Below are 55,248 nucleotides of genomic sequence, written 5' to 3' on the forward strand. Positions count from 1 at the left end.
GTGGGAGGTCCGTTTCCCCCCCCTCCGGGGGGGGGGGGGGAGAGGGGGACACCGTCCCTTGTTTCCTCCCGCTTGCCTCCTTCCTCCCCCCCGCGGTGTGGAAAGCGGGCCCCCCGGCGCCAGGACCCGGCTTCGCACGCCGTTGTGCGGAGCCTCACCGGCTGTCACCGCGGCCGGCCGTGACGATCACTGGTCAGGGCACATCCGTGCCGGCCGCGGAGCTTTCCTCGGGGAGCGGGCTCAGCCCAGGCGCTGCACGAGCGCGCGGTACTGGTCCCACAGCTCCTTCGGGGTGTGGTCGCCGAAGGTGTTGAGGTGCTCGGGGACCAGGGCGGCCTCCTCGCGCCAGACCTCCTTGTCGACCGTGAGCAGGAAGTCCAGGTCGGAGTCGGACAGTTCGAGGCCGTTCGTGTCGAGGGCGTCCCGCGTCGGCAGGATGCCGATCGGGCTCTCGACGCCCTCGGCCTTGCCGTCGAGGCGGTCGACGATCCACTTCAGGACACGGCTGTTCTCGCCGAAGCCGGGCCAGACGAACTTGCCCTCGTCGTTCTTGCGGAACCAGTTGACGTAGTAGATCTTCGGCAGCTTCGCCTGGTCCCTGCCCTTGGCGACGTCGACCCAGTGGCCCATGTAGTCGCCCATGTTGTAACCGCAGAACGGCAGCATGGCGAAGGGGTCGCGGCGCAGCTCGCCGACCTTGCCCTCGGCGGCGGCGGTCTTCTCGGAGGCGACGTTCGCACCGAGGAAGACGCCGTGGTTCCAGTCGAAGGACTCCGTCACCAGCGGGACCGCGGTGGCGCGGCGGCCGCCGAAGAGGATCGCCGAGATCGGCACGCCCTTCGGGTCCTCCCACTCGGGCGCGATGATCGGGCACTGCGCGGCGGGCGTGGTGAAGCGGGCGTTGGGGTGCGCGGCCGGGGTCTCGGAGGCCGGCGTCCAGTCGTTGCCCTTCCAGTCCGTCAGGTGGGCCGGAGTCTCCTCCGTCATGCCCTCCCACCACACGTCGTTGTCGTCGGTGAGCGCGACGTTGGTGAAGACGGAGTTGCCCCACAGCGTCTTCATCGCGTTGGCGTTGGTGTGCTCACCGGTGCCGGGCGCGACGCCGAAGAAGCCGGCCTCGGGGTTGATGGCGTAGAGGCGGCCGTCCTCGCCGAAGCGCATCCAGGCGATGTCGTCGCCGATCGTCTCGACCGTCCAGCCGGAGATCGTGGGCTCCAGCATGGCGAGGTTGGTCTTGCCGCACGCGGACGGGAAGGCCGCGGCCACGTACTTCGACGCCCCCTGCGGCGGGGTGAGTTTGAGGATCAGCATGTGCTCGGCCAGCCAGCCCTCGTCACGGGCCATCACCGAGGCGATGCGCAGGGCGTAGCACTTCTTGCCGAGCAGGGCGTTGCCGCCGTAGCCGGAGCCGTAGGACCAGATCTCGCGGTCCTCGGGGAAGTGCGAGATGTACTTGGTGGAGTTGCACGGCCACGGGACGTCCTGCTCGCCCTCGGCGAGCGGGGCGCCGAGGGTGTGGACGGCCTTGACGAAGAAGCCGTCGGAACCGAGCTCGTCGAGGACCGGCCGGCCCATGCGCGTCATCGTGCGCATCGACACCGCGACGTACGCGGAGTCGGTGATCTCGACGCCGATCGCGGAGAGGTCGGAGCCCAGCGGACCCATGCAGAACGGGACGACGTACATCGTCCGGCCCTTCATCGAGCCGCGGAAGACGCCCTGCTCGCCCTGGAAGATCTCCCGCATCTCGGCGGGGGCCTTCCAGTGGTTGGTCGGGCCCGCGTCCTCCTCCTTCTCGGAGCAGATGAACGTCCGGTCCTCGACGCGCGCGACGTCGGTCGGGTCGGAGGCCGCGTAGTAGGAGTTGGGGCGCTTGATCGGGTCGAGCTTCTTGAAGGTGCCCTTCGCGACGAGCTCTTCGCACAGCCGCTCGTACTCGGCCTCGGATCCGTCACACCAGACCACGTTGTCCGGTTGGGTCAGTTCGGCGATCTCGTTGACCCACGAGATCAGTTCCTTGTGGTTGGTGGGAACGACGGTGGGAGCCGCGTTGTCGCGCGCCACGATTGCTCCTAAATGAGGGATTTGTTGATTTGGAGGCCCCGTGGGGGCTGCGGCCCGGATGCTTCGTGGCTGGATCTTCAGCGCTCATCCGGTGCCGACCGCACTCATTTGATCATCCGACGCGAGTGCCCATATGTCCAGAGGGCCTCACAGGTGAGCGGAGTGGGGATCGTCACGTGCCATTCGCGTACGACGCGTTTATTTGCGTGCACCTGGCGTTCAAGTGACTGTTTCTTTGCGCGTTACCGGGACGGCCAACTCCCGTGAGACGATGGCCACTCTTGGCCGGTTCTCAGACCGCACTCATCTGCAACTTACGGTTCCGTAGGTACGATGCCGGGCATGACAGCGCCCGTCCCCGACGCGCCCTCGGACTCGCCGGCCGCCGGCCACGGTTCCGACGGACCCTCACTGCCGCACCAGATCAAGCAGCACGCCCAGCAGCTCGCCGAGCCGATCAAACCCAAACTGCGCGGCTGGCTGCACCTCGGCATGTTTCCGGCCGTCCTCGTCTCGGGCCTGGTGCTCACCGCGCTCGCGGACTCCCCCCGGGGACGCATCGCCTGCGGGATCTACGTCCTGACGGCCTGCCTGCTGTTCGGCGTGAGCGCCCTGTACCACCGGGGCAACTGGAGCCCGCGTATGGACGGCATCCTGCGCCGTCTCGACCACGCCAACATCTTCCTGATCATCGCGGGCACCTACACCCCCCTGACGATGCTGCTCCTGCCCGGCGCGAAGGGGCAGTGGCTGCTGTGGGGCATCTGGGGCGCGGCGCTGGCGGGGATCGTCTTCCGGGTCTTCTGGGTCGGCGCCCCGCGCTGGCTCTACACCCCCTGCTACATCGCGATGGGCTGGGCGGCCGTCTTCTTCCTGCCCGACTTCATGCGCACGGGTGGCATCGCGGTGCTGGTCCTGGTGATCGTCGGCGGCCTCCTCTACAGCGCGGGCGGCGTGATCTACGGCATCAAGCGGCCGAACCCCTCCCCGCGCTGGTTCGGCTTCCACGAGGTCTTCCACTCGTTCACGCTCGCCGCGTTCGTCGTCCACTACGTGGGGATCTCACTGGTCGCTTACCAGCACGGATAGCACCGCGCTGCACCCTCAGGGCCACGGCCGACCGGCCGTGGCCCTTTTTGCATGCCGAAACCGATTGACAGTCACTACATTTTGAGAGCTACTCTCATTTCATGGCTACTGTCACTCACCCGGACGAGACGCGGCGGGACCCCCGCCGCTGGTGGGCCCTCGGCGCCCTGGTCGCGAGCATGCTCACGCTCGGCTTCGACATGACGATCCTGAACGTGGCGCTGCCGACCATGGCCGCCGAGCTCGGCGCCACCACCGGCCAGCAGCAGTGGATGGCGGACGCCTACGTCGTCGTCTTCGCCGCCCTGATGCTCCCGGCGGGCCTGCTCGGCGACCGGTTCGGGCGCCGGCGGATGCTGATCGCCGGGCTCGGCGTCTTCCTGGCCGGCTCGCTCGTCGGCGCGCTGGCCGGGGACGTGAGCTGGGTCGTCGCGGCCCGGGCGGTCATGGGCATCGGCGGCGCGCTGGTCACCCCGCTCGCCCTGTCCGTGCTGCCCTCGCTGTTCGGCGCCGACGAGCGCACCAAGGCCGTCGGCGTCATCTCCGCCGCCTCCGCGCTCGGCCTGCCGCTCGGCCCGATCATCGGCGGCTGGCTGCTCAACCACTTCTGGTGGGGCTCGGTCTTCCTGGTCAATGTCCCGATGGCCGCGATCGGTATCGCCGCCTGCGTCTTCCTGCTCCCCGAGACCCGCGATCCCGCCTCCCCGAAGGTCGACGCCCTGTCCACCGCGCTCACCACGACCGGCCTCGGCGCCCTCGTCTACGCGATCATCGAGGCGCCCGACCGCGGCTGGGGCGACGCCCTGGTGCCGGCGATGTTCGCCGCGGCCGTGCTGCTGCTCACCGCGCTGGTGGTGCGCGAGCGGGGGGTGGCGCGCCCCATGCTCGACATGACGCTGCTGGGCCACCGCGGCTTCCTGTTCAACACGCTCGCCGCGACCCTGGTGATGTTCGTGCTGTCGGGTCTGATGTTCGTGCTGCCCCCGTACCTCCAGGCCGTCCTCGGCCACGACGCCCTCGGCACCGGTGTGCGCCTGCTGCCGATGATGGGCGGCCTCATGATCGCCGCACGCGGCGCCCAGCCGGTCGTCGCCCGGTTCGGCGCGCGGGCCGTGGTGAGCGCCGGCCTGGTGGTGCTGGCCTTCGCCGCCCTGCTCGGCAGCCGTACGACGGCCGGCTCCGGGTACGGCTTCGTCGCGCTGTGGCTGTCCATCACCGGCATCGGCTTCGGCTTCTCCGTCGTGCCCGCGATGGACGGCGCCCTCGGCACCCTCCCCCGCGACCGGGCCGGCAGCGGCTCCGGCCTGCTCATGACGCTGCGCCAGGTCGGCGCCGCGATCGGCATCGCCCTGCTCGGCAGCCTGCTCGCCGGGATCTTCCGCGACCGGCTCGATGTCACGGGACTGCCCGCGCGGGCCGCCGACACCGCCGGGGACTCCGTGGTCGCCGCGCACCTGATCGCCGACCGGGTGCACTCGTCCCACCTCGCCGCCTCCGCGAACGGCGCGTACGTCCACGGCATGAGCGTCGTCCTGCTGGTGTGCGGCGTCGCCGCCCTGGTCGCCGCGCTGCTGGCGGCGGCCTTCCTGCCGAGGACGGCGCCCGCGCGGACCGCGCAGGACGCCGGACCCGAGATGGTGGCGCCGGCGGCGGATGCCCGACAATGAACCCCATGACGGCCGCACGTTCCCCCCTCTCCCCCGCCGACCGCCCCCAACTGGGCCTGCGCGAGCGAAAGAAGATCAAGACGCGCGAGGCGATCCGTGCGGCGACGTACGCGCTGATCAAGGAGCAGGGGTACGACGCCACGACGATCGAGCAGATCGCCGAGCGGGCGGAGGTGTCGCCGTCGACCGTCTTCCGGTACTTCCCGGCCAAGGAGGACATCGTCCTCACGGACGAGTACGACCAGCTGATGGCCGAGGAGTTGCGCTCCCGGCCGGCCGGCGAGTCGTGGATGGACTCGGTGCGGCACGTGATGCGCCTGGCCATCGAGGCGAACAACCGCGAGGAGCCCGAGGTGGCCCGGATGCGGGCCCACCTCGCGGTGCAGGTGCCCGCCGTCCGCTCCCGGATGGTCGAGAGCATGTCGGCGACCGGACGCCTGCTGCGCGACGCCATCGCCGAGCGCCACGGCCTGGACCCCGACAGCCTCGAGGTCCGCGTCTACGCGATGTCCTTCATCGGCGGCCTCATGGAGGTCTCCATGTACTGGGCGGAGAACGACTTCGAGGGCGACCTGAGCGAGCTCGTGGATCGCGGCCTGGACGTCCTGGAGCGCGGCCTGCCCACCGAAAACCGCTGAGCCCGCCGCCCCCACCCGTGACATCCTGACCGGGTGAACGGTCCCGAGATCAGCGTCGAGTTCGCCCCCGGCCTGGCCCTGTTCGTCGCGAGCGGGCGCCGCGGCGGCGCCCGTCCCGTCGTCACCGACGGCGTCTCGAGCCTCGGCCACGTGGTCGAGTCGACCGGCGTCCCGCTGACCGAGGTCGGCACGCTGCGGGTGAACGGCGGCGAGGTGCCCACGTCGTACGTCCCCCGGGCCGGCGACGTCGTCGAGGTCCGGCCCGTCGAGCGTCCCCAGCGGGTCCCGGGCGCCCCCCTCCGCTTCCTCCTCGACGTGCATCTCGGCACGCTCGCCCGCCGGCTGCGCCTGCTCGGCGTGGACACGGCGTACGAGTCGACGGACATCGGCGACCCGGCCCTCGCCGCCCTCTCGGCCGCCGAGCGGCGCGTCATGCTCAGCCGCGACCGGGGCCTGCTGCACCGCCGCGAACTGTGGTCCGGCGCGTACGTCTACAGCACCCGGCCCGAGGACCAGCTCCGCGACATCCTCGACCGCTTCCGGCCCGAGCTGCGGCCCTGGACCCGGTGCACCGCCTGCAACGGCCTGCTCAGGTCCGCCACCAAGGAGGAGGTGGCGGACCAGCTGCACGGCGGGACACACCGTTCCTACGACGTCTTCGCGCAGTGCCGGGACTGCGGCCGCGCCTACTGGAAGGGCGCCCACCACGAACAGCTGGAGGCCATCGTGGAACGCGCCCTGGAGGAGTTCGCCGGCTAGCGCAACACCAACTCCTCCGGCTCTACGCCTTCTGCCCCGCAGCCGGTTCAGCGGCTCAGCGCCACGCGCAGCCGGTCCGGGTCGGTCGTCGGGGCGTCACAGGTGAAGTCGCGGCAGACGTACGCGGCGGCGCCCCGTCGACCAGGCGCGAGTCGGCGCGCCACGCCACCTCCCCTTCCCCCCGCCGCCGCTTCAGCCGCCCAACGCCACGCGCAGCCGGTCCGGGTCGGTCGTCGGGGCGTCACAGGTGAAGTCGCGGCAGACGTACGCGGCGGGCGCCCCGTCGACCAGGGGGCGGTCGGCGAGCAGCGGGAACTCGTCGCTGCCGGCCGTCCCCGCGGCGACCACCGCGCCGGGCGCCGTGCCCAGAAGTGCCGTGCGGTGCAGGGCCTTCGTCGCCTCGTCGCCCTGGGCCGGGCCGACGATCGCGACCTCCTTCGGGCCGTCGAGCAGCGCCTCCGCGACCGCGAGGCCCCAGCCGACGAAGCGCGGCACGCGCGGGCCGAGCGCCTTGACGACGCCCAGCGCCCGCTCGGCGGCGGTGCGATGGGCCTCGGAGCCCGTGTGCGCGGCATAGCCGAGCAGGGCGCCCGCGGCGGCGGACCAGCCGGACGGCGTGGCGTTGTCGGTGGGGTCCTGCGGCCGGCGGATCAGCTTCTCGGCGTCGGCGGCGGTGTCGTAGAGGCTGCCGCTCTCCTGGTCCACGAAGCGGGCCAGGACGTGGTCGAGGAGGAAGCCCGCGAACTCCAGCCAGACGCCCTCGCCGGTGACGGACGCGAGCGCGAGGAAGCCTTCGGCGACGTCGGCGTAGTCCTCCAGCACGCCCGCGTTGGCGCCCACCTGGCCGTCCTTGCTGGTGCGGGCGAGCCGGGCCTGCTCGTCCAGATGCAGCCGTACGAGCAGATCGGCGGCGCCGACCGCGGCCTCGACCAGGTCGGGGCGGTCGAAGTAGGCGCCGGTCTCGGCGAGTGCGGCGATCGCGAGGCCGTTCCAGGCGGCGACCACCTTGTCGTCACGGCCGGGGGCGGCACGGTCGCCGCGGGCCCGGAGCAGGCGCTCCTTGATGTCCTCGACCTTCCGCGCGTCGAACACGCCCTCGTGCTGCGGGAGTTGCAGCACGGAGGAGCCGTTCTCGAAGGTGCCGTCCTCGGTGACCTCGAAGTAGTGGGCGGCGAGTTCGGCGTCCTGGCCGCCGAGGACCTCGGCGAGCTGCTGCGGGGTCCACACGTAGTACGCGCCCTCGACGTGCCGGCCCGTCCCGTCGTCGCTGTCGGCGTCCAGCGCGGAGGCGAACCCGCCCTCGTTCGTGCGCAGTTCGCGGACCATGAAGTCGGCGGTCTCCAGCGCGACGCGGCGGGCGAGCTCGGAGCCGGTGGCACGCCAGAGGTGGGCGTAGACGCGGCAGAGCAGGGCGTTGTCGTAGAGCATCTTCTCGAAGTGCGGCACGACCCAGTCGCGGTCGACGGAGTAGCGGGCGAAGCCGCCGCCGAGCTGGTCGTAGATGCCGCCGCGGGCCATGCGTTCGCAGGTGTCGGCGGCCATCTGCAGGGCGCCCTCGGCGCCGGTCCTGGCGTGGTGGCGCAGCAGGAACTCGACCACCATGGACGGCGGGAACTTGGGCGCGCCGCCGAACCCGCCGCGCTGCGGGTCGTATTCGCGGGTGAGGCCGAGCAGCGCCTGCGCGAGCTCCTCCTCGCCCGGGACCTGCGCGTCGCCGTAGGAGATCTCCCGGCCGGCGAGGTCCTTGACGATCTTCTCGGCGACCTCGGTGACCTCGCCCCGCCGGTCGGACCACGCGGAGCGCACGCCCTCCAGCACCTGCTGGAAGGACGGCATGCCGTGACGGGGGGCGGGCGGGAAGTACGTGCCGAAGTAGAAGGGTTCGGCGTCCGGGGTGAGGAAGACCGTCATGGGCCAGCCGCCGTGGCCGGTGGCGGCCTGGACGGCCTCCATGTAGACGGCGTCGACGTCGGGGCGCTCCTCGCGGTCGACCTTGATGCTGACGAAGTGTTCGTTCAGGAAGTCGGCGGTGGCCCGGTCCTCGAAGGACTCGTGGGCCATGACGTGACACCAGTGGCAGCTCGAATATCCGACGCTCAGCAGGACGGGCTTGTTCGCCGCGCGGGCCTCGTCGAAGGCCTCGGTCGACCAGGGCCACCAGTCGACGGGGTTGTCGGCGTGCTGGAGGAGGTACGGGGACGTCTCATGGGCCAGTCGGTTCACCGTTCCACTCTCCCACGGGCTCGGGCACCGCGTAGAAACGCAGGTTGACCGGGCGCGCCCCTTCGGGTGCTTCCTCGCGGGAGTGGCTGTGGCGGTCCAGCAGGGCGTGGTACTCCCGCATGAACGCCAGGAGTTCGTCCCGGGTCATCCAGGTGCCGTGCCGCTGCACCTGCGCCCAGCCGTCCGGGCCGCGGTACTCCTGGTGGGCGCGGCGGAACAGCGCGGTGTCGACGTCGATCTTCAGCTGGGCGAGGTGCTCGGCCGCCGCGTACTCCTCCGGCGTCATGGTCGCCGGGTCGGGTGTGGTGTGGCTGAACGGCAGCGCCCGCCACCAGCGCTCCCGGCCGCCCGACTTCTCCGGGATCTCCTCCACGAGCCGCTGCTCGGCGAGTTTGCGCAGGTGGTAGCTGGTGGTGCCGGAGCTCTCGCCCAGCTCCCTGGCCAGCACGGTGGAGTTCGCCTCGCCGTGCCGGCCCAGGTATTCGAGGATCCGGCGGCGGATCGGGTTGCCGAGGGATTTGTAGAGGGCGGTGCGCTCGAGGCTGGTCAGGTCGGCCGCGGCCGGGTCGGGGCCGGTCGTGCGGGGGCCGGTCGGGGCGGGCGGGCCGTCGGTCATGCGGTCACCGTAACCCTGAGAACCCTGAGACGTCCCTGATGTCTGCCGAATTTTCTTTGCAGAATTTTCTCTGCAATCTACGGTGGAGGAGGAACGGGACATTCGAAGGGGGAGCCCGATGAGTTCGACGAAGCCGGCCTGGTCGCCGCGCAAGCAGCCCCACGCGAAGCTGCTGCTGCTGTGGACCCTGCTCCTGGTGGGCGTGGTGGCCGCACTGCTGAGGAGGTGGACGCTGACGCTGCTGGCCGCGGCGGCCGTGCTGCTGGTGCCGTGGATGGTGGTGCTGGACCTCACCCTCCCGGCCAGCACCGAGGTGCGGAACTGGTCGCTGGCCTGGACCGGCCTGGACGTCCTGATGGCGGCGGGCTGCGCGGCGACCGCCGTGCTGGGGCTGCGCGACGACCCGCGGGTCCGCCTCACGGCCTCGGCCACGGCGGCCGTCGCGGTGCTGGACGCGTGGTTCGACATAACGACGGCGCAGCCGGGCGCCGATCTCGCCCAGGCCCTGGCCTGCGCGGTGGGCGAGGGGGCGCTGGCCTGCGTCTGCGTGCTCCTCGCGGTGGGCGACCGCCGCTCCCTGAACTGAGCAGCCTTCAGGCGCCGTTGATCGTTGCCCTCTCGCGCTCCGGCGCGAGTCGAAGGACACTCTTAGCCAAAGGAGTTGCCGCCGGAGGGGGACGTGACATGCGGGACAGCCATCGGGCGGATGCCGAACGGCTGTTGGCCCGGGCCGTGGAGGAGGAAGTACGGCGCTCCGGCGGACGGACCGACGGGGCGGTGCTGCTGTCACGGTCGCGCGGTGCGCTCGACGCGATGGCGCAGACGGCCGCCGAGGAGTACGAGACCTACACACGCGCAGTCGACGAGACGGAGGCCGGCCGGCTCACCTTCGCCCAGAGATACGCCCAGGAGGGGGCCGGAACTCCCCTGCTGGTGGCGGCCGTTGCCGCCGTCGCGGCGACGGTGGCCGACCTGGCTCTCGGCACCGGCACGGGCACGGCGCTCGGCGCCGGCGTCACCGTGGGCGTGGTGGGCGCCGCGACGACCGTGGTCAAGGTGGCCGGCTCGCATCTGCCCGCCGCGCACCACCGGGCCGGCGCCGCGAGCCAGCCGGGCGGACCGGAGCAGCTGCGGCTCCAGTGGCTGACGGCGCTGGAGGTGCGCGGCATCCGCCCGTTCCTCGACCAGCAGCGCGTGCTCGCCGCGTCCACCGGCCCGAAGAAGACCGGTCCCAAGCTGCGCGGCACGGACAAGAGCGCGGCGGCCCGCGGGCGCAGCGTGCTGGCGCAGTCCTTCGGCCAACTCCCCGAACCGGCGGGCGCGTTCGCGGGCCGGCGGCAGGAGACGGCACGGATCCGCCAGTGGGTGCAGGCGGCCCGTGCGAGCACGGAGACCCGCCCGACGGTGGTGGTGCTGCACGGACCGCCCGGCAGCGGCCGGACGACCCTGGCGGTGCGCGCCACGCACGACCTCAAGGACTACTTCCGTGGCGCCTGCGTCGTGGACCTGCGCGGCGGCAACCCGGAGGAGCCGCCGCTGTCCACCCGCGACGCCCTGCTGCACCTGCTCAACCGGCTCGGCGCGCCGCGCGAACAGCTGCTGTTCCGCGAGCGCTCCTCCCCCGACCAGCAGGTCAAGCGGCTGAGCGAGCTGTACCACCAGCATCTGACCGGCCTGGCCGTGACGATCGTCCTGGACGACGCCTCCGACCCCGAGCAGGTCCGCACGCTCGTCCCCGAGCGGTCCGACAGCCTGGTCCTGGTCACCGCGCGCGGGCCCCTCGACCTGCCCTCCGACCTCCAGGCCCACCTCCACGAACTCCCGGTCGAGGCACTGGATTCGGCGGGCGCCGAGGAGCTGCTGGAGGCGGCCGCACAGGACAGCACCGGCCCGTACGACGCCGATTCGGCCGACCGGATCCGGGAGTTGTGCGGCGGGCTGCCGCTGGCGCTGTCCGTCGCCGGCTCCTCGCTCGGCCCGCGCTCACCGCGCCAGCTGGCCACCGATCTCGGGGTGTACGGCCCGGTGGGGCCGATCGAGCGCGCGCTGTGGCTGCGTTACACCGACCAGTCTCAGACGGCCCGCAGGCTGCTGCGCCGGCTGGCCCTCGCCGGCCGCGCCTCCCTCGGCGCCGCGGCGGCCGCCTCCCTGCTGGCGACGGACGAGTCGGAGGCGACCCGCCATCTGACGGCCCTGTCCCGGGCGGGCCTGATCGACCATGTGCGCGGCAACCGCTACCGCCTGCACGACCTGGTCCGCGCCTTCGCCCACGCCCGCCTGCTGGACGAGGAGGAGCCGGCGGAGCGCACGGCCGCGCAGGAACGCCTGATCGTGAACTACGCCGATCTGGCCGACTCGGTGCTGCGCCTGGTCGACGGCAACATGTCGACCCGCTCGGACCGCTTCAGCCCGCACGGCTTCACCTCGCTGGACGAGGCGCTGCGCTGGCTGGACGACGAGTCGAGCTTCATCACCTCCACGCTGCGGCACGCGGAGGGCGTGAACCAGGCCGCGGTGCTGAACCTCCTCGGCGCGCTGTGCGACTACTGCCTGCTGCGCGGCGACCTCTACCGCCTGGGGGAGATCAGCGAGCTGGCGCAGGCCGTCGACCAGGGCCTGCTGGTCCGCTCCGTGCAGTGGCGCACGGGCATCGCGGCCCGCCAGCTGGGCGAGCTCGACAAGGCGCGCGCGACGCTGGCCTCGGTGGTCGATCTCTACATGGACGCCCACCACGACGCGGGCGCGGCCCGCGCCCTGTGCTCCCTGGGCATCACCCTGCACCACCAGGGCAATCTCACCGAGGCGGCGAGCAAGCTGCGCGAGGCGCTGGACCTCCAGGCGGCCCCCGAGCTGGCGACGGACCGCGCCTGGACGATGCACGCCCTGGCCGCGGTGGAGCGCGACCGCGGCCATGTCTCCGAGGCGCTGCACCTGCTCACCGAGTCCCTGGTGCTGCACCACGACGGCGAGTCCGTGCACGGCGAGGCCTGGGCCCACTACCAGCTCGGCCAGCTCTCGCTGCGGATGGGCGACGTCCCGCGCGCGGAGTCGGAGCTGAACGCCGCCCTGGACCGCTACGGCCGCACCCGCGACGCCCGCGGCGAGGCCTGGGCCCTCACCCAGCTGGCCCGCGCCCGGCTCGTCGCCGGCGACGCGTCACCGGCGGTCGACGGCCTGCGCCAGGCAGCGTCCAGGCACCGCGACAACGAGGACGCGCGCGGCGAGGCCTGGACGGTCTACTACCTCGGCCAGGCGCTGGAGGAGACGGGCGACCTCGACCACGCGGTGCGCGAGCTGGAGCGCTCGCGGACGATGTTCTCCCGGATGCGCGACGTCTACGGCCTGGCCTGCGCGCGGCACCACTCGGCCCGGGTCACCCGCGACCAGCGGGCGGCGCAGACGGGCTCGCTCCGGAACTCCGGCTTCGCCCGCCAGCTCCTGGTCGACGCCCGGGCGGACTTCCAGCGCATCGGCGTGGCCCACGGCGAGGCATGGACCTGCCTGGAGCTGGCGGTGGTGGACGGGGGCAACGCGCGCACGCAGCAGGCGCTGGCGCTGTGCGACGAGGCCGTGGCCCTGTTCACGTCCTACGGCGACCGGCGCGGCGAGGACTGGGCCCGCTTCCTGCGCTGCACCCTGCTGCCCTACGCGGCCCCGGGCGGCGTGGAGATCGGCACGGCGGTCGCCCAGGAGGAGCTGAGCCAGCTCTCCCGCACGGCCCACCCGCTGCGGGACGAGAAGCTCGACGACTACGTGGAGGCGTACCAGCTGCTGCTGGAGCGCGGGATCAGCCTCGAGGACGGCTGGCAGGGCTGGCGCCTGGGCATGGTGCCCAGCCGCCATGCACGGGAGGTGATGGGGGTGGCGGTACCGGCCAGTCACTGACCGGGGGCCACCCCCGCACCACTCGGCGTCAGCCCTGGCGGGGCCGGGAGTCGGCGGCGGTCTGCGCCGACTCGCCGTCCCGTTCGCCCTGCTCCTTGAACTTGACCTTGCCCATGTGCCGGTTCATGGACTTCATCAGGGCCCACACCGCCAGGGCCATCGCGGCGAACACGATGAAGCCGAGGACGCCAGGGGTGACCTTGTTCTCGTCGACCTCCTTGGCCAGGGGGACGAGGTGCGTCATTGCCAGGCTCACGCTTGCGCTCATGTCAGGCATTGTCGCGGATGCCCGCGAAGAGGTCGTCCTCGGGGAGGGAGCTGTCGACGAGCGACTTCGCGAGCTCGTACTCCTCCGTCGGCCAGACCTCCTTCTGGACCTCCATCGGGACCTTGAACCAGCCGCCGTCGGGGTCGATCTGCGTGGCGTGCGCGATCAGGGCCTTGTCGCGGATCTCGAAGAAGTCGGCGCACGGAATGTGCGTGGTCAGCGTGCGCTCGACGCGCTCGGACTCGTTCCAGCGCTTGAGCCAGTCCCCGTACGGCGACTCCAGGCCCCGGTCGAGCAGCGCCTGGTGCAGGGCCTCGGTACGCGGGCGGTTGAAGCCCTGGTTGTAGTAGAGCTTCTGCGGCTGGTAGGCCGGGCCGTACTCGGCCTCCGGGTACTTCTCGGCGTCCGCCGCGCCCTCGAAGGCCACCATCGAGATCTTGTGGGTCATGATGTGGTCGGGGTGCGGGTAGCCGCCGTTCTCGTCGTAGGTGGTGATCACCTGCGGGCGGAACGAGCGGATCTGCTTCACCAGCTCACCGGCCGCCTTGTCGACGTCCTCCAGCGCGAAGCAGCCCTCGGGCAGCGGGGGCAGCGGGTCGCCCTCGGGCAGGCCCGAGTCGACGAAGCCGAGCCACTCCTGCTTGACGCCCAGGATCTCCCGGGCCTCGTCCATCTCCTTCTTGCGTACCTCGTGGATGTGCTCCTCGATGTACTTGTCGCCCTGCAGCTTCGGATTGAGGATGGACCCGCGCTCCCCGCCGGTGCAGGTCACGACCAGCACGTCCACCCCCTCGGACACGTACTTCGCCATGGTCGCCGCGCCCTTGCTCGACTCGTCGTCGGGGTGGGCGTGGACGGCCATCAGTCGCAGCTGGTCAGTCAAGACTCAATCCTCGTAAGTCGGCGCCCCCGGTGTCTTCGGGTGCGATCGGCGGCTTCTATAGTGACCGAACCGGGGGGCGAAAAATTCCGGGACCCGGTTTCCGAGGGGACGATCATGAGCACGGCGAGCACCCAGCTGCCCGAGGGCCGCTACGGCCGCTCCTCGGACGAGCGCGCCGACCGCAAGCTCAAGGTCGCCGGCGCCGTCCTCGCCGCCGTGCTGCTCGCCCTGGTCGGCTATTTCGCCTATCACTACGTCGCCCAGAGCAAGATCAGCGCCGAAGTGATCACCTTCGACGCGACGAAGAACGCGGTGAGCGTGCATCTGGAGGTCCACAAGGACGCCGGCACCAGCGGCTACTGCACGCTGCGCTCGCAGGCCGCGGACGGCTCCGAGGTGGGCCGGGCCGACTTCCGCTTCGGCGGGGACGCCACGCGCATCGACAAGGTCGTCACGCTCCGTACGACGGCCCGGGGCACCACGGCGGAGCTGCTCGGCTGCCACGCCGACTGACGCCGGTCTCGCCTGGCCGAAATGCGTACTCGCTGACCTGCACTGACGTATTTCTGATGGCTTATGTCCTCCCCCTTCGGCCACGGAATTGTTAGGCTCGTGGTTTCGCCCTTCCGTGAAGGAACATTCTTCTGGGTAGGGCGATGCTTTGTATTCCCAGTACCTACGAGGAGCACCTGTGACCCAGACCAGCGAGAACGTCACCTGGCTGACCCAGGAGGCGTACAACCAGCTCAAGGCCGAGCTGGAGTACCTGTCTGGTCCTGCGCGCACGGAGATCGCCGCCAAGATCGCGGCCGCGCGCGAGGAGGGCGACCTGCGGGAGAACGGCGGGTACCACGCGGCCAAGGAAGAGCAGGGCAAGCAGGAGCTCCGTGTGCGCCAGCTGACCCAGCTCCTGGAGAACGCCAAGGTCGGCGAGGCTCCGGCATCCGCGGACGGCGCGGTGGCGCCCGGCATGGTCGTCACGATCGCCTTCGACGGCGACGAGGACGACACCATGACCTTCCTGCTCGCCTCGCGCGAGTACGCGAGCTCCGACATCGAGACCTACTCGCCGCAGTCGCCGCTGGGCTCCGGCGTGATCGGCCACAAGGTCGGCGAGGACGCGGAGTACGAGCTGCCCAACGGCAAGAGGGCTTCCGTGACGATCCTCAAGGCCGAGCCCTACAACGGCTGATCCGGCCCCGCCCGGCGAGACCTGCACGTCCTGCACGAAGCCCCCGGTGTCTGCCGACACCGGGGGCTTCGTCGTGTCCAGGCTCAGGCGGTCGCCGAGCGGTACTTGCGCACCGACAGCGTCCTGAAGATGACGATGATCAGGGCCGAGTAGATCAGCGAGGCCCACACCGGGTGCACCATGGGCCAGGCGTCCGACGGCGACTGGCCCGGGTTCGCGAACAGCACACGGCAGGCCTGCACCGTGGCGCTGAAGGGGTTCCACTCGGCGATGTGGCGCAGCCACGGGGTCATGTGGCTGGTGTCCACGAAGGCGTTCGAGATGAACGTCACCGGGAACAGCCAGATCAGCCCGCTGGACGTGGCCGCCTCGGGGGTGCGGACCGACATGCCGATCAGGGCGCCGATCCAGGTGAAGGCGTAACCGAGCAGGAGCAGCAGGCCGAACGCGCCGAGCACCTTCCCTGCGTTCGTCTCGCCGTTCGTCCCCACGCGCCAGCCGACCAGCAGGGCCACCAGGGCGAGGACGACCAGGGTGAGCGCCGTCTGCACCGAGTCGGCGAGCGTGCGGCCGGTGAGGACCGCGCCGCGCGCCATGGGCAGGGAGCGGAAGCGGTCGATGAGGCCCTTGTGCATGTCGTCGGCGATGCCCGCGCCGGAGCTGGCGGTGGCGAACGTGACGGTCTGCGCGAAGATGCCCGCCATCAGGAAGTTCTTGTAGTCGGTGGCGCTGGTGCTGCCGCCGATCTGCATGGAACCACCGAAGACGTAGGTGAACAGCACCACGAACATGATCGGCTGGATCAGGCCGTAGATGATCATTTCCGGGATGCGGGACATCCGGATCAGATTGCGCTTCGCGACGACCATGGAGTCGCGGAACGACTGGCTGACGGGGTTCCCGGTCGGTGCGACCCGCACGGCGTCCGTGACGGCGCTCACTTGGCTGCCTCCTTCTTGTTCCGGCGGTCCTTGGCTGCCGCCTTCCCGGACTCGCCGTTCTCCTCGGCCTCGGCCACGTGTCCGGTCAGGGACAGGAACACGTCGTCGAGGGTCGGGCGGCGCAGCCCGATGTCGTCTATCTCGATGCCGCGGACGTCCAGCTCCCGGATGACCTCGGCCAGCAACTTGGCGCCGCCGCTGACGGGCACGGTGAGCTTGCGGGTGTGCTCCTCGACGGTGAGCTCCCCCTTGCCGAAGCCGGTCAGGACCTCGCCGGCGGTGGCGATGTGCTCGCGCTCGTGCACCACGACCTCGACGCGCTCGCCGCCGGTGCGGGCCTTGAGCTGGTCGGAGGTGCCGCGGGCGATGACATGGCCGTGGTCGACGACCACGATGTCGTGCGCGAGATGGTCCGCCTCCTCCAGGTACTGCGTGGTCAGCAGCAGGGTCGTGCCACCGGAGACCAGCCGCTTGATGACGTCCCACAGCAGCTGGCGGTTGCGCGGGTCGAGGCCGGTCGTCGGCTCGTCCATGAACATCACCGGCGGCGAGACCACCAGTGCGGCGGCCAGGTCGAGCCGGCGGCGCATGCCTCCGGAGTAGGTCTTCGCGGGACGGTCGGCGGCGTCCGCGAGGTCGAACTGCTCCAGCAGCTCGGCGGCCCGGGCCTTCGCGGCCTTGGCCCTCATCTGGTAGAGCTGGCCGACCATTTGAAGGTTCTCTCGGCCGGTGAGGTATTCGTCGACCGCGGCGAACTGGCCGGACAGGCCGATGGAGCGCCGCACCTCGTTGGGCTGCTTGAGCACGTCGAGGCCGGCCACGACCGCCTTGCCGCTGTCGGGCCGCAGCAGCGTGGTCAGGCAGCGGACCGCCGTCGTCTTGCCCGCGCCGTTCGGCCCGAGCAGGCCCAGGACGGTGCCCTCGGGGACATCGAGGTCGACGCCGTCCAGAGCCCTTACGTCACCGAAGGTCTTGACCAGGCCTTCGGCATAGATGGCGCCTGGCATGTGAGTCTCCACGTCGTCGGGGATGCTTCGAAAAGCCTAGATTTGTGCGTTTCGCCCCGCCTGATGGGCGGCGGGGCGGGCAGGTGCGAGACACACCGTAACGCGATGTATCGCGTCTCTCAACGGATTTTCCCGATCGAGTGACAAAGAGCCCTGAGCTGGGGATTCCGCTTGAGCGCCCGCCGATCGCCGGGCGCCCGGCACCTCATTCGACGACCGTGTACCCCGACTCGCGCAGGGCCCGGCCGACGTCGAGGCAGTGCTCCGGCCCCTTCGTCTCCAGGTGCAGCTCGACCTCCGCCTCCGTGAGCCCGAGCCGTGGATCGGTCCGTACGTGACTCACATCGAGGACGTTAGCGTCCACCACTGACAACACCCCGAGAAGAGTGGCGAGCGCACCCGGCCGGTCCGTCAGGCGCAGCCGTACGGCCAGGTAGCGGCCCTGCGCCGCCATGCCGTGGCGCAGGACGCGCTGCATCAGCAGCGGGTCGACGTTGCCGCCGGACAGCACCGCGACCACCGGGCCCTCGAAGGCGCCCGGCTCGCTCTGCAGCGCCGCCACCGGGCTCGCCCCGGCCGGCTCGACGACCAGCTTGGCCCGCTCCAGGCACAGGAGCAGCGCGGCGGACAGCGCGTCCTCGGAGACCGTGCGGACCTCGTCCATCAGGTCGCGCACGATGGCGAACGGCACGTCGCCGGGCCGCGCCACCTTGATGCCGTCGGCCATGGTCGCCGGGTTCTCGATCGACACCGGGCGCCCGGCAGCGATCGAGGGCGGGTAGGCCGCCGAGCCCTCCGCCTGCACGCCCACGATCCGCACGTCCGGCCTGAGCGCCTTCACCGCGACCGCGATACCGGCGGCGAGCCCTCCCCCGCCGACGCCGACCACGATCGTGCGCACCTCGGGGCACTGCTCCAGGATCTCCAGCCCGACCGTGCCCTGGCCCGCGATGACGTCGGGGTGGTCGAAGGGGTGGATGAACACCGCGCCCGTCTCGGCCGCGTACGCCTGCGCGGCGGCCAGCGTCTCGTCGACCACCTGCCCGTGCAGGCGCACCTCGGCGCCGTACTCGCGCGTGGCGCTGATCTTCGGCAGCGGTGCGCCCATCGGCATGAACACCGTCGCCTTCACGCCCAGCAGCGAGGACGCCAGCGCGACACCCTGCGCGTGGTTGCCGGCGCTCGCCGCCACGACTCCGGCCGCACGCTCCTCGGGCAGCAGCCCGGCGATCCGCACGTACGCGCCGCGCAGCTTGAACGATCCCGTCCGCTGCAGGTTCTCGCACTTGAGGTGCACCGGCGCGCCCACCAGCCGGGACAGGTGCCTGCTGCCCTCCATCGCCGTCGCCCGCGCCACGCCAGAGAGCATCTTCTGCGCGCCGCGCACATCGTCGAGGGTCACGGGCCGCAAGGAGTCAGCCGTGCTGTAGCTCATGACTCAAGCATCGCAGTTCACGGGCGCACGGGGCGTGTGTGACCAACCTCCGAGACTGGTTTGCGCAGCGCCGGTACGGCCTGCCCCCGGGCCGCGTACTCTGTCCCCCATTCCAGCAGCCCCTTCATGAAGCGAGCCTCCGGCCATGCCCACAACACCAGAAATGTCGATGGACATGACGACCGTCGGTGACACCGGTCTTCTCGACACGCTGCAGCACGAGGTGGCGGTCTTCGCCCGCCGTGCCGAACAGACCCGGCTCGGGGGGGTCGGGCAGGTGCGCAACTCCATGGACCGCGCCGCATACCTGCTGCTCAACCGCCTCGACAAAGAAGGGCCCATGGGCGTCAAGGCGCTCGCGGCGAGCATGGGCATCGACTCCTCGACGGTCACCCGCCAGGTGGCGCCGCTCGTGGACACCGGTCTCGTCAAGCGCACCTCGCATCCCGAGGACGGACGCGCCGTGGTCCTTCAGCTGTCCCCGCGCGGGCTGTCCCGCCTCGAGGAGGTGCGCTCCTCCAGGCGCCAGCTCATGGCCGAGCTGACGCAGGAGTGGGAGCCGGAGGAGCGCGAGGCGTTCTGCGCGCTCCTGACGCGCTTCAACGTCGCCCTCTCCTCCCGGATGTCGCCCCAGGGCGTGCCGGGGACGGACGCGACGGACGCCTCCTAAGGCTCCGCCCGCGCCCCGGCCCCGACCGGCTCTCACGCGCGCGTGCCGCCCGGCTCTTGACCGACGGGGCACCCCTGGCCTCATATGAGATCGGGTCCTCCTCGTACGCGGTTCACCCATCCGTACGCGGCGGAGGTTCCGATTCGTTCGCCGGGAGGGCGGGAGGCGCGGTGCGGCAACGGCAGGCGTCACAATCCGCCCGCCGGGCCCGGGAGTTCGAGGCGTTCGTCGCGGGCGCGGCAGGGCGGCTCCTGCATGCCGCCACGCTGCTCACCGCGGAGGCGCCGGACGACAACCCGCGCGCGCGGCGCCTGCTGACGCTGGCGCTCGCGCACACGTACAGCACCTGGGACCGGCTGCGCGGCGAGGACCCCTACAACCGCACCCGCCAGTACCTGGCCACCCGCTTCGCGCGCGCGGCATGGCACCAGTACGGCGGTTTCGGCCGGTCCCGCCCGCATCCGGACAGCCCGCTGGCCGGGCTCGTGCCGCAGGAGCGCCTGATCCTGGTCCTCCGGCTCTACGAGGGTGTCGCCGAGGAGCAGACGGCGGCGCTGCTCGGCCTGCCGACCGAACGCGTCCGCACCATCTGCGACCGGGCCACGGCGACCCTGCTGCATCCGCCGCGCGGCCCCGCACGGACGGTCGCGGGCCCGAAGGTGGCGCCGTCATGAGGCGCGCGGGCGTGGGGAGGGGCGCATGAACCGGGCCGAGCGCGAGGCGGCGGCACGGCGCATCATGGAGCGCGTTCCGCCGCGGGTGCCGCCGGAGCTGTACGGCGACGTCGTGCGCCGCGGCGCCCGCAGCCTGCGCCGCAGAAGGGTGGCCCGGCGGTTGCTGTGGCTGCTGCTGTGCGCCGCCTGCGTGGCGTTCCTCGTCTGGGCCATGATGGCCCGCCCGTGGGTGGAGCCGCCCTCGCAGACGACTCCCCCGTACACGGGCTGGTGAGGCGGCTTCGCTAGCCGAGCGCCTGCTGCAGGTCCTCCAGGAGGTCGTCGACGTTCTCGATGCCGACGGAGAGCCGTACGAGATCGGCGGGCACCTCGAGGGCCGAACCGGCCGCGGAGGCGTGCGTCATGCGCCCGGGGTGCTCGATCAGCGACTCGACACCGCCCAGGGACTCGCCGAGTGTGAACACCTTGGCGCGGTTGCACACCTCGACGGCCGCCTCCTCGCCGCCCTGGACCCGGAACGACACCATGCCGCCGAAGGCCCGCATCTGCTTGGCCGCGACCTCGTGACCGGGGTGCTCGGGCAGCCCCGGGTACAGGACGCTCGTCACGCGCGCGTGCCGGGTGAGCATGTCCGCGACCTTGGTGGCGTTCGCGCTGTGGCGGTCCATGCGCACCGACAGCGTCTTCGTGCCGCGCAGCACCAGCCACGAGTCGAAGGGGCCGGCGACCGCGCCCATCGCGTTCTGGTGGAACGCCAGCTCCTCGCCGAGCGCCTCGTCGGCGACGATCAGCGCACCGCCGACGACGTCGGAGTGGCCGCCCATGTACTTGGTCAGCGAGTGCACGACGACGTCCGCGCCGAGCGCCAGCGGCTGCTGGAGGTACGGGGTGGCGAAGGTGTTGTCGACGACGAGCTTCGCGCCCGCGTCCCGCGCGACCTGGGCGAGCGCGGCGATGTCGGTGACGCCGAGCAGCGGGTTGGAGGGGGTCTCCACCCACACCGCCTTGGTCTTGGGGGTGATGGCGGCCCGTACGGCGGAGGGATCGCTGGTGTCGGCGACCGACCACTCCACCCCCCACCGGGCGACGACCTTCGCGAACAGCCGGAACGTGCCGCCGTACGCGTCGTTCGGGATGACCACGTGGTCGCCGGGGCTGAGCAGCGTACGCAACAGGCAGTCCTCGGCCGCCAGTCCGGACGCGAACGCGAGACCGCGGCGGCCCCCCTCGAGGGCTGCGAGGTTCTCCTCGAGGGCGGTCCTGGTCGGGTTGGCGCTACGGCTGTACTCGTAGCCGCCGCGCAGGCCCCCGACGCCGTCCTGCTTGTAGGTCGAGACCTGGTAGATCGGCGGGACGACCGCGCCGGTGAGGGGATCGGCGGTGTTGCCCGCGTGGATCGCGAGGGTCTCGAAGTGCTGACTGATGTGCCTGTCGCTCATGGGCCCGAGCGTAATGCGCCGGGCGGGCGGGTGGCGGACCGAGAGGTGTACGAGATCGCGGGTTTTCCACAGGCTCCCGACCGGGTTGGCCATGTGGCGGTCGCGTCTGGAACGCTTGAGCCATGGAATTTCTCTGGGTCCTGATCGCGGTGGTCATGCTCGGCTTCGTGCTGCTGCCGTTCATGCGGCGCCGTCGGGGCATGATCGAGCAGGTCCCGGCCGGCCACCCGGACGCCGCCGACCCCGCGAACTACGGCTTCGTGCGCGAGGAGGAGCTGGACGTCCGCATGCCCGGCCCCGACCAGGACCTGCTGGACGTCCTGGACCTGGTGCAGCGCACGCAGGACTACCGTGCGGCCTCGCAGCTGCTGGCGGGCACGGACGCCGAGGGCGAGCTGCGCTGGCAGCGCGTGCAGGCCTTCGCGGGTGCCGCCTCGCTGGAGCTGCAGCAGCGGCCCGGCGGGGTCAGCGAGACACCGGGCGGGCAGTGGCTGCGGGTGTGGCGGGCCGAGCAGCCCAAGGACGCGGGCGGCGCGGCCGTGCACGCGGAGTTCCTGGTGCAGCAGGCGTGGCGCACGTCGACGCCGGGCACGGACGAGTTCCGGATCATCATGGAGGAGGCGAGGTCGGCGTGCGGCGACGCGGCGCTGCTCGCCCCCGGCGACCCCGTCCCGTACATCGTCGAGCTGTCGGTGGCCCGCGGACTGACCTACTCGCAGCCGGAGTTCGAGCAGCTCTGGCTGAAGATCCTGGACCGCGCGCCGACGCACATGGGCGCGCACCTGGCGGCGCTGCACTACTGGTGCGAGAAGTGGCACGGCTCGCGGGAGCTGGCGACCTCCTTCGCGGAGGCGGCGGCCGCGCGGGCCCCGCACGGCTCGCTGCTCGCCGCGATGCCGCTCTTCTCGGTCTTCGAGCACCTGCCCGAGGTGAACCTGGTCAGCGGTTTCTACCAGAGCGAGGTCGTGACGAAGGCGATGCACGGCGCGCTGCACGCGGTCCACTCGGCCCGGCCGGACGACCCGATGCTGGCGCACGTACGCCATCTCCTGGTCTTCTTCCTGGTCCGCGCCGAGCGCTGGAGCGAGGCCATGAACCAGCTCATACACATCGACGGCCACGTCGGCGCCCTGCCCTGGACCCTGTCGCCGGACCCCGCGGCGGAGTTCGCGGTGTACCGCGCACTGGCGGTGGCGGGCTACGAGGCCAACGGCGGCAGCCCGGCGACACTGCCGCACTGACCCGCCGGGTCATCGACCCCGCATGACCGTCAGTCGCCCACGAAGGTGACGGTCTCCTCGAGAGGGGCCCGGCCCGTGCGGCCGGGATCCTCCGCGGCGTCCGCGAACCCGATCGACATGCCGCAGAAGAGCAGGAGCTCGTCGGGGGGCGACAGGACCTCGGCGACGCTCCTGCGGAACTTCGCCCACGCCATCTGCGGGCAGCTGTGCAGCCCTTCGGCGCGCAGCAGCAGCATGACGGTCTGCAGATACATGCCGACGTCGGACCACTGGGCCGGGCCCATGGTGCGGTCGATGTAGCAGAACAGGGCCGCGGGCGCCCCGAAGCAGTCCCAGTTCGCGGAGGCGGCCCGCTGGCGCGCCTCCAGGTCCTCGCGCGGGATGCCGAGGGCGCCGTAGCGCTGCTCCCCGAAGGCCGACCGGCGCTCGCGGTAGGGGGACGTGAGCTCCGGCGGATACATCTCGTACTCCGGCTCGTCCCAGGGGTCTCCCGCGGCAAGGCGCTCGCCGGCGCGCTTCTTGATCTCGGCCAGCGGCCCTCCGGTCACCACGTAGGCGTGCCACGGCTGGATGTTCGAGCCGGACGGCGCCCATGCCGCGGCGGACATCACACGCTCCAACGACCCCTTCGGAACAGGCCGGCCGGTGAATCCACGCACCGCCCGCCGGGTCGTGACCGCCTCGTGGACATCCATGATCGCCTGCCTCCTCGACCGCTCGACACATCGCCTCCGTAGCGAACGAGATAGTATCACTCGATATCATCTCGTGTTTGACTACCGCCGAGCACGAATCACCGCCTCCGGTCCCCCGCCTGGGGCACCCCACCTTGGAGAACGTCCATGGCCACACTGCTGCACATCGACTCGTCCGTGTTTCCCGGCGAGGCGTCCTCGTCCCGTTCGGTCACGGCCGCCTTCCGCAGGACCTGGGAGGAGCAGCACCGGCGGGGCACGGTGGTCTACCGCGACCTCGCCGCCGACCCCGTCCCGCACATCACCGCCGCCGCCTGGGCGGCCGGCTACGCCGATCCGTCCGAGCGCACCCCGGAGCAGTCGGCGGCGTTCGCCGCGCGCGTGCGGCTCATCGAGGAGCTGGAGCGGGCGGACGCCGTCCTGATCGGGGCGCCGATGTACAACTTCTCGATCCCGTCGACGCTCAAGGCATGGCTGGACAGCGTGCTGCTGCTCGGCCGCACGGCGGGCGAGAACCCCTCCGCCAAGGGCACACCGGCCGTCGTGGTCGCCAGCCGCGGCGGCTCCTACGCGCCGGGCACCCCGCGCGAGGGCTACGAGTTCGTGCAGAACTATCTGGAGGCCGTCCTCGGGGGCGCCCTCGGCCTGAACCTCGAATTCATCGTCCCGGAGCTCACCATGGCCGCCCGCAATCCGGCGATGTCGGCACTGGTCCCGCTCTACGAGGCCTCCCGCGACCGCGCTTTCGCGCAGGCGGCCGCCCTGGCCGAGGAACTCGCGGAGCAGCTCGCCGCGTGACCCTCCGGGACACGAAGGCGGTGTGACGCCTCACTCAGGAGCGTCACACGGCGGCCTCGCCACCCGGGGCGTTCACGCGCCCTCGTCCGCGGGATGGGCGAACCGGGTCAGCAGCTCGGTCAGCCTCTCGGTCTCGGCCGGCTCCATGCCCGCCACGAGCCCCTCGGCCATGGGTCCCGCCGCCACGTGGACCGCGTCGAAGAGCTCGAGCCCCTGCGGCGTGATCTCCACCGCGCGCACCCGCCGGTCCCCCGGAACGCCCTTGCGCACGGCCAGGCCCTTGCGCTCCAGGTCGTCCACGACCCGCATGATCCCGGCCTTGTCCGTCCCCGTCGCCGCCGCCAGGTCCCGCTGCACCGTCGGCCCCTCGTTGACCAGCACGATCAGCACCGCGAAATGCCGCAGCTCGATGCCGTACGGCCGCAGGGCCTCCCCCATCACCGCGGCGGCCCGCCAGTGCGCACGGCGCAGCAGCAGGCCGAGGGCGAAGGGGGAACCGTCCCCGGGGCGGTCGGTTGCGCGCGTGGGGGTGGCTCCGGGCGGGACGTCGGCGGTCATACGGCCACGATACCGTCATCCGTTCGATCGATACCGTATCGCCTGAAACTACATCGGCTCACAGACGGACGCCGGCGGAGGTCAGCCCTCCGTACGGGTCGGCAGGCGCCAGCCCGGGCGGGGGAAGTGGCAGGTGTAGCCGTCGGGGTAGCGCTCCAGGTAGTCCTGGTGCTCGGGCTCGGCCTCCCAGAAGGGGCCGACCGGCTCCACCTCGGTGACGACCTTGCCCGGCCACAGGCCGGAGGCGTCGACGTCCGCGATGGTGTCCTCGGCGATCCGCTTCTGCTCGTCGTCCACGTAATAGATCGCCGAGCGGTAGCTGAGGCCGATGTCGTTGCCCTGGCGGTTCTTGGTGCTCGGGTCGTGGATCTGGAAGAAGAACTCCAGGAGCGCGCGGTAGTCGGTCTGAGTCGGGTCGAAGAGGATCTCGATGGCCTCCGCGTGCGTTCCGTGGTTGCGGTACGTCGCGTTCGGCACGTCACCTCCGGTGTATCCGACCCGGGTCGCCGTCACGCCCGGGAGCCGGCGGATCAGATCCTGCATCCCCCAGAAACACCCGCCCGCGAGAACGGCCCTCTGCGTCTGCGCAGCCATTACGACCCTCCATACCTCTCAGCCTGCTGATGCGGGCTACTCGGCCCGCCCGACCGGCGTCCTTCACCCACCCTGCTCAACGCCGGAGGGTTCCCTGCCATTCCGGCCCCCGCTCCGGCCCCGTCACGTCACCAGCCCGTGTCGGTACGCGTACACGACCGCCTGGACGCGGTCGCGGAGGTTCAGTTTGGTGAGGATGCGGGAGACGAAGGTCTTGACCGTCTCCTGGCTGATGACCAGGGCGCCGGCGATCTCGCTGTTGGAGAGACCGTCCGCGATCAGGCGCAGGACCTCCAGTTCGCGGGGGGTCAGCGGGATGTCGTCCGGGGTGCCCGCGGCGGGGCGGATCCTGGCGGCGTACCGGCCGACGAGCCGGCGCGTCACCTCGGGGGCGAGCAGCGCCGCGCCCGTGGCGACCGTGCGGATGCCGTGCAGGAGCTGGGCCGGGGGCGCGTCCTTGAGGAGGAAGCCGCTCGCGCCCGCGCGCAGCGCCTCGTAGACGTACTCGTCCAGGTTGAAGGTCGTCACCACGAGGACCTTCACCGGGTTCGCCACCGCGGCGCCGGCCAGCAGGCGGGTGGCCTCGATGCCGTCGAGCACGGGCATGCGTACGTCCATCACCACGACGTCCGGGAGGAGCCGGCCGGCGAGGTCGACGGCGCTCTGCCCGTCACCGCACTCGCCCGCCACCTCCAGATCCGGCTGCGCGTCGATGATCGTCACCAGTCCGGTGCGGATCAGGATCTGGTCGTCGCAGACCAGGACCCGGATCGGCGCGGCGCCGCTCCGCTCCCCCGCAGAGTTCACGACCGGCCCCTCGCAGATCTCGTCGCAGACCTCACGCCGCCCGTCGCCTCGGCCGACACCGCAGCCGACACCACGCGCCCCGCCTCGGCCGACACCGCAGCCGACGCCACACGCCCCGCCTCACCCGTCCCGCCCGGCTCCCCGACCCATCTCACAGGGAACCCCCGGCGGGAATCCGCGCTCGTACGCGGAAGCCGCCGTCCTCCCGTGGGGACGCGCTGAAGTCGCCGCCCAGGACGTCGACCCGCTCGCGCAGGCCCGCGAGGCCGCGGCCGCTGCCGCCGGGGGACGTGGCACCCGAGCCCGTGTCGTCCGTGGTGACCTCCACGGTGATCTCCTTCGTGCCGTGGCTGACCTGGACCGAAGTGCGGCTGCCGTGGGCGTACTTGAGGGCGTTCGTCAGGGCTTCCTGGACGACGCGGTAGGCGACGAGGTCGGCGCTGCCGGTCGACGCCGCCGGGGTGCCCTCCTCGGTGAACTCCACCGGCTGCCCGGCCCGGCGGGTCTGCTCGACGAGCGTGAGGAGACGGCCGACGGCCGGCGTCCGCGCCTCGGCGCCGTGGTCCATGCCGTGATGGACGCCACCGTCCGTGCCGTGGTCCGGGTTGAGCAGGTCGAGCAGGTGCCGCAGGTCGGTGATGGCGCGGCGCCCGGTGTCCGAGACGGCGGTCAGGGCCTGGTCCAGGCGGTCGGGTGCGGCGGTCAGATAGCGCGCCGCCTCCGCCTGGACGACCATCGCCGTCACGTGGTGGGTCACCACATCGTGCAACTCGCGGGCGATACGGGCGCGTTCGGCGGCGCGGGTGTCCTCGGCGACCCGGCGGCGGCGCTCCGCCTCCGCTGCCCGGCCGGTGCGCAGCCACGCCCCGGCGCCCCAGCCGAGCGTCGCCAGCAGGTAGAACGTGACGAACTCGCTCACCGGCTCGCCCGAGCCGAGCCGGGCGAGCGCGACCGCCAGCACCACGTACGCCGCGGAGAACAGCAGCGCGGCGGCGCGCCGGTGCCGTTCCAGACGAAGTCCCGTACTCACCAGGGCGATCAGCAGCGCGGTGCCCGCGACCAGGTGGTAGCCGCGCAGCTGGTCGGCGGCGAAGCCGAGCGACACCAGCGCGAGGCAGAGGGCCGGCCACCGGCGGCGTACGGCGAGCGGCAGGCACTCCAGGGCGAGGACCGCGGCGGCCCCCGCGTCGAAGGGCCGGTCCGCGACGCCGCCGAGCCGGGTCCCGTGCCGCTGGAACACCGGCAGCAGGGACGCGGCGAGGAGCAGCACCCCGAGCGGGAGGTCCCGGACCGTGACGTCGAGCCGGCGCCAGAGGTCCGGGAACCGCCGAAGAGCGATCACCGGGAAACTGTAGCGGTCGCGTCAACCTCGTTGTTCTTACGGCGACTTGGCACCAGGTGGCCGCGCCGGCGGGCCAGCCGCATGAACACGATCGTCGCCAGCGTTCCGAACAGCACCGCGTACAGGCTGCCCTCCGGGCCGAAGTCGCCGCCGGTGAGCAGCCTGGAGCCCGACACGGTGGCGTCCAGCAGGCCCTGCTTGGTGCCGTTGCCGGAGACCTCGGTGCTGAAGATGCCCGACTCGGCGAAGTTCCAGCCGAAGTGCAGGCCGATCGGCAGCCACAGGCTGCGGGTGGCCACGTACGCCGCCCCGAGCATGCCGCCCGCCTCGACGGCGATGGCGAGGGCACCCCACAGCGTCGCGTCCGGGTTGAACAGGTGCATCAGGCCGAACAGCACACCGGTCAGCGTCAACGCGATCCAGGTGCCGAAGCGCCCCTCCACGATCCTCAACAGGACGCCGCGGAACAGCAGTTCCTCGGTCGCGGCGGCCGCGGCCATGAAGCCGACCACGCCCACGGCGCCGCTCACCGAGCCCAGGCCGTGGACGTCGTAGTCCCCGAGCAGCGCCAGGTTCAGGATGACGGCGCCGAACAGCGCCACGCCGAGCAGCGCGCCGCGGCCGACGGCGCCGCGGGCGCCCTCCCGCGCGAGTTCCGTGACCGGGCGGTGCTCGGTCCTGCGTACCACCCACCGGTAGACGAGCACCGCGAGCACCGCGGTCGACGTACCCAGGATCAGCGTCAGGAACGCGTTGTCCTGCACCGCCGCGACACACTGCCCGCCGATGAACGCGACCGCCGCCACGGCCGCGAGCTGCCAGATCAGCCTCATGGGAATCCCCTCCGCACCATCCGCGGCCGGAGCGCCGCGGCTGCCCTGAACGCTAGGGATCCCGCGGCCCGGGATCGTCACCGTGCGGTGGACACCTGCGTGTAGCTCGCACGGGGGACAGAGGCGGCCGGGGCCCTCGCTCCACGGCCGCGGCTCCCCCCGGCTACCGGCCCGCCTCGTCCCGGCCGAGCCACGCGGCCACCGCCGCGGCGATCGGCAGCCCCGTCTCCAGTTCGACGAAGCCGAACTGGCCGCTCTGGTTGCACTCCAGGAACCACCAGACGCCCTCCTCGTCCTCCGCGAAGTCGAAGGCGGCGTAGGCCAGTCCGGCGAGCGCGACGTACGCGCGCACCGCCTCGGCGATGCGCTCGGGCACCGGGACCGCCCGCCAGGCGTGCTCGGTGTCGCCGTAGCGGCCGTCGATCTGGCCCGGTCCCGCGGTCTTCTGCGCGGCGAACAGCCGGGAGCCGACGCAGGTCAGCCGGATGTCCGCGCACTTGGGCACGTACCGCTGCAGCAGGGCGGGGCCGGCCGCGACGGCGGAGAAGTCGACATCGCGGCCGATCAGCGAGGTCGGCAGGGTCAGCCCGGGTTCACCGGGCGGCGGTCCCGAGGCGGACTTCACCACCACGTCCCCGTGCTCCTCGGCGAACTGCCGTGCCACCCGCGGGACCGTGGTGAAGACGGTCGGCGGTACGGCGAAGCCGCTGCGGTGGGCGGTCCGCAGCTGCCACGGCTTCAGGCGAGCCCGCTCGGCGTTGCGCGGATGGTTCATCCACCGCGGGGCGGCGGAGAAGAGCATGCCGAACAGTGCCTGCCGGGTCTCGGCGGTCAGCCACGGCGAGGGGTGGGCCGCGTGTGCTGCCGGCTCGCCGGGCCTGCGCACCCACACGGCGCGCAGGTCCCCCATCTCGAGCAGGCGCCCGTTCACCGACAGGTGGCCCTCGAAGGCGCCGTTCGCGTAGTGGGCGGACAGCACGGCCCTGCCCGGTACGTCGGCGGGGTCCATGCGCACGAACGGGGTTTTCGCCGCGTGCAGTTCGGCCACCACCATGTCGGCGGTCACGTCCTCCTCGGACGTGAGGATCAGTACGGTCATCCGGTCGCGGGCGGCCGTCAGTCGTCGAAGTGGGTCTGGGAACCGGCGGTGGACGTGGTCGTGCCCACCGCCAGCAGCAGGTCCGGGTCGCTGACGGCCGGTCGGCCGTCAGGCAGCACGTTCAGCTGCCGCGCCTCGTCGAAGCGGTACGGCGTCACCACCGGCCGAAGCCCCTGGTACGAGGCGTAGTTGAGGGTGAACGGACGCACTCTGAAACCTCCATGCACGGTGCCTGCGTGCGCTCCCCGCGCATGCGCGCGCCGGAAGTCGCAGCTTTCTGTCGGGCGGGGAGGGTCATCATGTGCGCCGGTCCTTCACATCAGAAGCACCGGCGGGCACATCTCCCCCACAGAACACACATCGGATGAGGCATCAGATCTGTCACAGCCCGAGCGGACGGCCAGGTTCTCAACCGCCTCACCGCTCGCGCCGCGTCACGCCGCGTCATGCCGCGCGGCGCTGCTCCTGGACGGCCTTCATGAGGTCCTCCATGGCGGACCGGGCCTCCTCGTCGCGCCGGTCGTCGATCGCGGCGAGGGCGGCGGCCGCGGCCTCCCGGATCCGGTGGGGAAGGCCGTCGGCGGCCGTCAGCCGGTAGGCCGCCTTGCGGCGCGCGACGCGTTCGGCGGCGTCCACCGCGTCGGGGCCGGACAGCGGGAAGACGGCGGCGCGGTAGGCCGATATCCCGAGCACCATCATGTCCGCGATGCCGTCGGCGTATCCGAGCGCGGCGGCCTTGCCCTGGCCCTCCCGGATGGTCTCGATCATCCGGCGCCGGGACAGGATCGTGCCCACAGCCCCGCCGCCTCCCAGGGACAGGGCGCAGGTGACGGCGAGGAACGGCCCGTCCCACGCGTAGCCGGTGAATCCTCCGAGGATCGCCAGCGCGACGGTCCACGCGGCCGCTGTCCGGGCGCTTATCTGCTCGGCTGTGGTGTCCATGACCGCAGTCTTCCAGCCGGTGCCCGCCGTCCCGGCGCGGGGTGGACCGCGGGCGCCGGGGCGGCGGGGGCGGGCGTCAGCCGGCGTCGGCGGGCAGCACCTGCACCGTGTCCCCGACCGGCCGCTCGCCCGTCGCGTCCGAGGGGTGGTTGGCGAGGATGCCGCGCACGGCCATCGTGGTGGAGCCGCCGCCGTCCAGGTTCAGGGCCTGCACGGCGCCGAGCGAGCGTATGAACAGGGCTTCCTCGTAGAGGGTGAAGCCCTCGCTGCCGTCGGTCCGACGGCCGTCGACCGTGGCCAGGATCAGCCGGCCCCGGCCGTCGACGCCCGCCATGGTGCGCGGCTGGCGGGTGTTGGCCCAGGCATAGCCGAAGGAGAGGTCCTGCGGGTCCACCACGCCCTCGGCGGCGGCGTCGATGGCGATACGGCCGTCGCGCACCAGGGTGGGCGCCGCGCTCACGACGGAGTCGCCGCCGTCGAGTGCGACGCGGCGGCCGGCCGCGTCGCGGACGTCCTCCCGCACCAGGACGTGCCGTCCGGGGACGGCGTGATCGGTCAGCCAGGCCGCGGCCGTGCCGATGCCCTGCAGCACGCTCCCGCCCGCCGGTACGCGTCCGCCCCGCGCGCCGGCCGAGACCACCCGGCCGTCTTTGTCGAGCACGGCCTGCACGCCCGCGCCGGTGGGCAGGTCCGCGCCGAACGCGGGGGTGAAGCGGACCAGGTCGTCGGTGAGCCGGCAGGTCACGTCCTGCCAGGGGTGCTCGCTCGGGGTGGCGCCGGGGCGGCCGCAGTCGCGCACCAGCGACGGGACGCGGTTGATGCCCTGGATCGCGTAGGAGGACGTGCCGGCCCGGGCGGTGGCGGTGGTCGTCAGGTCGGCGACGCGGACGTGGCGGCCGCGGTCGCCGAGGATCAGGGCGGCCCGGGAGCCGGCCGCCATCGAGCCCAGCCGGCCGTCGTAGGCGCCGAGTCCGGAGATGGTGCCCTGGACTCCGTCGGCGTTCGAGGTCACGAAGAAGCCGCCGTTGACGGCGACCAGCGAGTGCAGGCCGGCGGCGACCGACGAGGTGGTCTCGCGCCGGGCGACGTCGCCGTCGTGCGTGCCCTCGACCGTGCCCTTGAAGCGATGGGGGTCGATCACCGCGACACGGATGTTCTCGCGGTCGGCGGGCTGCTGGACGTCGTATCCGGTCCAGGCGACGGCGGTGTGGAAGCCGGCCGCGGTGACCGCCTTCGCGGTGGACTGCGCGTCGGTCTGGGCGGCGAAGGCGCCGATCCGCACCCGGAAGCCCATCACGCCGTGCGGGGTGTCGGCGTAGTCCGGCCAGCGGACGCTCTCGGTGCGCGGGGCGTATCCCGCCTCGCGCAGCGTGCGGGCCGTGGTCTCGGCCCAACTGCGGGTTCCCACCTCGGCCCAGGCCGCGGCGCCGGTCAGCCGGCTGGTGGCGGGCGCCTGGACGGTGACGGTCCAGGTGTGGGTGACGTCCGCGTGCCGGACGGTGCCGGTGCGCAGCTCCACGCCGGGCGCGAGCGTCTCGGTCGACCACTGGGCGGTGGCCGCGACCGCCGCCGTGCCGGCGGGGGCGGCCAGCGCCGGGGCCGGGACACCGGCGGGGACGGCGACGGCGAGCAGCGCGGCGGCACCGAGACCGGCGCGGGTGCGGGCGGTCGTGCGGGTGCGGCCGGTGGAGCGGGGGGATCTGCCGAAGGCACGGTGATTCATGGCTTCCTCACGGCTCGAACGCGGTGACGGCCTGGTGGGTCAAGGTTCTTCGGCCCTGTGCGCCCACCATCCCAGACGGCCTGGCCGACTCCCGGCGCTCCGGAACATGAAGTCCGGGCAAGGGCCGGGGGAACGGCGGGAATTCGGTTGCTCCGCGCTCCGCGATGCGCGCTAATGCCTCGCATGGCAGACATTCAGGGCTTCTACGACGACCTGTTCATCGCGGTGCCCCGTGCGCTCGGCGAGCTGCTGGACGGCGGGGACGCGGGCGGCTCGGTGGCGGTGTTCGTCGACGGGGAGCCGGTCGTGGACGTGTGGGGCGGCTACGTCGACGCCGGGCGGACCGTGCCGTGGGAGCGGGACACGATCGTCAACGTGTGGTCCGTCACCAAGACGATGACGGCCCTCGCCGCGCTCGTCCTCGCCGATCGCGGCGACCTCGACCCGGACGCCCCGGTGGCCCGCTACTGGCCGGAGTTCGCCGCGGCGGGCAAGGACGGGGTGCTCGTGCGGCATCTGCTCTCGCACACCGCCGGGCTGCCCGACTGGGACGGACCGGTCGAGGAGCTCTACGACTGGACGGCCGCGACCGCGCGCCTCGCCGCCCGGGCCCCGCGGTGGGAGCCCGGCAGCACGGCCGGGTACCACTCGCTCACCCAGGGGTTCCTGGTGGGCGAGGTCCTGCGGCGGATCACCGGGCGCAGCGTGGGCGAGTTCTTCGCCGCCGAGGTGGCCGGGCCGCTGGGCGCGGACTTCCACATCGGGCTGGCCGCCGAGCACGACCGGCGGGTGGCCCTCGCCGTGCCCCCGCCCGGACACGACGACGACTACACGGCGGGGGCGGCGGGCAGCGGCCCGTCCGGCGGGGGCACGCCCGGCAGCACCACACCCGCCGGCACCGCGATCCGGCTGCGCGACGGCAACAGCGTCGCCTGGCGGCGTGCGCAGATCCCCGCGGCGAGCGGCTTCGGCAACGCCCGGTCGGTCGCGCTCGTGCAGTCGGTCATGGCGTGCGGAGGGACGGTCGGCGGCGTCCGGCTGCTGTCGGAGAAGGGCCGCGACCGCGCCTTCCAGGAGCAGTTCGACGGCGAGGACCGCATCCTCGGCATGCCGGTGCGCTGGGGCCTGGGCTACGGGCTGTTCGGCACCACCTACGGCTGGGGCGGCTGGGGCGGCTCGCTGGTGATGATCGAGCCCGAGTCGCGGACGGTGGTGGCGTACGTGACCCAGCAGATGCGCGAACCGGGCGCCGACAACCGGGGGTTGGAGATCGTCATGGCCGCCTACGACGGTCTCCTCGGACTGCGGGGCTGACCGCGAGGAACTCCTCCCACGTCCGCTTCCCGGTCTCGGCACCCTCCAGGGTGAGGTTGTCCCCCGCCCGGTAGGCCCGCCCGGCCTTGCCCGGGATGCGGATCGGCAGCCTGGGGCGCGGGCGCCTGCCGCGGAGTTCGAGGTAGGGGCGGACCAGGGCGGGGATGTCGTAGAGGCCGGGGCCCGCCAGGTCCGGGACCCGGCCGGCCGGCTCGCCGAGGCTCAGCTCCACCAGCCTGGCGGCGACTTCGCGTGCGTCGACGGGCTGCAGGCGCAGGCCGCCCGGTGACGGCAGGACGGGGAGCTTCACCATCTTCTCCACCATGACCAGCGCGAGGTCGTGGAACTGGGCCGCGCGCAGGGTCGTCCACGGGATGCCCGAGTCCGCCACGGCCCGCTCCGCGTCCAGCTTGGTGCGCATCCAGGTCAGCGGGACGCGGTCGGCGCCGATGACCGAGATGTACACCAGGTGCCGTACGCCGGCCGGTCCGGCCGCCCGCAGCAGGGTGCGGGTCGCCTCGTCGTCGCCCTTCTGGCCGCCCGCGAGATGCAGGACGGTCTCCACTCCGGCGACGGCGGCGTCGACGCCCTCACCCGTGAGCAGATCTCCGGTGACGTGTTCGAGGCCCTCCGCCGCCGGATGCGCGGACCGGCTCAGTACGCGCACGTCGCGGCCGGCCGCCCGGAGGAGGGGGACCACCTGGCGGCCCAGGGTGCCGGTGCCGCCGGTCACCAGGACGGGGGACATGAGGGGTGGGGTCATGATGCACAGCTCCCGAGATCTTTCGCCGTCGTATGCCTTCGCTGCCATGACCCCTGGCCGCGGAGGTGTGTGACAGGTCGGCGGAAGCAATTTCCGGGAGCGTGCCGGGCCGGGCCGAAGATCAACTCCCGCTGCCGTACGGCCTGGTGATGATCTCCAGGCTGTGGCCCACGGGGTCCTCGAAGTACGCGCCGCGCCCGCCGTCGTTGCGGTTGATCTCGCCGGGGCGGTGGTGGAAGGGGTCCGCCCAGTAGTCCAGGCCGGCCTCCCGGATGCGGGCGAAGATCGTGTCGAACTCGTCCTCCGACACCAGGAACGCGTAGTGCTGCGGGGTGATCTCGTCGCCGGCGTCCATGTAGTCGAGGGTCACGCCGTTCGGTATCTGCACGGGGACGAAGGGGCCGTACTGCGGGCTCACCTCCAGCCCGAGGATGTCGGCGAGGAACCTGGCCGACCTCTGCTTGTCGTGCGCGGCAACGATCGTGTGGTTCAGCTGCACGGTCATCGTGGGCCTCCTCGGGCCCAAGATACTGCGGCACGCCGAGGCCCCCGGCAGCTCGTGCCGGGGCCCTCGGACCACCTGCGCCGATCCGTCGTGCCGGTCAGATCGTCGCGGTGTCGATCACGAACCGGAAGCGGACGTCGCTGGCGAGCACCCGCTCGTACGCCTCGTTGATCTGGTCGGCGCGGATCAGCTCGATCTCGGCGCCGAAGCCGTGCTCGGCGCAGAAGTCCAGCATCTCCTGGGTCTCCCGGATGCCGCCGATGCCGGAGCCGGCGAGGGTCTTGCGGCCGCCGATCACCGAGAAGAGGTTGAGCCTGACGGGCTCCTCGGGGGCGCCGACGTTCACGAAGGCGCCGTCCGTCTTCAGCAGGGCCAGGTACGCGTCCAGGTCCAGCGGGGCCGAGACCGTGGAGAGGATCAGGTCGAAGCTGCCCCTGAGGTCCGCGAAGGTCTGCTCGTCACTGGTCGCGTAGTAGTGGTCGGCGCCCAGCTTCAGGCCCTCGTCCTTCTTGCGCAGGGACTGCGAGAGCACCGTGACCTCGGCGCCCAGCGCGTGCGCGATCTTGACGCCCATGTGGCCGAGGCCGCCCATGCCGAGGATCGCGACCTTCTTGCCGGGGCCGGCGTTCCAGTGGCGCAGCGGGGAGTACGTGGTGATGCCGGCGCACAGCAGGGGCGCGGCGACGTCGAGGGCGAGGCCGTCGGGGACGCGGACGACGAAGTTCTCGTCGACGACGACCTTCTGCGAGTAGCCGCCGTAGGTGGGCTCGCCGTCCTTGCCGACGGCGTTGTACGTGCCGACGTTGCCGTTGAGGCAGTACTGCTCCAGGCCGGCCCGGCAGTTCTCGCACTCGCGGCAGGAGTCGACCATGCAGCCGACGCCCACGCGGTCGCCGACGGCGAACTTGGTCACACCGGGGCCGACCTCGGAGACGATGCCCGCGATCTCGTGGCCCGGGACCATCGGGAAGATCGCCTCGCCCCAGCCCTCGCGGGCCTGGTGGATGTCCGAGTGGCAGATGCCGGCGAACTTGATGTCGATCAGGACGTCGAACTCGCCGACCGGTCGCCGCTCGATGGTGGTGCGCTCCAGCGGAGCCTTCGCGGCGGGTGCGGCGTACGCAGCAACAGTGGTCATGCCGAGGGGTCTCCTAGCAGTGGTTACCGCCCGGCTGCCTTCCGACCGGGCATGTCCTCGAGCCTGCTGCATCGCGCGGCGTCCACCCAGCCCACGGCTTTGCGTACGTCTGCCGTGCCTACCACCGACGGGGTCAGGATGGTGTGCGTACGACGGTGAATACTTGACGTATGGACGAACAGCCCGAACCCGTGCACGAGCCCTCGGCGGCTCTGGACCGGCGTGCCGAGCTCAGCGAGTTCCTGCGCACCCGGCGGGCCCGGCTGAAGCCGGAGGACGTGGGGCTGCCGGACTTCGGGCGGCACCGTCGGGTGCCGGGGCTGCGGCGCGAGGAGCTGGCGCAGCTGGCGGGCGTCTCGGTGGCGTACTACACGCGCCTGGAGCAGGGCAACGGGCGGAACGTGTCGGCCGAGGTGCTCGACTCGATCGCGCGGGCGCTGCGGCTGACCGACGCCGAGCACGCCCACCTCACGCATCTCGCGAAGCCCAAGCAGCACAAGAAGAAGCCGGCGGCGCGCACCCAGCAGGTGCGGGGTGCGCTGCGGCAGCTCCTGGACACGATGGACGGCTCGGTGCCGGCGTACATCTCCGGCCGGCGCTCGGACATCCTCGCCTGGAACCGGATGGCGGCGGCCGTCTTCGGCGACTGGTCGGAGCTGCCGGCGCAGGAGCGGAACTGGGCCCGGCTGGTGTTCCTGAGGCCCGAGTACCGCGATCTCTACGTGGAGTGGGAGCAGAAGGCGTACGACATCGTCAGCTTCCTGCGGATGGATGCTGGCTGCTACCCGGACGATCCGCGGCTGTCCGCGCTGGTGGGCGAACTCTCCGTGAAGAGCGAGGAGTTCAGACGGCTGTGGGCAACGCACGACGTCAAGGAGAAGAGCTACGGCGTCAAGCGGCTGCGGCATCCGCTGGTGGGCGAGCTGACCCTGAGCTTCGAGTCGTTCCGGCTGGCCGACGACGACGGACTGGCGCTGACCACGTACCACGCCGAACCGGGCACGCCGTCGGCCGAGGCCCTCAGACTCCTGGCGAGCTGGGGCGCGGACGCGACCCGCGCGGGCCATTCGACACCGTCCGCCTGAGCCCTCGCCCGGCGTCGGCGTAGCCACCGGCCTCGGGAGTCATCCGGTGTAGGGCGGCATCGCCCCCCACCCCCACTTCGGTACCGGCTGGTCCGCCGGGGGCTTTGCGTCGGGGCCCGAGAAGTAGCGGGCCAGGCGGGTTCCCCACTCGATGTAGGCCACGAAGGCCGAGCGGAACTCCGGGTCCGTCGGCAGGCCCGCCTCGTCCGCCGCGTCCTGGACGAGGTTGACCCAGCGGCGGCGCTGGGGCTCGGTGATGTTCCTGCCGAAGTGCTTGGCGACCATGTGGCCGTGACCGCCCTGGGTGAGGGAGTAGGCGGCCGGGCCGCCGAAGACCTCGGCGAGCCAGAGCGCCACGTGCTCGGGGTGGTCGGGCCCCATGTCGGCGAAGAGCGGCGCGAGGAGGTCGTCCTTGAGGACCTTGTCGTAGAAGACCGAGGTCAGCCGGGAGAAGGCCGCCTCGCCGCCCGCCCAGTCGTACAGGCTCGGCAGGGACGAGCCCCGGCCGCGCACGGTGGTCGGTTTGTAGTGGCGCATCTCCTCGATGTTCTCGACGTACGGCCGGATCTCGGCGAGGAAGCCGGGGAACAGGTCCGAGTTGCGGAACCCCTCGAGGTGGTCCTCGGTCGAGGTCCAGGTGATGCGCAGAATGTAGTGCCCGAAGTCCTCCTCGCAGCGCGCCAGTTCGTAGTCGACGCACTGGGGGGCCGCCGCCAGCTGGGACGCGGCGCGGGTGTAGGCGGCGAGGAACTCCGCCGAGCGGTCCTCCGGGATGCGGTACCGGATGTATTCGACGGTCTCTTGAGTCATGCGTTCACACAAACACGGACCGCCCGCCGGAGGCTGCGCTTCCGGCGGGCGGTTCGCTGTCGGCTCACTCGGTGTACGGGCGGCTCACCTGCCGGCGTACGCGTCGTAGATCGAGAGCGTCGACCTGTTGCCCTTCTTGTCGGAGATCCTCGCGTGGAAGGAGATGGTCTTCCCCTTCGCCGGGTTCTTCACCTTGATCTTCCCGTGCACGACCTCGGCCTTCTGCCAGGTCTTGCCGTGGTCGTAGGACACGGTCACCGCGAGCGATCCGAGGTTGGCGCCCTTGGCCGAGCCCTCGACGATCACCGGGATGCTCACCGTCTTCCCGGCCTCGACCCTGCTGCCGAGGTCCGTGGCCGCCGCGAAGCGGACCGTGGAGGCGGCGAGCTTGGCCACGCCGGACGGCTTCTTCGAACGGAACGTCCAGCTCGCGTCGATGCGGGTGGTGGCCGCCGCGACCTTGGTGCTGCGCAGGACCGAGGTGGTGAGCCGGTAGTCCGCCTCGCCGGCGGGGACCTTGAAGGCCTTCTCGCCGAAGAGCGGGTCGTCGTTGGAGCCGACCTTGGCGCTGTTGCGGTACAGCGTGGTGTGCGCCCCGGCGAAGACCGAGGAGCCCGCATGGGTGCTGCCGTCGGAGTACAGCGGGATCACGCCGTAGATGTTGTTGCCGTCGCGGTAGAGGCCGAAGTCGGCGTTCAGGTGCGGTCCGAAGACGGCCGTGTTGAACTTCTTGGCGTAGGTGCTGCCGTCCTTGAAGGTCTGCGCCGCGCCGATCGTGTACGCCGCCTCGGTGATCGGGAAGCCGTCCGCGTCGGTGCCGCCGTACTGCTCGAACTCCATCTCCCACCGCACGCCGTTCAGGGTCGACAGGTGCAGTTTGCGGGTGCCGGGCAGCGTCTCCGCGATGCCGATCGAGGAGGCGCCGCTGCTGAACGGCAGCCAGCCCACGGCGTCGATCGCGCCCTTCTTGCCGCTCGCCGAGGCGCCGAGGCCGACGTCGACGGTGGCCAGCTCGGCGGCCTTCCAGTGCTTGGTGTAGCCGGTGGCGAGCTGCTTGACGACGGAGCCGCTGGTGACGTCGTACTGCTCGTGCGCGCCCTTGGTCCAGTGACCGTCCCACTGCTGGGTCAGCGAACCGTCGGTGATCTGCGGACCGAGGCCCCTGGAGCGGAAGTTGGCGTAGGAGTCCAGGAGCCAGCCGAAGCCGTAGCCGGACTCGGCGGTCGTGACGTCGTACCCGGGCGACGCGAACGCCGGCTTGGCGGCGGCGTCCGGCACGGTGATGTCGACGGGCTTCGCGGTACGGGCGTCCAGCGTGATCGTCGTGTTCCTGGTGACGCTCAGCTTCGGCTGCGCCAGCCAGTCGATGCCCTTGGCGGCGTCCTCCGGGTCCACGAAGACGCTGGTGTCGAGGACGTAACCGCCCCTGGGAACCCGCGCCGTGACGGTCCCGGAGGCGTCGTAGGGCGAGAAGAACTTGTCCCTGCCGAGGCCCGAGACACCGGCCAGGCTCGCCGAGTAGTACTTGGCCGGGCTGCCGTCACGGCCCACGAACTTCAGCTTGACGTCGTACGACTCGACCTCGCGCTGCACGGCCGCGGCGGTGCGCACGCTCTGGCCGCCGCCCGTCGCCGTCACGTACGCGGAGTACGCGCCGTCGAGCGTGCCGCCCAGCTTGGTGTTGGCGGTCAGGTCGACCGAGGCCTTGCCGCCGGCCGGGACCGTCACCTTCGCCGCGCCGAGCTTGAAGAAGCCCGCCGGGGCCGCATGGCCCTTGGGGTCGGTGGCGCTCGCGGCCAGGTTCAGTGTGACGTCCTTGGTGCCGAGGTTGTGGTACGTCAGCTGCCTGGTGAGCGGCTTGTCGTCGGTGTGCGGCCACTGGGCGGTGCCGAAGCTCGCCGACACCGGGTCGGCGACCACCGACTGCTTGATGGCCCGGTCGACGGCGATACGGCCCGAACCCTGCTGGAACGGCGTGTACGGGCCGCCCTTGGCCGATCCGGTCAGCGCGCCCTTCAGCTCGGCGAACTTCCAGTCCGGGTGCTGCTGCTTGAGCAGCGCCGCGGCGCCCGCCACGTGCGGGGTCGCCATCGACGTACCGGAGATGGTCAGGTAGCCGGGCGGGTTCTCGCCGACCTCCTTGTCGATGACGCTGCCGGGGGCGGCGGCCGCGGTGATGTCCACGCCCGGAGCCGTCACGTCGGGCTTGATCTGGCCGTCGAGACCGGGGCCGCGGCTGGAGAACGACGCCAGCTTGTCATGGTCGTCGACCGCGCCGACGGTGAGGGCGTCGGCGGCGCTGCCCGGGGAGCCGATGGTCTGCTCGCCGAAGTCGCCGTCGTTGCCCGCCGCGATCGCGAACAGGATGCCCTTCTGCTCGGAGAGCTTGTTCACCTCGGCCTCGAGCGGGTCGATGCCGGGGGTGTCGCCGCCGCCGAGGCTGAGGTTGACCACGTCGGCGCCCTGCTCGGCCGCCCACTCCATGCCGGCCAGGATCTGGGAGTCGTCGCCGGAGCCGCTGTCGTCGAGCACCTTGCCGTTGAGCAGCTTGGCGTCCGGGGCGACACCCTTGTACTTGCCGCCGGACTTCGCGCCCGTGCCCGCCGCGATGGACGCGACGTGCGTGCCGTGCCCGAAGTGGTCGGTGGCGTCGGCGGCGGTGGAGAAGTTCTTCGCCGCGACGACCTGGCCCTTGAGGTCGGGGTGGGTCGCGTCGATACCGGTGTCCAGGACCGCGATCCTGACACCCTTGCCGGTGTAGCCGGCGGCCCACGCCTTCGGTGCGCCGATCTGCGGCACGGACTTGTCGAGGCTGGCCCTGCGGACCCCGTCCAGCCAGACGTGCGCGATGCCGGAGGCGGTCCGGTCGCCGTCGGTGACCGCGCGCCACAGCTCGGCGGTGTCCTGCCGCGGTGTCTGCACGGCGTCGGCGTTGAGGGCGGTGAGGCGCTCGCGGAGCGTGCCCGCGTCCCGGACACCGGCCCTGGCGGCCGGGGCGGCGCCCTGGTAGCCGACGATGACCTTCAGGCCGTGCTTCTGGGAGGCGCGGGTGGTGGCGCGGTTCAGCTCGGTGACGTCGAACAGCCGCCGGTCGACCTTGCCGGTCGCGATCAGCCGGGCGACGTCGGCGGGGACGACCAGGGTGTGGCCGTCGGCCCTGCGTATCTGGACGGGTATGTGCTCGCGGCCCTTCGCGGGCTCCAGTGCGACCACCCGGCCCTTGGCGTCGACGGCGACGCGGTCGCCGGTGATCAGGGTGATGCGGTGCCTGGCGGTAAGCGAGGCGGCCTTCGCCGAGGCGGACTTCGGGAAGGCGGCCGCCGAAGTGGCGCCCGCCTGCTCCGACTTGGCCTGCGCCGGGCTGGTCGTTCCCGCCGCGAGGGCCACTGCCGCCGCCGCGGCGACGGCGGACGCGCATGTTCTTTTCAGTTGTCTGCGCAAGTCTCCCCCTGGAGATGAAGTACCGGGCACGTTCCCCTGTTCACCCGGCCGGGGGTGGTCTCGCACGCTTGCGCGTACACCCCCCGGATCACGCAGTATGCCGGGGGGTGATCAGCCACCTCAAGAGATGAGAGAAAGGTGAGAGCTACGCTCCCGCGTTCTCCTTCACGGTGATCCTGCCCTTGCGGATCGTCGCCAGACGCGGGGCCTTCTTCGCGATGGCGGAGTCGTGGGTGACCATGATGAAGGTCAGCCCGAGCTCCTTCCACATGCGCTCCAGCACCTCCATGATCTCGTCGCGCATCGACTCGTCGAGATTGCCGGTGGGTTCGTCGGCGAGCAGCACCTTGGGCTCCTTCACCAGCGCCCGCGCGATGGCGACGCGCTGCTGCTGGCCGCCGGACATCTCGCCGGGCAGATGCCCGAGGCGCTCGCCGAGACCGACCGACCGCAGGGCCTCGGCCGCCCGTTCGCGGCGCTCCTTCGCCTGCACGCCCAGGGGTACGAGGGCCGTCTCCACGTTCTCCTGGGCGGTGAGGGTGGGGATGAGGTTGAAGCTCTGGAAGACGAAGCCGATGTTCTCGCTGCGGACCTTGGTCAGCCGGGCCTCGGACAGCTTCGCCAAGTCCGTTCCGTCCAGGACGACTTCACCGGCCGTGGGCCGGTCCAGGCCGCCGAGCATCTGGAGCAGGGTGGACTTTCCGCCGCCGGTGGGGCCCTGGATGACGAGGCGGTCCCCGTCCGCGATGGCCAGGTCTGCGGAGTCCAGGGCGGTCACGGTCTCCCGGCCCCGGGTGTAGCGCTTGGTGACGCCTCTGAGTTCGTACATGGGGTGGCTCCTGGTGGGTTCGTGGGTGGGATGCCGGGCGGGCGCTACTCGACGCGCCGCAGCGCGTCCGCGGGGCGCAGCCGCGAGGCCCGCCAGCCGCCGAAGGCACCCGCGACGAGACCGCCGGCCACCGCGAGGGCGACCGCCAGGGCGATGGTGGTGAGGCTCACCGGCGCGGTGAGGGCGACCTCCAGGGTCTTCGCCGCCTGCCGGCCAGGGCCGCCGCCGAAGCCGCCGCCTCCGCCGAAAGCGCCGCCACCGGGGCCGGCGTTGCCGCCGCCTCCGCCGCCGCCCAGGCTGGCCTGGAGCGTGGGGCTGACGGCGGTGACGGCGTAGGCGCCCGCGAGGCCCAGCGCGATGCCGAGGACGCCGCCGACCAGGCCGTTGACCACGGCCTCGCCGACGACCTGCCGGGTCACCCGGCCCGACTTCCAGCCCAGCGCCTTGAGCGTGCCGAACTCGCGCACCCGGCGGGAGACGGCGGAGGAGGTGAGCAGTCCGGCGACCAGGAAGGCGGCCACCAGCACGGCGATGGACAGCCACTTGCCGACGTTGGTGGCGAGGGAGGACGCCGTCGACAGGGAGCCGGAAACGGTGTCCGCGAGGTCCGCGGAGGTGGTGACCGTCGTACCCGAGACGTTCTTCTGGATGGTCGACTTGACCGCCGAGATCTGCTGGGAGTCGGTCGCCTTGACGTAGATCGTGGTGACCTTGTTCTTCTGGCCGGCCAGCGTCTGGGCCTGCTTCAGGGGCATGTACAGGTTGGCCGCCGAGTCACCGCTGTCGGCCGTCGCGATGCCGATGATCTGGTACTTGACCTTGTTGATGGTGACGCTCGAACCGACCTTGTACTTCTTCTCCTTGGCGTACGCCGAGTCGGCCACCAGCACCTTGGCGTCGGTCTCGGTCGTCTTGAAGGCACGGCCGCTGGTGATCTTCGACGAGGTCAGCGGGCCGAGTCCGGCCTGGCTGACGTCGGTGCCGTAGACCGAGAAGGAGTTGACGTCGAAGTTGGCGCCGCCGCCCTTCACCTCGCCCTGGGGCTGGCCGCCGCCACGGAGGCCGCCACTGCCGCTGCCGGGCTTCTGCTGGAACTGGCCGCGGGTGAACTGGCCGTTGATCTTGACGACGTTGAGGCTCAGCCCGCCGACGGCGCTCGAGACACCCTTCTGGTCGCCGACCTTGGAGACGGTGCTGGACGACAGCGTGGTGAAGCCCTGCACCATGACCCGGTCGCTGCTCTGCTGCGAGTCGTCGTCGCTGCCGCGCGCGTCGAACTGGAAGCGCGGGCGCTGCGAGCTGGAGGCGGACGGTGTCGCGGCCTTGGTGACCGTCATGTCCGTACCCAGTCCGTAGAGCGACTGGAGGACTTTGTCCTGCGCCTTCCCCATGCCGTTGGACACGGAGTTGACCACGATGACCAGCGCGATGCCCAACGCGAGGCCGGAGGCGACGACGAGGGCCGCCTTTCTGCGGCGGCGCAGTTCGCGCCTCAGGTAGGTGAAGAACATGGCCGCAAGGTAGGGACGGCGCGTGATGCTTGGATAAGGCCGGCATAAGAGATGCATGAGAAGGCTGTGACCGCCCCTTGCGCAGCCCCGGAAACACCGATGCCGCCCCTGAGGGCGGCATCGGAGAAGCTGTGGGCCGACGGTGGGTCAGACGGCCGAACCGGCCTTCCAGGCCGCCCAGCTGAGGTTCCAGCCGTTGAGGCCGTTGTCCGGCTGGACCGTCTTGTCGCCGGTGTTGGAGACCACCACGACGTCGCCGACGATCGAGCTGTTGTAGAACCAGTACGCCGGGGTGCCCTTGTCGTTGGCGCCCTTGGTGTCCGACAGGCCCACGCAGCCGTGGCTGGTGTTCACGTTGCCGAAGACCGACTTCGCGCCCCAGTAGTTGCCGTGGATGAAGGTGCCGGAGTTGGTGAGGCGGATGGCGTGCGGCACGTCCTTGATGTCGTACTCGCCCTTGCCGTCGTCGTCGGTGAAGCCCACGGTCGCGCCGTTCATGCGCGTCTCCTTGAACTTCTCGGACATGACCATCGTGCCGTTGTAGGTCTTGTTGTCCGGCGAACCGGCCGAGATCGGGATGGTCTTGATCGTCTTGCCGTCCTGCGTGACCTTCATCTGCTTGGTCTTGGCGTCGACGTAGGAGACCTGGTTGCGGCCGACGTGGAAGGTGACCGTCTTCTGCTGCACGCCCGTGACACCGGAGGCGCCCTCGACACCGTCGAGCGCGAGCTTCAGCGTGACGGTGGAGTTCTCGGTCCAGTAGCTCTCGGGGCGGAAGTCGAGGCGGTTGGCGCCGAACCAGTGGCCGACGACCTCCTGGCCGCTGCTGGAGGTGACCGTGATGCCCTTCTGGACCGCGGCCTTGTTGGTGATGGCCTTGTCGAAGTTGATCGACACCGGCATGCCCACGCCGACGGTCGAGCCCTGCTCCGGGGTGAAGTTGCCTATGAAGCTGTTGGTCGGCGAGACCGTGGTGAACGAGGCGTTCTCGTGCGCGACGCGGCCGTCGGAGTCCTTGGCCTCGGCGGCGACCTTGTAGGTGGTCGAGCGCGCCAGCTGGGTGCTGGGCTTCCAGCTGAGCTTGTCCGCGGACAGCTGGCCGGCCACCGCGGTGCCGTCGGCGGTCTTCATCGTCACACCGGTGAGCGTGCCCTTGCTGACGGTGACGGCGGCCGAGTTGTTGATGGAGGCGTTGTCCGAGCCGTCCTTCGGCGTGATCTTGATCTCGGCCTCGGAGGACTTCTTGGCCGCCGCCTCGTCGGCCTTGGCCTGCGAGGTGTCCTTGCCCTTGGTGCCCGAGGCGTCGTTTCCGCCGCCACCACCGGAACACGCCGTAAGGGCCAGCACCCCGCCGAGCAGTGCGGACGCGACGGTCAGGCCGTTGCGCCGCTTACTGTTCGTCATCACACGCTTCTCCATCGTTGCCGATTCCCCGGAAAACCCGACCAGTCCCCGTTGAAGAACTTCAACGCTACGACCGGTTCGTCCCGTTCCACAGAGCCCGGATATGTGGGGCACGCCACGTCGGACGGGGCGGGTGGTGCGGGAATCGGTCAGTGCGCCGCTTGAGACGACGAAACCCCGGACGGTGGTTGCCGCCCGGGGCCACGAATGTCCCGAGCCGCTAGGAGCCGATGCCGACCCTCTCGTCCTCGTCGTCGTCAGCATCATCCTCGTCCAGGTCCCAATCCGGCGAATCGGGGTCGTAGTCGACGGTCTCGCTGGACCACGAGGCCTGCGCGAGCTCCACCCCGGGCACGGCGTTGACCAGGTCGAACGGATCCACCAGGAACGCCAGGGCCTCCGCGGTGTCTTCCGTCACAGCCTCCTCGGCGTGCGCCCGCTCGTCGGCCGGCACGTCGTCCTCGTCGGCGAGACGCCGCAGCGCCGCCTCGGTGACCGCGCCGGGGTCGTCGATCTCGACGACCAGTTCCACCCGGAGGCGGACAAAACGTGATGTCTCTTCAGTGTTCATGCCCGGAGCGTAAGGCCCATCGCTCCCGTGACTTTCCTGTGACCCGCGCCTTTCACTAACATCGCTCCACACGGCCAATTCGCCAGCGCCACAAGGGGATCGATATTCCGTGTCATCCGCTCGCCGTCCGTTGCTGACCGCCACCGCCGCAGGGACCCTCCTGTGCGCCCTGTGGTTCGTTCCCTCCGCCAACGCGAGCGGGGAGCAGCCGGCGAGAACAGCGCCCGCGACGACCCCGACCTCCGAGGTCACCACCCAGGCACGGGTGGCGTCGACGACCGCGGACAGCCCCGCCGAGGACACCCAACTCGCCGACACCGGAAGCTTCGACACCACTCCGTACGTCGTCGGCGGCACCCTCTTCCTCGGGGTCGGCGCCGGCTTCGTGGTCTATTCGGTACGCCGCGAACGCCTGGGCTTCTGAGCGCACAGGACACCGAGGGGCCCCGCCGCGCACACGGCAGGGCCCCTTCTCTCTTCTGCGGCTGCTTTGCGTACGGCTACCGCAGCGGGCCGGTGACGCCCTCGACCGCGGCGACCAGCCGCCCGTCCCGCACGAACGCGTCCGCGGCGGCGAGATCGGGGGCGAGGAAGCGGTCCGGACCGGGCCCCTGGACGCCCGCGGCCCGGGCGGCCGTGATGACCGCCCGCGAGGCGGGGGCGGGGGCCAGGCCCTCGCGCAGCTCGATGGCGCGCGTGGCCGCGTACAGCTCGACGGCGACCACGCGGGTGAGGTTGTCGACGGCCGTGCGCAGCTTGCGGGCGGCCGACCAGCCCATGGAGACGTGGTCCTCCTGCATGGCGGAGGAGGGGATCGAGTCGGCCGACGCCGGCACGGCCAGCCGCTTCAGCTCGCTCACCAGCGCGGCCTGCGTGTACTGGGCGATCATCAGCCCGGAGTCGACGCCCGCGTCGTCGGCCAGGAACGGCGGCAGGCCGTGGCTGCGGTTCTTGTCGAGCAGCCGGTCGGTGCGGCGCTCGGCGATGGAGGCCAGGTCGGCGGCGGCGATGGCGAGGAAGTCGAGGACGTAGGCCACCGGGGCGCCGTGGAAGTTGCCGTTGGACTCGACCCGCCCGTCCGGCAGCACGACCGGGTTGTCCACGGCCGAGGCCAGCTCGCGCTCGGCGACCGTGCGGGCGTGCGCCATGGTGTCCCGGCCGGCGCCGGCGACCTGCGGGGCGCAGCGCACCGAGTAGGCGTCCTGGACGCGCGGGGCGTCGTCCTGGTGGTGCCCGGTGAGCTCCGAACCCTTCAGCACGGCCAGCATGTTGGCGGCCGAGGCACCCTGCCCGGGGTGCGGGCGGATGGCGTGCAGCTCGGGGGCGAGGACCTTGTCGGTGCCGAGCAGCGCCTCGAGGCTGAGGGCGGCCGTGATGTCGGCCGACTTGTAGAGCCGGTCCAGGTCGTCGAGGGCCATGATCAGCATGCCGAGCATGCCGTCGGTGCCGTTGAGGAGGGCGAGGCCCTCCTTCTCGCGGAGCTCGACGGGGGCGATGCCGTGCTCGGCGAGCAGCTCGCCGGCGGGGCGGACCGTTCCGTCCGGGCCCTCAGCCTCCCCCTCTCCCATGAGGGTCAGCGCACAGTGCGACAGGGGCGCGAGGTCGCCGGAGCAGCCGAGGGAGCCGTACTCGTGGACCACCGGGGTGATCCCGGCGTTGAGCACGTCGGCCATGGTCTGCGCGACCTCGGGCCGGACACCGGTGTGCCCCGAGCAGACGGTCTTGAGCCGCAGGAACATCAGGGCCCGTACGACCTCACGCTCCACGCGCGGCCCGAGGCCCGCCGCGTGCGAGCGGACGATGTTGCGCTGCAGCTGGGCCCGCAGCTCCTGGCTGATGTGCCGGGTCGCCAGGGCGCCGAAGCCGGTGCTGACGCCGTAGACCGGCTCGGGCTTGGCCGCCAGCGCGTCCACGATCTCGCGGGCCGCGGCGAGCGCCGCGACCGCCTCCCCCGACAGCTCGATCCGGGCTCCGCCGCGCGCCACGGCGAGCACGTCGGACGCGGTCACCCCGGACGTCCCCACCACCACAGTGTGCATATCCATATTCAGGAGCGTACGCAGTGAAGACGAAGATGTCACTACTGGGTCGGCGTTACGCCCCTTACAGGATCGGACAGCGCCGACAGGGCCGAGCAGGCCGGGAGGGGGGCGGCGGGAGTCAGCCGCGGCCCCGGAACTGGCGCCGCTCGGCGGGGTCCTGGACCGAAGGGGTGTCGACCAGCCGCATCACCGGATCGTCGGGGCCCTCCCGGCCCGCCACCACCGGCCGGTCCGCACGCAGCGCCTTCGCACGGTACTGGGCGGCGTCCGCCAGCCGGAACAGCCGGCGGGCGGACCGCACCGGGCCGATCGGGTCGCCCGTGGAGGCCACCCCGCAGGCGACGCCTTCCCCGAGCTCCAACTCCGCGGCGCGGCGGCACAGTTCGTCGGCCGCCTTGGCGGCCTCGTCGGCGGACGGCCCCACCGCCAGCAGGCAGAACTCGTCGCCGCCGAGCCGCGCGGCGAGCGCGCCCGGCAGCATCGCCCCGCACAGGGACAGGACCGAGCCGAAGCGTTCGAGGAGGCGGTCGCCGACGGCGTGGCCGCGGGTGTCGTTGACCTGCTTGAGGCCGTTGAGATCGCAGACGACGAGGCTGACGACCGTACCGTCCGCGCGGTGCGCCTCGACGGCCTCGTCCAGCTTCACGTCGACCGCGCGGCGGTTGGCGAGGCCGGTGAGGGCGTCGGTGTAGGCGAGCCGCCGCACCTCCTCCAGCCGCTCGGCCTGGGCGATCCCGGCGGCCACGACGGCGGCCAGGACGGTGGCGAAGTCGGCGTCGGACCGCTTGAAGACGGGGGCACCGGCGGGGCGGGCGACGTAGAGCTCGCCCCAGGCGCGCCCGTGCAGCACGATCGGCGCGACGACGCAGCTGCCGCGGCCGCGCCGGCGCAGGGCGGCGACGCGCTGGTGGACGTAGCCGGGGCGGCCGCCCGCGGCGGGCCCCTGCGCCGTCTCCACCCAGGCGTCGGGCTCACCGCCCCCGGCCCAGCGCTCGTGCAGGAACTCGGTGATCTCGGGGAACTGGTGCACGGGGTAGGACTCGTCCTCGGGGAACTCGTCCTCGCCCTCGGCACGCTCCCCCACGTTCACGAGGACCCGCAGCCGGCCGAGCTCCCGCTCCCACACCGACAGCGCGGCGAAGCTCCCGCCCAGCGCACGGCAGGCACCGGCCGCGGCCGAGCGCCACGCCTCGTGGGACCCGTGGGCCGCCGCCATCCCCTGCGCCAACGCGACCACGGCCGCGAGCCGCTTGTCCTCACCCATCACTCCAGGTTAGGGATGTTTGGGGCGTTTCGGGTCATTGGTACGGCGGTGGGGTGAGCGTCACCCATGCCGGCCGCGGTGCTCATCTCGACCCTCAGCCCCCAACCCCCTACTCCCCCGGCCACTCCGGCTTGCGCTTCTCGTTGAAGGCTGCCACGCCCTCCGCGCGGTCGCCCGAGAAGGCCACCGAGCGCCATGCCGCGTCCTCGACCTCCAGGCCGGCCCGTAGGTCGAGGCCGTGACCCAGGCGCAGTGCGCGCTTCGCGGCGCGCAGGCCGACCGGTGAGTGCGCGGCGATCCGGGAGGCGAGGGCCAGCGCCTCCGCCCGGTCGCGGCCCTCCTCCACCAGCTCGTCGACGAGCCCCAACTCCCGCGCCTCGGCGGCCTCCAGACGCCGCGCCGAGAAGATGAGCTCGGCCGCCCGCGCGGCCCCCACCCGCCGCGGCAGCAGCTGCGTACCGCCGCCGCCCGGGATGACGCCCACCGACACCTCGGGCAGCCCCACCACGGCCGTACGGTCGGCCACGATCAGGTCGCACGACAGCGCCAGCTCGAAGCCCCCGCCCAGCGCGAACCCGTGCACGGCGGCGATCGTCGGCACGGGCAGTTCGAGGACACCGGTGTACGCGGCCCGCGCCACCGGCCGCTGCCGGACCAGGTCGAGGTCGCTGAAGGAATTCCGCTCCTTGAGGTCGGCGCCGACGCAGAACGCCCGCTCGTGCGTGGAGGTCAGCACGACGACACGTACGTCACGGTCCGCGCCCAGCGCCGCGCACGCCCCGGCGATCGACCGCGCCATCTCGGTCGACACGGCGTTCATGGCCTTGGGCCGGTCCAGGACGAGCTCGGCGACGTGCCCGGCACCCTCGCCCTCGTCCCGCCGCACCACCACGAACTCCCCGAACCGCTCCTCGCTCATGACGCCCTCCGGTTAACGCGGGTTAACAAGTCTCGGCCCGATCATCGCAGGGTTTCCGCCCGCTGTCCCCGTTCGGGTGACATCACCGCGACTCCCGCCCCGGCGCGCACCGCAGCGCGTAGCGTGCCTGCGCCACGGCGCGCAGGGGGCGCGAGCGCAACGGGGAGGGGTCGCGATGACGGAGACACCGGTGGGACGCGGCAGGCATCGCAGGCCCCGCCCACGCAAGGTCCTGTTCGCCGTCGGCGGGCTGGCGCTGGCCGCCGGCGCGCTGAGCCTGGTGCGGATGGCGCCGGAATCGGGAGTCGGCGGGCTCGGCACCGCGGAGGCCGACCCGCGGCAGGACCCCGGCCCCGGCACCGCCCGGTCGGGCAACGCCACCACCGCCGTCGAGGCCGTACCGAGAGTGAGCGGGTCCGCCGCCTCCGTGCTCGGCGGGGTGAGCACGACGCCGACGGCGGGCGCGAGCGTCCTGCCCCTGCCGGCGACCACCACGTCACCGGCGGACCCTGCGGCCGCCCCCACCGGCGGCACCACGACGATGCCCGAGGCGCCGAACGGCCCGACGGCCACGGTCCGGCCGCCCAGCACGACGGCCCCGGCACCCCGCCCGACCCCGACGGCGGGCGGGACCACACCCGCCCCCGCACCGCAGCCCAGCCACCCGCACGGCCACGGCCCGGGCCTGTGCGTACCGGTCGTCGGCCTGTGCGTGGGCACACTGACCGGCACGGACCGCTGAACGGCCGGCGCCGGCCACCCGCAGGACGAGCTGCGCCCTAGCGCGCCTCGCTCCGCCGCGTCAGCAGCCACGGCTCCACCACGCCGAGGCCACGTACCGGCCGCTGCCACATCGGCTGGAGTGCGAAGCGGTACGTCGGGGGCTCCTCGCCCTCCTTCTCCGCGGCGGCCGCGGCCTCGGCCGCCTCGGCCTCGGAGGCGGGGGCCTCCCCGGTGCGGATCAGCTCCTGGGCGAAGTCGCTGTCGACGAGGACGGCGTCGCGCGGAGCTATCGAGGTCAGCCGGGAGGCGAGGTTCACCGTCGTACCGAACACATCGCCCATACGAGTGGTCACCGTGCCGAAGGCGATGCCGACGCGCAGCTCGGGCATCGTCTCGTCGTTCGCCATCGTCTCTATCAGGCGCAGCGCGATCTCGGCGGCGACCCCGGAGTCGTCCGCCGCGTACAGCACCTCGTCGCCGAGCGTCTTGACCAGCCGGCCGCCGTGCGCGGCGACCAGGTCGGCGGCGGTGGTCTCGAAGGCCTCGACGAGCTCGCCGAGCTCCTCCTCCTCCATCCGGCGGGTGAGCCGGGTGAAGCCGACCAGGTCCGCGAAGCCGACGGCCAGGCGCCGGTCGACCATCTCCTCGTCGTCGGCGGCCTGCACGACGCGGCCGGCCGAGGCGGCGAGCTGGCGCCGCCAGACGTAGACGAGGAACTCCTCCAGCTCGGGCAGGAGCAGCTCGACGATCGGGTACGTCACCTCGGTGCGCGTCATCCCCGGCTCGGGCGGCTCGGTCAGGCCCTCCAGGAAGGAGTCGATCTGCCACTCGGCCAGCCGGGCCGTGGTCTGCCCGGTGGAGCGGGCCACCTGCACCGCCATGGCCTCGCTCAGCAGCCCCGCCTCGACCAGACCGGACAGCCGGCGCAGTGCCAGCACGTCCGCCTCGGTGAGCGCCTTGGCCTGCCCGATGTCGGCGAAGCCCATCGCCCGCCAGAAGCGCGTGGCCAGCTCCACGGAGACGCCCGCGCTGCGCGCCGCCTGAAAGGGGGTGTAGCGCCGCTCGGCGCCGAGGATCAGATGCTCCAGACGCAGAGCGAGCGGGTCGTCGCCGGGGTCGGCGGCATGGGGGTCCACCCGGCCGTCCGGGTCCGAACCGGATCCCGTGTCGTCGACGGTCACGCCTGCTGCCCTTCCCATCTGCCACGGTCAGGTATCGACCGGCCTCAACTGTACGGCAGGTGTGCGGTAGCTCACTCCCGCCCGTCGTGCACAGCTGCGGGCAGCCGTACCCCCACCCTCCGCTAGGCGGGCCTCAGGTGCACGATGTCGCCCGCCCCGACGGGCTCCTGTACCCCGTTCTCCGTCGCGATCACCAGCCGGCCGTCGCCGTCGATCGCCACCGCCTCACCGGTGATCGAGCGGTCGCCGGGCAGCTCCGCCCGCACGGTCCGTCCCAGCGTCGCGCAGCCCGCCGCGTACGTCTCCTGCAGACCGCAGGCCGCCGGGTCGCCGCCTGCCTCGCGCCAGCGCCCGTACCACTCGGCGAGGGACCGCAGCACCGCCCTGAGCAGCGGATCGCGGTCGGTGCTGACCGCCCCGGCCAGCACCAGCGACCCCGCCTGCGGGACCGGCAGCTCCGGCTCCCGCAGGGTGACGTTGATGCCGACCCCGACGACCACGCCGCCGTCCCCGGCCCGCTCGGCGAGGATGCCGCCGGCCTTGCGCTCCTCGCCGGCGATGGAGACCAGCAGGTCGTTGGGCCACTTGAGTGCCGTGTCCACGCCCGCGGAGCGGGACAGCCCCGTCGCCACGGCGACCCCGGTGAGCAGCGGGAGCCAGCCCCAGCGGGCGACCGGCACCTCGCCCGGCTGCAGAAGCACGGAGAAGAACAGTCCCGAGCGGGCCGGCGCCCTCCACTGCCGGTCCAGCCGGCCCCGCCCGGAGGTCTGCTCCTCGGCGATCAGGACCGAGCCCTCGGCCGCCTTGCCCGCCGCGGCCAGGGCGACCAGGTCGGAGTTGGTGGAGCCGGTGCTCGGCACCACCTCCACGTCACGCCACAGCCCGCCCTCCTGCACCAGACCGCGGCGCAGCGCGTTCGCGTTGAGGGGAGGCCGGTCCAGATCGGACCAGCGGCTGTCGTCTGAAGCATCTCGCGGCGTCATGCAAGCCACCCTAGGTGTGTGAAACGCCGCACTGCTGATTCGTAGGCCCCCCACTACTCTACGGATGAGTAACCGTCCCCCCTTTTGAGCAGGCAGGGAGCCTCATCCCGATGTCCGAGCCGGAAGAGCGTCAAGAGATCCCAGGGATCGACATCCACACCACCGCGGGCAAACTCGCGGATCTCCAGCGCCGTATCGAGGAAGCGACGCACGCCGGCTCCGCACGCGCCGTCGAGAAGCAGCACGCCAAGGGCAAGTTGACGGCCCGTGAGCGGATCGAGCTGCTGCTCGACGAGGGCTCGTTCGTGGAACTCGACGAGTTCGCCCGGCACCGCTCCACCAACTTCGGCCTCGAGACCAACCGCCCCTACGGCGACGGCGTCGTGACCGGCTACGGCACGGTCGACGGCCGCCCGGTCGCCGTCTTCTCGCAGGACTTCACCGTCTTCGGCGGCGCGCTGGGCGAGGTCTACGGCCAGAAGATCGTCAAGGTCATGGACTTCGCGCTGAAGACCGGCTGCCCGGTCATCGGCATCAACGACTCCGGCGGCGCCCGCATCCAGGAGGGCGTGGCCTCGCTCGGCGCGTACGGCGAGATCTTCCGCCGCAACACCCATGCCTCCGGTGTCATCCCGCAGATCAGCCTGGTCGTCGGCCCGTGCGCGGGCGGCGCGGTCTACTCCCCCGCGATCACCGATTTCACGGTGATGGTCGACCAGACCTCGCACATGTTCATCACCGGCCCGGACGTCATCAAGACCGTCACCGGCGAGGACGTCGGCTTCGAGGAGCTGGGCGGCGCCCGCACCCACAACTCGACCTCCGGCGTGGCCCATCACATGGCCGGCGACGAGAAGGACGCCATCGAGTACGTCAAGCAGCTGCTGTCGTACCTGCCGTCCAACAACCTCTCCGAGGCCCCGGTCTACCCCGAGGAGGCCGACCTCGCCGTCACCGGCGAGGACCTGGAGCTGGACACCCTCGTGCCGGACAGCGCGAACCAGCCCTACGACATGCACACCGTCATCGAGCACATCCTCGACGACGCCGAGTTCTTCGAGACGCAGCCGCTGTTCGCGCCGAACATCCTCACCGGCTTCGGCCGGGTCGAGGGCCACCCGGTGGGCATCGTCGCCAACCAGCCCATGCAGTTCGCCGGCTGCCTGGACATCAAGGCGAGCGAGAAGGGCGCGCGCTTCGTGCGCACCTGCGACGCCTTCAACATCCCCGTCATCACCTTCGTCGACGTCCCCGGCTTCCTGCCGGGCGTCGACCAGGAGCACGACGGCATCATCCGCCGCGGCGCCAAGCTGATCTACGCCTACGCCGAGGCGACGGTCCCGCTGATCACGGTCATCACCCGCAAGGCCTTCGGCGGCGCCTACGACGTCATGGGCTCCAAGCACCTGGGCGCCGACCTCAACCTCGCCTGGCCGACGGCCCAGATCGCCGTCATGGGCGCCCAGGGCGCGGTCAACATCCTGCACCGCCGCACCATCGCCGAGGCCGACGCCGCCGGCGACCTGGAGGCGACCCGGGCCCGGCTGATCCAGGAGTACGAGGACGCCCTCCTCAACCCCTACATCGCGGCCGAGCGCGGCTACGTCGACGCGGTGATCATGCCCTCCGACACCCGCGCCCACGTCGTCCGCGGTCTGCGCCAGCTGCGCACCAAGCGCGAGTCGCTGCCGCCGAAGAAGCACGGCAACATCCCCCTCTAGCCCGGCAGGGAGCCGTCATGAACATCAAGGTCGTACGGGGCAACCCGACCGCGGAGGAGCTGGCCGCCGCCCTGGCGGTGGTCCGCGCCCGCGCCGCGGCGGAGGCCTCCGTCCCGCCCGGCGCGACACGGAAGCGCGACACCTGGTCCGACCCGTCCCGCATCGCCTCGCACCGCCTGCCCCAGCCGGGCCCGACGTCCTGGGCCCGCACCTACTGGCCGGGGTAGTGCGACGCCGGGCGCCAACTTGAGTACCCGTACTCAGGCGCCCGGCCCGGGCCCGCCGCACGCTGGAAGCATGCTGTGGTCAGACCCCGAGAACGAGCCGCCCAAGGAACTGCGCGACACGCAGGACATGATGCGGCGGCTCGGTCTCCTCATGGCTCTGGCCATGATCCTGGCGATGATCGTCATCGGGCTGAGGTAGGGCGACCGCCGGCCCGCCGCGCCGTCACTCGCGACTACCCTGACCGCATGACAGACGCGCCCCGCCGCCGCCTCATCCTCGCCTCGCAGTCCCCTGCCCGGCTGAACCTGCTGCGCCAGGCCGGTCTCGAACCGGAGGTCATCGTCAGCGGTGTCGACGAGGACGCCGTGACCGCCCCCACCCCCGCCGAACTCGCCCTCGCCCTGGCCGAGGCCAAGGCCTCCGTCGTGGCGGCCAGGCCGGACGCGCACGGCGCCCTGGTCATCGGCTGCGACTCCGTCCTCGACCTGGACGGCGCGGCGCTCGGCAAGCCGGCCGACGCCGAGGAGGCGACGGCCCGCTGGAAGACGATGCGCGGACGCGCGGGCACGCTCCAGACCGGCCACTGCGTCTACGACACCGTCAGCGGCCGCTACACCTCCGCGACCGCCTCGACCGTCGTCCGCTTCGGCGAGCCCACCGACGAGGAGGTCGCCGCCTACGTCGCCTCGGGCGAACCCCTCTACGTCGCGGGCGCGTTCACGCTCGACGGCCGC

The 55,248-nt window shown here is 71.9% G+C and carries 54 protein-coding genes (1 of these 54 running past the window's edge); 21 read left to right on the plus strand and 33 right to left on the minus strand.

Annotated features, from left to right (window positions below; genetic code table 11):
- Window positions 1–240: 240 nt before the first annotated feature.
- Window positions 241–2,064 carry a phosphoenolpyruvate carboxykinase (GTP) gene (locus ACFU97_RS05010; RefSeq protein ID WP_384250979.1) on the minus strand — a complete coding sequence of 608 codons (1,824 nt, stop codon included), beginning with the start codon at window positions 2,062–2,064 and terminating at the stop codon, window positions 241–243.
- Window positions 2,065–2,406: 342 nt separating this feature from the next.
- On the opposite strand from ACFU97_RS05010, the gene ACFU97_RS05015 reads away from it, so the two are divergent.
- The 4 genes from ACFU97_RS05015 to ACFU97_RS05030 all read left to right on the plus strand — a co-directional run bounded on the left by ACFU97_RS05015 (window position 2,407) and on the right by ACFU97_RS05030 (window position 6,217).
- Complete coding sequence (locus ACFU97_RS05015; protein WP_384250982.1) at window positions 2,407–3,153, plus strand: hemolysin III family protein; 747 nt, start codon at window positions 2,407–2,409, stop codon at window positions 3,151–3,153.
- A 101-nt stretch (window positions 3,154–3,254) separates the two neighbouring features.
- Entirely contained in the window at window positions 3,255–4,820 is a 1,566-nt protein-coding gene (locus tag ACFU97_RS05020; protein ID WP_384250985.1) for an MFS transporter, read from the plus strand.
- Window positions 4,817–5,458, plus strand: a complete 642-nt coding sequence (locus ACFU97_RS05025; protein ID WP_384250987.1) for a TetR/AcrR family transcriptional regulator — start codon at window positions 4,817–4,819, stop codon at window positions 5,456–5,458. Before ACFU97_RS05020 ends, ACFU97_RS05025 begins: the two co-directional genes overlap by 4 nt.
- 33 nt (window positions 5,459–5,491) lie before the next feature.
- Window positions 5,492–6,217 (plus strand): Mut7-C RNAse domain-containing protein, encoded by a 726-nt coding sequence (locus ACFU97_RS05030; RefSeq protein WP_384250990.1) that lies wholly within the window; start codon window positions 5,492–5,494, stop codon window positions 6,215–6,217.
- Between the two features lie 192 nt (window positions 6,218–6,409).
- On the opposite strand, the gene ACFU97_RS05035 is transcribed toward ACFU97_RS05030, so the two are convergent.
- Both ACFU97_RS05035 and ACFU97_RS05040 read right to left on the minus strand, forming a co-directional pair.
- Window positions 6,410–8,440, minus strand: coding sequence for a thioredoxin domain-containing protein (locus tag ACFU97_RS05035; protein ID WP_384250992.1), 2,031 nt, complete (start codon window positions 8,438–8,440; stop codon window positions 6,410–6,412).
- Window positions 8,421–9,056, minus strand: coding sequence for an ArsR/SmtB family transcription factor (locus ACFU97_RS05040; protein WP_384250994.1), 636 nt, complete (start codon window positions 9,054–9,056; stop codon window positions 8,421–8,423). The genes ACFU97_RS05035 and ACFU97_RS05040 overlap by 20 nt, the downstream gene beginning before the upstream one ends.
- A gap of 118 nt (window positions 9,057–9,174) precedes the next feature.
- Here ACFU97_RS05040 and ACFU97_RS05045 point away from each other — a divergent pair, with 118 nt between their 5' ends.
- Together ACFU97_RS05045 and ACFU97_RS05050 are read left to right on the plus strand one after the other, a co-directional pair.
- Entirely contained in the window at window positions 9,175–9,642 is a 468-nt protein-coding gene (locus ACFU97_RS05045) for a hypothetical protein (protein ID WP_384250996.1), read from the plus strand.
- A gap of 98 nt (window positions 9,643–9,740) precedes the next feature.
- Entirely contained in the window at window positions 9,741–12,941 is a 3,201-nt protein-coding gene (locus tag ACFU97_RS05050; RefSeq protein WP_384250998.1) for an NB-ARC domain-containing protein, read from the plus strand.
- 28 nt (window positions 12,942–12,969) lie between these two features.
- Here the strand turns inward: ACFU97_RS05050 and ACFU97_RS05055 are convergent, their stop codons facing one another.
- Together ACFU97_RS05055 and mca are read right to left on the minus strand one after the other, a co-directional pair.
- On the minus strand, window positions 12,970–13,218 hold the full coding sequence (locus ACFU97_RS05055; RefSeq protein ID WP_384251001.1) for a hypothetical protein: 249 nt from the start codon (window positions 13,216–13,218) through the stop codon (window positions 12,970–12,972).
- Window positions 13,211–14,071 carry a mycothiol conjugate amidase Mca gene (gene mca / locus ACFU97_RS05060; RefSeq protein ID WP_384251136.1) on the minus strand — a complete coding sequence of 287 codons (861 nt, stop codon included), beginning with the start codon at window positions 14,069–14,071 and terminating at the stop codon, window positions 13,211–13,213. The genes ACFU97_RS05055 and mca overlap by 8 nt, the downstream gene beginning before the upstream one ends.
- Before the next feature lie 135 nt (window positions 14,072–14,206).
- On the opposite strand from mca, the gene ACFU97_RS05065 reads away from it, so the two are divergent.
- Complete coding sequence (locus ACFU97_RS05065) at window positions 14,207–14,605, plus strand: DUF4307 domain-containing protein (protein ID WP_384251003.1); 399 nt, start codon at window positions 14,207–14,209, stop codon at window positions 14,603–14,605.
- 178 nt (window positions 14,606–14,783) lie between these two features.
- Window positions 14,784–15,284, plus strand: coding sequence for a transcription elongation factor GreA (greA, locus tag ACFU97_RS05070; RefSeq protein ID WP_384251005.1), 501 nt, complete (start codon window positions 14,784–14,786; stop codon window positions 15,282–15,284).
- An 83-nt stretch (window positions 15,285–15,367) separates the two neighbouring features.
- On the opposite strand, the gene ACFU97_RS05075 is transcribed toward greA, so the two are convergent.
- From ACFU97_RS05075 to ilvA, 3 genes are all read right to left on the minus strand, one after another.
- Complete coding sequence (locus tag ACFU97_RS05075) at window positions 15,368–16,225, minus strand: ABC transporter permease (protein WP_384251007.1); 858 nt, start codon at window positions 16,223–16,225, stop codon at window positions 15,368–15,370.
- On the minus strand, window positions 16,222–17,232 hold the full coding sequence (locus ACFU97_RS05080) for an ATP-binding cassette domain-containing protein (protein ID WP_384251010.1): 1,011 nt from the start codon (window positions 17,230–17,232) through the stop codon (window positions 16,222–16,224). Before ACFU97_RS05080 ends, ACFU97_RS05075 begins: the two co-directional genes overlap by 4 nt.
- A gap of 205 nt (window positions 17,233–17,437) precedes the next feature.
- Complete coding sequence (gene ilvA / locus ACFU97_RS05085) at window positions 17,438–18,667, minus strand: threonine ammonia-lyase (protein WP_384251012.1); 1,230 nt, start codon at window positions 18,665–18,667, stop codon at window positions 17,438–17,440.
- 163 nt (window positions 18,668–18,830) lie between these two features.
- Between ilvA and ACFU97_RS05090 the strand changes: the two genes are divergently transcribed.
- The 3 genes from ACFU97_RS05090 (at window position 18,831) to ACFU97_RS05100 (ending at window position 20,285) form a co-directional block, all read left to right on the plus strand.
- Window positions 18,831–19,337: a MarR family winged helix-turn-helix transcriptional regulator gene (locus ACFU97_RS05090; protein ID WP_384251139.1), complete on the plus strand. Its 507-nt coding sequence runs from the start codon at window positions 18,831–18,833 to the stop codon at window positions 19,335–19,337.
- Window positions 19,338–19,507: 170 nt separating this feature from the next.
- A complete protein-coding gene (locus ACFU97_RS05095; protein WP_384251015.1) occupies window positions 19,508–20,011 on the plus strand; it encodes a sigma factor-like helix-turn-helix DNA-binding protein in 504 nt (167 codons plus the stop codon).
- A gap of 25 nt (window positions 20,012–20,036) precedes the next feature.
- Window positions 20,037–20,285: a hypothetical protein gene (locus ACFU97_RS05100; protein WP_384251017.1), complete on the plus strand. Its 249-nt coding sequence runs from the start codon at window positions 20,037–20,039 to the stop codon at window positions 20,283–20,285.
- A gap of 10 nt (window positions 20,286–20,295) precedes the next feature.
- On the opposite strand, the gene ACFU97_RS05105 is transcribed toward ACFU97_RS05100, so the two are convergent.
- A complete protein-coding gene (locus ACFU97_RS05105) occupies window positions 20,296–21,450 on the minus strand; it encodes a cystathionine gamma-synthase (protein ID WP_384251020.1) in 1,155 nt (384 codons plus the stop codon).
- A gap of 122 nt (window positions 21,451–21,572) precedes the next feature.
- On the opposite strand from ACFU97_RS05105, the gene ACFU97_RS05110 reads away from it, so the two are divergent.
- Entirely contained in the window at window positions 21,573–22,691 is a 1,119-nt protein-coding gene (locus ACFU97_RS05110) for a hypothetical protein (protein WP_384251022.1), read from the plus strand.
- A gap of 29 nt (window positions 22,692–22,720) precedes the next feature.
- Here the strand turns inward: ACFU97_RS05110 and ACFU97_RS05115 are convergent, their stop codons facing one another.
- Window positions 22,721–23,386: a nitroreductase gene (locus ACFU97_RS05115; protein ID WP_384251025.1), complete on the minus strand. Its 666-nt coding sequence runs from the start codon at window positions 23,384–23,386 to the stop codon at window positions 22,721–22,723.
- Window positions 23,387–23,533: 147 nt separating this feature from the next.
- Between ACFU97_RS05115 and ACFU97_RS05120 the strand changes: the two genes are divergently transcribed.
- Window positions 23,534–24,184, plus strand: coding sequence for an FMN-dependent NADH-azoreductase (locus ACFU97_RS05120; RefSeq protein WP_384251027.1), 651 nt, complete (start codon window positions 23,534–23,536; stop codon window positions 24,182–24,184).
- A 72-nt stretch (window positions 24,185–24,256) separates the two neighbouring features.
- On the opposite strand, the gene ACFU97_RS05125 is transcribed toward ACFU97_RS05120, so the two are convergent.
- The 9 genes from ACFU97_RS05125 to ACFU97_RS05165 form a co-directional block, all read right to left on the minus strand.
- Window positions 24,257–24,742 (minus strand): MarR family winged helix-turn-helix transcriptional regulator, encoded by a 486-nt coding sequence (locus ACFU97_RS05125; protein WP_384251029.1) that lies wholly within the window; start codon window positions 24,740–24,742, stop codon window positions 24,257–24,259.
- Window positions 24,743–24,823: 81 nt separating this feature from the next.
- Complete coding sequence (gene msrA, locus ACFU97_RS05130) at window positions 24,824–25,336, minus strand: peptide-methionine (S)-S-oxide reductase MsrA (RefSeq protein WP_384251032.1); 513 nt, start codon at window positions 25,334–25,336, stop codon at window positions 24,824–24,826.
- Window positions 25,337–25,459: 123 nt separating this feature from the next.
- Window positions 25,460–26,143: a response regulator gene (locus ACFU97_RS05135; protein ID WP_384251034.1), complete on the minus strand. Its 684-nt coding sequence runs from the start codon at window positions 26,141–26,143 to the stop codon at window positions 25,460–25,462.
- A gap of 151 nt (window positions 26,144–26,294) precedes the next feature.
- Window positions 26,295–27,485, minus strand: coding sequence for a sensor histidine kinase (locus ACFU97_RS05140; protein ID WP_384251037.1), 1,191 nt, complete (start codon window positions 27,483–27,485; stop codon window positions 26,295–26,297).
- Window positions 27,482–28,318: a CPBP family intramembrane glutamic endopeptidase gene (locus tag ACFU97_RS05145; protein WP_384251039.1), complete on the minus strand. Its 837-nt coding sequence runs from the start codon at window positions 28,316–28,318 to the stop codon at window positions 27,482–27,484. Before ACFU97_RS05145 ends, ACFU97_RS05140 begins: the two co-directional genes overlap by 4 nt.
- A gap of 163 nt (window positions 28,319–28,481) precedes the next feature.
- Window positions 28,482–29,417, minus strand: a complete 936-nt coding sequence (tgmB, locus tag ACFU97_RS05150) for an ATP-grasp ribosomal peptide maturase (protein ID WP_384251041.1) — start codon at window positions 29,415–29,417, stop codon at window positions 28,482–28,484.
- A gap of 17 nt (window positions 29,418–29,434) precedes the next feature.
- Complete coding sequence (gene tgmA, locus ACFU97_RS05155) at window positions 29,435–29,626, minus strand: putative ATP-grasp-modified RiPP (protein WP_384251043.1); 192 nt, start codon at window positions 29,624–29,626, stop codon at window positions 29,435–29,437.
- Window positions 29,627–29,861: 235 nt separating this feature from the next.
- Window positions 29,862–30,359, minus strand: coding sequence for a hypothetical protein (locus ACFU97_RS05160; RefSeq protein WP_384251046.1), 498 nt, complete (start codon window positions 30,357–30,359; stop codon window positions 29,862–29,864).
- A 76-nt stretch (window positions 30,360–30,435) separates the two neighbouring features.
- Window positions 30,436–32,082, minus strand: a complete 1,647-nt coding sequence (locus ACFU97_RS05165; protein ID WP_384251048.1) for a phosphodiester glycosidase family protein — start codon at window positions 32,080–32,082, stop codon at window positions 30,436–30,438.
- Window positions 32,083–32,265: 183 nt separating this feature from the next.
- On the opposite strand from ACFU97_RS05165, the gene ACFU97_RS05170 reads away from it, so the two are divergent.
- Complete coding sequence (locus ACFU97_RS05170) at window positions 32,266–33,396, plus strand: serine hydrolase domain-containing protein (protein ID WP_384251050.1); 1,131 nt, start codon at window positions 32,266–32,268, stop codon at window positions 33,394–33,396.
- Here ACFU97_RS05170 and ACFU97_RS05175 read toward each other — a convergent pair.
- The 3 genes from ACFU97_RS05175 to ACFU97_RS05185 all read right to left on the minus strand — a co-directional run bounded on the left by ACFU97_RS05175 (window position 33,356) and on the right by ACFU97_RS05185 (window position 35,802).
- The gene (locus ACFU97_RS05175; RefSeq protein WP_384251052.1) at window positions 33,356–34,159 is read right to left on the minus strand and encodes an SDR family oxidoreductase; all 804 of its coding nucleotides are present in this window, start codon (window positions 34,157–34,159) and stop codon (window positions 33,356–33,358) included. The two genes, ACFU97_RS05170 and ACFU97_RS05175, sit on opposite strands and share 41 nt — an antisense overlap.
- Before the next feature lie 121 nt (window positions 34,160–34,280).
- On the minus strand, window positions 34,281–34,664 hold the full coding sequence (locus ACFU97_RS05180) for a VOC family protein (RefSeq protein WP_384251054.1): 384 nt from the start codon (window positions 34,662–34,664) through the stop codon (window positions 34,281–34,283).
- Window positions 34,665–34,761: 97 nt separating this feature from the next.
- A complete protein-coding gene (locus ACFU97_RS05185; RefSeq protein ID WP_384251057.1) occupies window positions 34,762–35,802 on the minus strand; it encodes an NAD(P)-dependent alcohol dehydrogenase in 1,041 nt (346 codons plus the stop codon).
- Window positions 35,803–35,972: 170 nt separating this feature from the next.
- Here ACFU97_RS05185 and ACFU97_RS05190 point away from each other — a divergent pair, with 170 nt between their 5' ends.
- Entirely contained in the window at window positions 35,973–36,887 is a 915-nt protein-coding gene (locus ACFU97_RS05190) for a helix-turn-helix domain-containing protein (protein ID WP_384251059.1), read from the plus strand.
- A 39-nt stretch (window positions 36,888–36,926) separates the two neighbouring features.
- On the opposite strand, the gene ACFU97_RS05195 is transcribed toward ACFU97_RS05190, so the two are convergent.
- The 6 genes from ACFU97_RS05195 to ACFU97_RS05220 all read right to left on the minus strand — a co-directional run bounded on the left by ACFU97_RS05195 (window position 36,927) and on the right by ACFU97_RS05220 (window position 45,453).
- Complete coding sequence (locus ACFU97_RS05195; RefSeq protein ID WP_384251062.1) at window positions 36,927–37,697, minus strand: group II truncated hemoglobin; 771 nt, start codon at window positions 37,695–37,697, stop codon at window positions 36,927–36,929.
- An 84-nt stretch (window positions 37,698–37,781) separates the two neighbouring features.
- Entirely contained in the window at window positions 37,782–41,138 is a 3,357-nt protein-coding gene (locus ACFU97_RS05200) for a S8 family serine peptidase (protein WP_384251064.1), read from the minus strand.
- A gap of 145 nt (window positions 41,139–41,283) precedes the next feature.
- Window positions 41,284–41,967, minus strand: a complete 684-nt coding sequence (locus ACFU97_RS05205) for an ABC transporter ATP-binding protein (protein WP_384251066.1) — start codon at window positions 41,965–41,967, stop codon at window positions 41,284–41,286.
- Window positions 41,968–42,011: 44 nt separating this feature from the next.
- The gene (locus ACFU97_RS05210) at window positions 42,012–43,478 is read right to left on the minus strand and encodes an ABC transporter permease (protein WP_384251068.1); all 1,467 of its coding nucleotides are present in this window, start codon (window positions 43,476–43,478) and stop codon (window positions 42,012–42,014) included.
- A 147-nt stretch (window positions 43,479–43,625) separates the two neighbouring features.
- Window positions 43,626–44,897 carry an Ig-like domain-containing protein gene (locus tag ACFU97_RS05215; RefSeq protein WP_384251070.1) on the minus strand — a complete coding sequence of 424 codons (1,272 nt, stop codon included), beginning with the start codon at window positions 44,895–44,897 and terminating at the stop codon, window positions 43,626–43,628.
- Window positions 44,898–45,102: 205 nt separating this feature from the next.
- Entirely contained in the window at window positions 45,103–45,453 is a 351-nt protein-coding gene (locus ACFU97_RS05220; protein ID WP_384251072.1) for a hypothetical protein, read from the minus strand.
- 109 nt (window positions 45,454–45,562) lie between these two features.
- Here ACFU97_RS05220 and ACFU97_RS05225 point away from each other — a divergent pair, with 109 nt between their 5' ends.
- A complete protein-coding gene (locus tag ACFU97_RS05225) occupies window positions 45,563–45,877 on the plus strand; it encodes an LPXTG cell wall anchor domain-containing protein (protein ID WP_384251074.1) in 315 nt (104 codons plus the stop codon).
- Window positions 45,878–45,953: 76 nt separating this feature from the next.
- Here the strand turns inward: ACFU97_RS05225 and hutH are convergent, their stop codons facing one another.
- The 3 genes from hutH to ACFU97_RS05240 form a co-directional block, all read right to left on the minus strand.
- On the minus strand, window positions 45,954–47,492 hold the full coding sequence (hutH, locus tag ACFU97_RS05230) for a histidine ammonia-lyase (RefSeq protein ID WP_384251141.1): 1,539 nt from the start codon (window positions 47,490–47,492) through the stop codon (window positions 45,954–45,956).
- A gap of 121 nt (window positions 47,493–47,613) precedes the next feature.
- Window positions 47,614–48,759: a diguanylate cyclase domain-containing protein gene (locus tag ACFU97_RS05235; protein ID WP_384251076.1), complete on the minus strand. Its 1,146-nt coding sequence runs from the start codon at window positions 48,757–48,759 to the stop codon at window positions 47,614–47,616.
- Window positions 48,760–48,868: 109 nt separating this feature from the next.
- Window positions 48,869–49,678, minus strand: coding sequence for an enoyl-CoA hydratase/isomerase family protein (locus tag ACFU97_RS05240; protein ID WP_384251079.1), 810 nt, complete (start codon window positions 49,676–49,678; stop codon window positions 48,869–48,871).
- A gap of 175 nt (window positions 49,679–49,853) precedes the next feature.
- Here ACFU97_RS05240 and ACFU97_RS05245 point away from each other — a divergent pair, with 175 nt between their 5' ends.
- Window positions 49,854–50,420 carry a hypothetical protein gene (locus tag ACFU97_RS05245; RefSeq protein ID WP_384251081.1) on the plus strand — a complete coding sequence of 189 codons (567 nt, stop codon included), beginning with the start codon at window positions 49,854–49,856 and terminating at the stop codon, window positions 50,418–50,420.
- 37 nt (window positions 50,421–50,457) lie between these two features.
- On the opposite strand, the gene ACFU97_RS05250 is transcribed toward ACFU97_RS05245, so the two are convergent.
- The gene (locus ACFU97_RS05250) at window positions 50,458–51,582 is read right to left on the minus strand and encodes an adenylate/guanylate cyclase domain-containing protein (protein ID WP_384251083.1); all 1,125 of its coding nucleotides are present in this window, start codon (window positions 51,580–51,582) and stop codon (window positions 50,458–50,460) included.
- A gap of 122 nt (window positions 51,583–51,704) precedes the next feature.
- Window positions 51,705–52,565 (minus strand): biotin--[acetyl-CoA-carboxylase] ligase, encoded by an 861-nt coding sequence (locus ACFU97_RS05255; protein ID WP_384251086.1) that lies wholly within the window; start codon window positions 52,563–52,565, stop codon window positions 51,705–51,707.
- Between the two features lie 110 nt (window positions 52,566–52,675).
- Here ACFU97_RS05255 and ACFU97_RS05260 point away from each other — a divergent pair, with 110 nt between their 5' ends.
- The 4 genes from ACFU97_RS05260 to ACFU97_RS05275 all read left to right on the plus strand — a co-directional run.
- Entirely contained in the window at window positions 52,676–54,286 is a 1,611-nt protein-coding gene (locus ACFU97_RS05260; RefSeq protein ID WP_384251090.1) for an acyl-CoA carboxylase subunit beta, read from the plus strand.
- Between the two features lie 17 nt (window positions 54,287–54,303).
- Window positions 54,304–54,513 carry an acyl-CoA carboxylase epsilon subunit gene (locus ACFU97_RS05265; RefSeq protein WP_384251093.1) on the plus strand — a complete coding sequence of 70 codons (210 nt, stop codon included), beginning with the start codon at window positions 54,304–54,306 and terminating at the stop codon, window positions 54,511–54,513.
- A 70-nt stretch (window positions 54,514–54,583) separates the two neighbouring features.
- Complete coding sequence (mmpB, locus tag ACFU97_RS05270; protein WP_384251095.1) at window positions 54,584–54,712, plus strand: morphogenic membrane protein MmpB; 129 nt, start codon at window positions 54,584–54,586, stop codon at window positions 54,710–54,712.
- Window positions 54,713–54,759: 47 nt separating this feature from the next.
- On the plus strand, window positions 54,760–55,248 hold the 5' portion of the coding sequence (locus tag ACFU97_RS05275; RefSeq protein WP_384251097.1) for a Maf family protein. It continues 132 nt past the right edge of the window; the window shows 489 of its 621 coding nt (coding positions 1–489); the start codon lies at window positions 54,760–54,762; its stop codon lies off the right edge, out of view.

The organism is Streptomyces sp. NPDC057616, from assembly GCF_042800575.1.
In the GTDB taxonomy this organism is placed as follows: domain Bacteria; phylum Actinomycetota; class Actinomycetes; order Streptomycetales; family Streptomycetaceae; genus Streptomyces.

Coding starts and splice junctions, on each gene's coding strand:
- hutH (WP_384251141.1), bottom strand. CDS start 47,492: ATGCACACTGTGGTGGTGGGGACGTCCGGGGTGACCGCGTCCGACGTG.
- ACFU97_RS05090 (WP_384251139.1), top strand. CDS start 18,831: ATGTCGATGGACATGACGACCGTCGGTGACACCGGTCTTCTCGACACG.
- ACFU97_RS05120 (WP_384251027.1), top strand. CDS start 23,534: ATGGCCACACTGCTGCACATCGACTCGTCCGTGTTTCCCGGCGAGGCG.
- ACFU97_RS05160 (WP_384251046.1), bottom strand. CDS start 30,359: ATGGACACCACAGCCGAGCAGATAAGCGCCCGGACAGCGGCCGCGTGG.
- ACFU97_RS05265 (WP_384251093.1), top strand. CDS start 54,304: ATGAACATCAAGGTCGTACGGGGCAACCCGACCGCGGAGGAGCTGGCC.
- mca (WP_384251136.1), bottom strand. CDS start 14,071: ATGGCCGTCCACGCCCACCCCGACGACGAGTCGAGCAAGGGCGCGGCG.
- ACFU97_RS05185 (WP_384251057.1), bottom strand. CDS start 35,802: ATGACCACTGTTGCTGCGTACGCCGCACCCGCCGCGAAGGCTCCGCTG.
- mmpB (WP_384251095.1), top strand. CDS start 54,584: ATGCTGTGGTCAGACCCCGAGAACGAGCCGCCCAAGGAACTGCGCGAC.
- ACFU97_RS05105 (WP_384251020.1), bottom strand. CDS start 21,450: ATGAGCGACAGGCACATCAGTCAGCACTTCGAGACCCTCGCGATCCAC.
- ACFU97_RS05195 (WP_384251062.1), bottom strand. CDS start 37,697: ATGACTCAAGAGACCGTCGAATACATCCGGTACCGCATCCCGGAGGAC.
- ACFU97_RS05100 (WP_384251017.1), top strand. CDS start 20,037: ATGAACCGGGCCGAGCGCGAGGCGGCGGCACGGCGCATCATGGAGCGC.
- ACFU97_RS05260 (WP_384251090.1), top strand. CDS start 52,676: ATGTCCGAGCCGGAAGAGCGTCAAGAGATCCCAGGGATCGACATCCAC.
- ACFU97_RS05235 (WP_384251076.1), bottom strand. CDS start 48,759: ATGGGTGAGGACAAGCGGCTCGCGGCCGTGGTCGCGTTGGCGCAGGGG.
- ACFU97_RS05045 (WP_384250996.1), top strand. CDS start 9,175: ATGAGTTCGACGAAGCCGGCCTGGTCGCCGCGCAAGCAGCCCCACGCG.
- ACFU97_RS05215 (WP_384251070.1), bottom strand. CDS start 44,897: ATGGAGAAGCGTGTGATGACGAACAGTAAGCGGCGCAACGGCCTGACC.
- ACFU97_RS05110 (WP_384251022.1), top strand. CDS start 21,573: ATGGAATTTCTCTGGGTCCTGATCGCGGTGGTCATGCTCGGCTTCGTG.
- ACFU97_RS05040 (WP_384250994.1), bottom strand. CDS start 9,056: ATGACCGACGGCCCGCCCGCCCCGACCGGCCCCCGCACGACCGGCCCC.
- ACFU97_RS05115 (WP_384251025.1), bottom strand. CDS start 23,386: ATGGATGTCCACGAGGCGGTCACGACCCGGCGGGCGGTGCGTGGATTC.
- ACFU97_RS05175 (WP_384251052.1), bottom strand. CDS start 34,159: ATGACCCCACCCCTCATGTCCCCCGTCCTGGTGACCGGCGGCACCGGC.
- ACFU97_RS05240 (WP_384251079.1), bottom strand. CDS start 49,678: ATGAGCGAGGAGCGGTTCGGGGAGTTCGTGGTGGTGCGGCGGGACGAG.
- ACFU97_RS05220 (WP_384251072.1), bottom strand. CDS start 45,453: ATGAACACTGAAGAGACATCACGTTTTGTCCGCCTCCGGGTGGAACTG.
- ACFU97_RS05050 (WP_384250998.1), top strand. CDS start 9,741: ATGCGGGACAGCCATCGGGCGGATGCCGAACGGCTGTTGGCCCGGGCC.
- ACFU97_RS05180 (WP_384251054.1), bottom strand. CDS start 34,664: ATGACCGTGCAGCTGAACCACACGATCGTTGCCGCGCACGACAAGCAG.
- ACFU97_RS05065 (WP_384251003.1), top strand. CDS start 14,207: ATGAGCACGGCGAGCACCCAGCTGCCCGAGGGCCGCTACGGCCGCTCC.
- msrA (WP_384251032.1), bottom strand. CDS start 25,336: ATGGCTGCGCAGACGCAGAGGGCCGTTCTCGCGGGCGGGTGTTTCTGG.
- ACFU97_RS05125 (WP_384251029.1), bottom strand. CDS start 24,742: ATGACCGCCGACGTCCCGCCCGGAGCCACCCCCACGCGCGCAACCGAC.
- tgmB (WP_384251041.1), bottom strand. CDS start 29,417: ATGACCGTACTGATCCTCACGTCCGAGGAGGACGTGACCGCCGACATG.
- ACFU97_RS05210 (WP_384251068.1), bottom strand. CDS start 43,478: ATGTTCTTCACCTACCTGAGGCGCGAACTGCGCCGCCGCAGAAAGGCG.
- ACFU97_RS05080 (WP_384251010.1), bottom strand. CDS start 17,232: ATGCCAGGCGCCATCTATGCCGAAGGCCTGGTCAAGACCTTCGGTGAC.
- ACFU97_RS05015 (WP_384250982.1), top strand. CDS start 2,407: ATGACAGCGCCCGTCCCCGACGCGCCCTCGGACTCGCCGGCCGCCGGC.
- ACFU97_RS05190 (WP_384251059.1), top strand. CDS start 35,973: ATGGACGAACAGCCCGAACCCGTGCACGAGCCCTCGGCGGCTCTGGAC.
- ACFU97_RS05025 (WP_384250987.1), top strand. CDS start 4,817: ATGAACCCCATGACGGCCGCACGTTCCCCCCTCTCCCCCGCCGACCGC.
- ACFU97_RS05170 (WP_384251050.1), top strand. CDS start 32,266: ATGGCAGACATTCAGGGCTTCTACGACGACCTGTTCATCGCGGTGCCC.
- ACFU97_RS05020 (WP_384250985.1), top strand. CDS start 3,255: ATGGCTACTGTCACTCACCCGGACGAGACGCGGCGGGACCCCCGCCGC.
- ACFU97_RS05245 (WP_384251081.1), top strand. CDS start 49,854: ATGACGGAGACACCGGTGGGACGCGGCAGGCATCGCAGGCCCCGCCCA.
- ACFU97_RS05055 (WP_384251001.1), bottom strand. CDS start 13,218: ATGCCTGACATGAGCGCAAGCGTGAGCCTGGCAATGACGCACCTCGTC.
- ACFU97_RS05145 (WP_384251039.1), bottom strand. CDS start 28,318: ATGAGGCTGATCTGGCAGCTCGCGGCCGTGGCGGCGGTCGCGTTCATC.
- ilvA (WP_384251012.1), bottom strand. CDS start 18,667: ATGAGCTACAGCACGGCTGACTCCTTGCGGCCCGTGACCCTCGACGAT.
- ACFU97_RS05205 (WP_384251066.1), bottom strand. CDS start 41,967: ATGTACGAACTCAGAGGCGTCACCAAGCGCTACACCCGGGGCCGGGAG.
- ACFU97_RS05255 (WP_384251086.1), bottom strand. CDS start 52,565: ATGACGCCGCGAGATGCTTCAGACGACAGCCGCTGGTCCGATCTGGAC.
- ACFU97_RS05165 (WP_384251048.1), bottom strand. CDS start 32,082: ATGAATCACCGTGCCTTCGGCAGATCCCCCCGCTCCACCGGCCGCACC.